This is a genomic window from Pseudomonas sp. CC120222-01a, assembly GCF_003097235.1.
In the GTDB taxonomy this organism is placed as follows: Bacteria; Pseudomonadota; Gammaproteobacteria; order Pseudomonadales; family Pseudomonadaceae; genus Aquipseudomonas.
Map to the genome: position 1 here is coordinate 1 of NZ_QEQQ01000020.1, position 57,671 is coordinate 57,671.

Here is a 57,671-nt window from a genome sequence, read left to right on the forward strand (position 1 = left end):
GGGTTTCCCAGCGGTAATGGCAGCCCAGGCCCAGGGCGTTGCTGTGGGTCACCATCAGGCCTTCGGCGTAGCTGAAGCTGCGCACGGTGTCGCCGTTGCGGTTGATGACCGTGGTCAGCTGGCCGAGTTCGTCGTAGCGGTACTGGGTCAGCGTTTCGACGGCCTAGTTGTCGAGGGTTTGCAAGAGGTTAGTGATCGCCTTCGGTGCAGACCTGTGGCAGTGCTACCAAAATGGTCGCGTCCTTCCTATGAAAGACGTAATTTCTGAATTGGAGATTTATAGAGAGTTCGGGGCTTTCGCCCCGAAATACTATCTTGAATATTATTAAAGAGCTAAGTACACCTGCAAAAATACCATGCAACCCAACTCAAACAGGCCAGCCGTAGTGACAGCTGGCACTACCCAAGCCCTGTCAATTTGATTATTTGGTCAGCATATTTTTTGCATGTGGAATTCTAGACAATTTAATATATTCCAGCAGGCGCTCACGGCCAGACATCGCCAATGCATACTCAATAAGATTGATCAGCAAAAAACCTTGTGAGTATTTTCCAGCCGCAAGAGTTTTACTTTTTTCGCCAGCAGAAGACTCTGCGCCGGCGGGATATTCTTCCTCATCCTCTTCATCGGAAAGCGATTTAAATTTAGAAAGAGAATACTGCCTTACAAGATCCACTTTGTTTGTCAAAATGAACATAATGTCTTGAATATCGATTTTTGCTTTTACAATCTTAGCCGAATCAAGCCGCGCGAACACTTCTGCATATTCCGAGTCAACCTCAATGCCTGCGGCGTCGACCAGCTCCGAAAGGAGCTTCTTATAAGCGGACGACCCAATTATATTTCCCGCCAATGAACCGCCATCGACTACCATACATCAACTTCTTTAATTACTCTGATCAAGTCAGACTCTACATGCCTAATAAGCTTGCTCAAAGCCTCGCGCCTCCCCCGTAAGTGATAATTTTGTCGAGAGGGACCATTTTTGCTCGAGGACTAAGTCTTCGCTGCGCGGTACAGATGGCTGATATCACAGCCGCCCAGCAACGTGAAATCCGTTGAATTTCTGAGGGCGGCGTACTCAATAGCCCAGTGCGCCGCTCTGGCTATAAGCAATTTTCATAGCAAGCAACTTATTGCCAGAAATATCTGTCAGACAAGCCCTTTAGCCTACACGAAGTGAATTTATAAAGCCATCAAAGCTCGAACAAACCTTCTCTAAACGCATTTCACCTTGAATCCACAAATACACCACCCCGTCATCTTCTTTTTTCAAAGAAAGCATAAAACTGTTTCCACCATCATCATATGCAAAAGGAACATAGCCTTCAAGATCGCTATCTTGATCTGTATATTCCTGCATTAATTTCTCTATCGGCAGCTTACCAAATTTTATGGGATTGAAACCATTTATACTAAACACATACTCATCACCTTCGACCTCGGTCGCCTCAGGGAAACCGCCATTATTCTTAAGATAAATTCTCTTAAATAGAGGCGGAAGCTTCCCTCCAGCCAGAAGCTCAATCTGGGAGAAATCCCCCATATCAATGCTCGATTCAGACTCTTCTAGATCTAACATGCAGTCCCTCCTATTTTTTTTGCTGCCGCCGGTTTCCTAGCAGGGAATGTATAAGCCTTCCCAGTTGCTGCCTTGTACTGGGCCACTCCTCCTTCAACGGTGCATAGCTACTCGGCTCATACAGGTACAAAATGCTCTGCCCAGGCGTCTCTTCCCGCAGCATCCTCAAGCCTTGCCAGAGGAAGCGCTTCTGTTCGACCTGGCCATATCGATCTCCGCCTGCTTGGCCACCCGCCGCCCTAGGCTGTCGTAGCGGTACTGCCCGGTGCTTTCCAACTTGCCATTGACCACTGTTTCAGCCCGGACTAACCGGTTCTCGCAGTCATAGGTAAAGCTCTGCAGCTTGCTGTGCCCCGAGCGCTTCTCGATCAGGTTGCCCCAAGGATCGTAGCGGTACTCTTGATCGCGCCACTGCTTGATCCGGTTGTCCTTGACCCTGGCAAACTGCCGGGCATTGAAGTCCAGGCGGTTGGCTGCCGCGTCGTAGCGGAATTCTTCGCTGTCTACCAGCGAGCCAGTATCACGGCTGCGCAACTGGCCATTGGCTTCATACTCGTACTTGATCTCGCCTCGTAGTTTGTCGAGCGTGCGCACCAGTTCACCCGCAGGGTCGTACTGATAGCGGCGGTGAATCGGGTTGTAGGCATGCTCCACAAGCAGCGAGGTATTGATGCCGGTGTTGTGCACCTGCGAGAGTTTGTCCGCGGGCAAGGTCGAGGCAAACTGCCAGGCCTTGCGCCCCATCGCATCGTAACCAAAGCAACTGGTGAGCTTGCCCTGGGTGCGGTAGACCTCGCGGTGCAGGTCATCGCGCTCCATGTCGCTGATCACCTGGCCGTCCAGGTTCAACTGGTGCAAATGGCCGCTGCCGTAGTACAGGTGGTTGAGCTTGCGACCATCCGGCAGGGTCAGTGTGGTCAGGTTGCTGAGGGCATCGTACTCATAGTCCAGTGCGCCGCTTGGGCTCAGTTCCTGTGTCAGTCGGCCTAAAAGGTCATAGCTGTATCCGAGCGCTTCGTCGGTGATGCCCAGCTGCTTGCCTGTGGGCGTCGGCTGGCGCTGAATGCTCAGCAAGCGGTCAGCATCGTCATAGGCGAAGGCTTGCCGCGCATCGCGGTTGGCCTTGGCCAGTAATCGGCCAATGGCGTCGCGTTCGAACAGCGTGCTGCGCTCGGGGCGCTCACCGCTTTCGCCGTATCCGATTTCGTCCAGGCGGACCAGATGCCCGCCAGTGTCGTAGCTGAAGCGTCGGGTCAGGTTGTCGACCCGCACTTCTTCGCTCAGCCGGTCCGATGCGTCGTAGGCGAAGCGGTACGCTGCGCTGTTCTCGTTGACCAGCGCGGTCAGACGCAGGGCCTTGTCGTACTCGTAGCGAATCCACTCGCCTTTGGCATCCTGCCGGCTGCTGGGCAGGCCGCGCGAGGTGCGCTGGAGATAGGTGGTCTGGCCTTTCCCGTCGGTGTGCGTCAGCACCTGGCCGAGGGTGTTGTAGGTAAAGGTTTCCGCCGTACCGTCCGGGTGGTTGATGCGCAGCACTTCACCGTCGGGCTTGCGCTCCAGCGTGGTGGTCTGGTTTAGCGCGTCGGTGACCGCGATCAGGTGCTGGCGGTCGTCATACCGGTAGTAAGTGCTCTTGCCCGAACAGTCCTCAAAGCGCTCGACCTGGGCATAGGCATTCCACCACAGGTACTTGGATTTGAAATTGGCATCGATGATCGTGTGCGGCAGTCCGTCATCGCTGTTGAGGTACTGGGTCTTGTGGCCCAGTGGGTCGATCTCGGTAACCAAATTGCCCTTGTCGTCGTAACGCGACTGCCACACGCTGCCGTCAGGAAAGCGGGTTTCGGTGACCAGGGGCGTGGCACGGTGGTGCTTGTAGCTGATCTTGCGGCCCAACGGGTCGGTTTCTTCGACCAGCCTGGAAAACTCGTCGTACTTGAGGGCCAGCTGATTGCCGTCGGGCAGCGTGATGCCGGTTAGGTTGCCGGAGGCGTCGAAGGCCATGGCATAGTGTTCGCCGCCAAAATCGCGGCTGGCGATGACGCGGTTGTCCTCGTTGTACTCGATCTGCAGTTCTCGGCCCAATACATCTGTCGCCCAGCTGGTGCGCTGAGCGAAGTCGTAACGGAAGTGACATTGCTCTCCGTCGGAGGTCCAATGTTCGACCACGCGTGGTTTGCCGGCCTGGGTTTCCCAGCGGTAATGGCAGCCCAGGCCCAGGGCGTAGCTGTGGGTGACCATCAGGCCTTCGGCGTAGATGAAGCTGCGCACAATGTCGCCGTTGCGGTTGATCACCGCACTCAGCTGGCCGTGGTCGTCGTAGCGGTACTGGGTCAGCGTTTCGACGACCTAGTTGTCGAATTACCGGCTAAAAGAGCAATCTCGCTTCATTGCTGCAGGACGTTCTATTCAGTGTGTTACTGGAATGACTGAGGCTAACACCTCAGTCCTCCAACGTTAAGTTATTAAAGATCTCAGCCATACTGAAACTACTTAGAAAGTATGACACCGGAGGAAAAAACGATTTTTTGCAGCTTTTTCAAAAATCAACGTCCGATTCATGCTTTAGGCCAGAGACAAAAGCATCAAATGTCTCAGCAAGCCAGCGATAAGCATTTAATTGATTTTCAGTAATAGTCAAATCTGAGTCAAAAGAATCGGTTGCATAAAAACAGACACCTCCATCGACCAAGTCAAGACAGAAAAAATTACCACCATCATCAATTGCAAACGGGAGCAAGGTTACCGGTATAACTTTTCGCCCTGTCATCGCCATATAGCACCCACCGAGATACTTTGTATCAGAGGCATCTTGAGCGCCAGACCGGGCGATGGCTTTAAACCTCTTTAATCGAATTGCTTCGTTTTCGTCATCACCATCCCACCAATCTCTATCAGGTATGCCGCCATTATGCGCCAAAAAGAACTGTTTTAATGAGTCAGGCAAATGAGTGGAAATCTGACTCTCAAGAAGCTCAACATCACTTACATCAATCGCCGACTCAGATCTTGACAGCTTTATTGACATGACAAACCTCTCAAATCAGCATGTACCGGTATTAGTTTTTGGAGCACGACCTTTAAGCCAACCTTTATCTTGAGCAATAGCAATCGACTCTGGCTTGCCATAACGACCCGAGCGCAAACCAAAATGCTTTTCATATTGAGACACAGAACCACCATGCGGGAAAGTCGCTTCATGCGCCGACGTTTTAACATGTTGCATAGTCGTCTTACCTGTCTTGGGATCGAAGTCATCCACATGGTGCCATGTATAATCATCGACGGCAGGATTAGAAGCCTTTATTCCAGCCTCTTTAAATGCTTGTGTAAAGTCCCGCGGCCTTGAACCCTGCATGGTTATCGTCACAATATTTTTCTGATTTCCGGTCACTGGGAACAGATCAGGGGAACCAGTAAAATCAACATCTTTATACGCCCACCCCCACGGATCGATCCATGTGCATGGATTTGGTGCATAACGATAGAGATTTGCGCCGCCCAACAACCCTACTGGATCCTGACTAATGATGACCGTGGTCAGCTGGCCGTATTCGTCGTAGCGGTACTGGGTCAGCGTTTCGACGGCCTGGTTGTCGACCACGCGCTTGATGTCGGTCAGGCGGCCCAGCGGATTGTCGTAGTGCAGGTGCACGCGGGTGCCGCCGGTGGCGCTGATGTCGGTCAGGGTGCCGTCGGGGGTACGGGTGAAGTGCAGGAAATGGCCGAGGGTATTTTCGATGCGTTGCAGCGGCACTTCGGTGTTACTGTCGGGCACTTCACCGAAATAGAAGAACAGGTTGTCGAGGGTTTGCAGGATTGTAGTGGCCACCCTCGGAGCACACCAGGTACACCTGTTCGTGCGGGCTCTAGATACGCCCCCGATTATGTGCTGGAGAAACTATTGGCTCCACTAGCATCTTTAGTAGAGCCAACTCAACAGTTAGTTTTTAAAGATCATATCCATCCAAGCCTCACAGGATAAGCCTTATCTCACAAAGCCCTACCCCAAAAAGCCCTCAAAGGAGTTCATCTCAGAGATCTCTAAGCCGTAAATTGAAGGCCACGAATTGAATTACTTTCGAAAATAGATTTCACGCGAGCAGTCACCACAATCGTAGCAGTTTCCTCCTCAGCCCTTACAACATCACTAGAGAGCTCAGCCTCGCCATCTAAAACGATCTTACTAAACCATCTTGGGCCATCTGGCATATAGCTAAGCAAAGGCTCGCTAATTGACTCCTTTAAATTAAAAGTAGGCGACTTACCTATTACGTTAAAAACCTTGTAGCCGGCATGAGAAACTCCACCCAGGACTAAATCGGCATCCACAAACTGAACGCCAGAAATGCCTTCCCGATTTATCAACTCATGAAGCCTTGGCGAAATCAAGTTAGGCCCATCGCTGAAGAAAAAATCATAGGTCAATAATTTTGAAGCACTAATCCTTTTCGCCCCTCGAAACAGACCTTTATATCCTCACTAACAATCACGCCCTCTTTGAAGATTCCAGAATCTTCACCTGACAACATCTTGATCTTAAGCCAGTAGCTTTCCGGATAATCTTCTGAAATAGCCAAAATGAAATTCTTAGCCACAAGCCACTCCTCGAGTAGAGTTATTATTGGGCGTCATTGATGCCTGGCGATCAAGCGACCAATGGTGTCTCGCTCGAACAGCGCAAGACGCTCCGGGCGTTCGACATTTTCGCCATAGCCAATTTCAGCCAGCCCGGTGAGGATTGCCACCTACGTTATAGTTGGAGCTCTTGGTCTGGGGTAATCCACCCCTACTTCTTCGTTCGGCCGACCCGAGGCGTCGTAGACACACCTATAGGTCGCGTAGTTCTCCTATACCAGTTCTGTCAGACGTATGGCCCGCTGCTCCCTCTGTCCCTTGACATTCCACGCGGCTACGCAGTCCTTGAGCGGTAAATTAAGGGCCAAAAAAACCATACTGAGTTGATCAATTTTTAAGCTTGGCGACGTGCATCATCGAGCAACTAATTCGAAATCGAAATCGCTTATAGAGGAACCACTCTTAACGTCCGGCAGGGCTTGAACGGAAGAAAACTCCAACCCATACCCGAACTCCGAACCGCCCCCCCGAAGATCTGAGTAGCCCTTAATAGACAAACTGTAAACCCCAGGCTCAACATCAATATAATCATTACTAGGGAGGCGCGAACCATATTCAGCTTTATAATTCAGGAAAAAGCTTTCATCCCAGTCAAATAAAGCATTGAGATCCGAAACAATCATGATGCCGGAGGCTATTTTCAAAGGTAGACCTGAATGCACGAACACCGGCTCTGGCAGAGAGCCCGGCAAGTCATCAGCACCTTCTGCAAACACTGCATACTCACTCTCAGAAATCTGATATATAGGGCAAACCACCCCCTGCTCAATCGCCTCGCGGCCCAGAGCTTCGTCTTCCAAAAAAGCATTGAATATATTGGTGTCAGTCATACCTCTTTTTTTTAAAAACCTCACAAGCTCTACCGGATCAAACAGTACAATCCCTGGGGAGTACAGTTCCACCAATGCTTTTTTCTTCATTAACCACATCCTCCTGCTGAGTTGCTACTACCACCTTTCCCAAGCGATTTGGTTAAGGCCTCCCCAATTGTCACATCTTTCGCAAGAACCTGGCCAGTACGTGGAATCTTCAGAGTGCCTTTCTGAGGGAATCCTTCGTATGCTTTATTCAGCTTTCTGACCAAATCGTCAGATGTTCCGTCAAACTTCTTGTTAAATGGCACGCCTTCTTTTTTTATCGCATCATGGAATTGTTGATGTAGCTTATCAGATCCATCAATATCATTTGGGAACCACGAAGGTGAATCGAGCTTGGTTCCTAGCTCTGGAAATCCATGTGTATTTGCATGAGCCCGAGGAAACGGATGATGCCCCATACCGTCAGGTTTCAACGGCTTCCAAAATGGCATCCAGCCCCAAGGATCAACCCACGACATGGGGTTGGGGACGTAATGATAAAGATTGAAGCCACCAGTTAAGCCGATAGGATCTTGAGTGCTAAATCGCCCTACTTCAGGATCATAATAACGGAAAGTATTGTAATGCAGCGCAGTTTCGTCATCGAAGTACTGACCTTGGAATCGCAGATTTTGCTCGACCTCATTTACAGGTAGCTGCTCTATCTCACCCCATGACCGATACGTCGCCTGCCAAACGATCCTGCCATTGCTATCCGTCAGCTCCAGCGGCGTACCAATCTGGTCAGTATGGAAGTAGTAGAGCTTCTGCTCTTCCCCTTCTAGCTGATCAACCCGCGCCAATGGCGCATAGCTCCCCGGCTCATACAGGTAAAGAATGCTCTGACCAGGCGTCTCTTCACGCAGCATCCTCAAGCCTTGCCAAAGGAAGCGCTTCTGTTCGACCTGGCCATCGATCTCCGCCTGCTTGGCCACTCGCCGGCCAAGGCTGTCGTACCGGTATTGCCCGGTACTCTCCAGCTTGCCATTGACCACTGTTTCAGCCCGAACCAACCGGTTTTCGCAGTCATAGGCAAAGGTCTGCAGCTTGCTGTGCCCCGAGCACTTCTCGATCAGGTTGCCCCAAGGGTCGTAACTATATTCCTGATCTCGCCATTGCTTGATCCGGTTGTCCCTGACCTTGTCAAACTGACGGGCATTGAAGTTCAGCCGGTTGGCCGCCGCGTCATAGCGGAACTCTTCGCTGCCCACCAGCGAGCCGGTATCACGGCTGCGCAACTGGCCATTGGCTTCGTACTCGTACTTGATCTCGCCGCGCAGCTTGTCGAGCGTGCGCACCAGTTCACCGGCCGGGTCGTACTGGTAGCGGCGGTGAATCGGGTTGTAGGCGTGCTCCACCAGCAGCGAGGTATTGATGCCGGTGTTGTGCACTTGCGAAAGCTTGTCCGCAGGCAAGGTCGAGGCAAACTGCCAGGCCTTGCGCCCCATCGCGTCGTAGCCAAAGCAACTGGTGAGCTTGCCCTGGGTGCGGTAGACCTCACGGTGCAGGTCGTCGCGCTCCATGTCGCTGATGACCTGGCCGTCAAGGTTCAGCTGATGGAGGTGGCCGCTGCCGTAATACAGGTGATTGACCTTACGCCCATCCGGTAGCGTCAACGTGGTCAGGTTGCTGAGTGGATCGTACTCGTAGCCCAGCGTCCCAGCGGGCGTGATTTCTTTTGTCAGCCGGCCCAGCAGGTCATAGGCGTACTCAAGCTTTTCTTCGGTTACGCCCAGCTGCTTGCCAATACCACTCGGGTGGCGCTCGATGCTGAGCAACCGGTCACCGTCGTCGTAGGTGAACTGCTGCTGCGCATCGCGATTGAGCTTGGCGATCAGGCGGCCGATGGTGTCGCGCTCGAACAGCGTATGCCGCTCCGGGCGCTCGGCATTGTCACCGTAGCCAATCTCGTCCAGTCGCGTAAGGTGACCACCGACGTTGTAGCTGAAACGCCGGGTCAGGTTGTCTACCCGTACCTCTTCGCTCAGCCGGTCCGAGGCGTCGTAGGCAAAGCTGTAGGTGGCGTTGTTCTCGTTGACCAGCGCGGTCAGGCGCACAGCCTTGTCGTACTCGTAACGCACCCGCTGGCCCTTGGCATCCTCGCGGCTACTCGGCAGGCCACGGGCGGTGCGCATCAGGCGGATGGTCTGGCCCTTGTCGTCGGTGTGGCTGAGCACCTGGCCGTAGACGTTGTAGGTGAAGGTTTCCTTGGTGCCGTCCGGGTGGGTGATACGCAGCACTTCCCCGTCCGGTTTTCGCTCCAGGCTGGTGGTCTGGTTCAGCGCATCGGTCACTGCCACCAGGTGCTGACGCTCGTCATAGCGGTAATAGGTGCTCTTGCCCGAGCAATCCTGATAACGCTGGACCTGGGCCAGGGTGTTCCACCACAGGTACTTGGACTTGTAGGTCGCATCGATGATGGTGTGCGGCAGGCCGTCATCGCTGTTGAGGTACTCGGTCATCTGGCCGAGGGCATCGAATTCGGCGAGCAGGTTGCCCTTGTCGTCGTAACGCGCTCGCCAGGTGCTGCCATCCGGGTAGCTGACCTGGGTCACAAGCGTCGTCAGGTGGTGATACTCGTAGGCGATCTTGCGGCCCAGCGGGTCGGTTTCTTCGAGCAGGCGGGCATATTCGTCGTACTTGAAGGTCAGGCGGTTACCGTCCGGCAGGTCGAGGCCGACCATGTTGCCGTTCTCGTCCAGCGCGATGGAGTAGCGCTCACCACCGTAGTCACGGCTGGCGACCACGCGATGGTCGGCGTTGTACTGCACTTCCAGTTCGCGGCCGAGCACGTCGGTGGCCCAGCTGGTGCGGGCATCGAGGTCGTAGCGGAAATGGTAGTGCTCGCCATCGCTGGTCCAGTGCTCGACCACCCGTGGTTTGCCGCCCAGGGTTTCCCAGCGGTAATGGCAGCCCAGGCCCAGGGCGTTGCTGTGGGTGACCATCAGGCCTTCGGCGTAGCTGAAGCTGCGCACGGTATCGCCGTTGCGGTTGATCACCGTGGTCAACTGGCCGTGTTCGTCGTAGCGGTACTGGGTCAGCGTTTCGAAGGCCTGGTTGTCGACCACGCGCTTAATGTCGGTCAGGCGGCCCAGTGGGTGGTCGTAGTGCAGGTGCACGCGGGTGCCACCAGTGGCGCTGATGTCGGTCAGTGTGCCGTCGGGGGTGCGGGTGAAGTGCAGGAAATGGCCGAGGGCATTTTCGATGCGTTGCAGCGGCACTTCAGTGTTGCTGTCGGGCACTTCACCGAAATAGAAGAACAGGTTGTCGAGGGTTTGCAGGATGTAGTGACCGCCCTCGGTGCACACCAAGTACACCTGCTCGTGCGGGTTGTAGATGCGCTCGCCCGGCTGCAGGATCACGAACGGGACTTCGCGGCCCTGATTGTCAGTCAGGTAGATGAACGAGCCCTGACGGCGCAGGCTCTGCTCCCAAGGCAGCACCCAGCCACGGCCGAGCACGCTGTCGACGGTGAGGTCGCTGGCGTAGAAGCGTGACCACTCGATCGGCATCAGGCCGGGCAGGCTGAAGTCGATTTCATCGGGGATCAGCTTGCGGCCAGTGGTGAGGTCAACCGGGTTGCCGACCAAGCCACCGATGGCTTTGCGTGCCACGGGCTCGATCACGTAGCGGCTGGCCACCTCGCCGGCGACGAAGCCTGCGGTGAACTTCAGGGCGCAGGGCATGATGGCTTTCATGCCGGCCTGGGTCCCGGCCTTGATCAACTGGGCGATACCGCCGGCGGCACCGGCGATGGCCATCAGCACATCCACGGTAGTGCGCAGCCACTTCGGCACCTCGTCGTCTACCGGCAGGTACTGGTAGGTACCCCCGCCGATGAATACGTCATCCGAGCCACCGGAAATGGTCGCGCCACAAGTCAGCTTGTCGCCCTTGCGTGCAGCGGCGACGCTGTTGATGAAGACGTTGGTCGAGCCTTCGGCGATCTGCACTGGCCCCGGGTGCTTGTCACAGGCGCCGATGCTTTTTTCGACGCGTGCGGCTTTGAGGCTGTTGATGAAGACATTGGGTGAAGCGGTGGCTATCGTCCCTGAGGGGGACGACCTACTTCGCCCCCACGCCTCCCCCGCAGCGGTGAGCAGGCTCCCACCGATGCCTGCTGCCATACCTGCCAGCAGGGCAACACCAAACCCGCAGGTGAATGTTGCAATGGCCACCGTGGCCACCAGCGCAATCCCCAGGGCTGCGCCAAGCAGGAAGCCTCCGAGTGCACTGGTGTGCGAAATTTCGTCGCCGAACCTGGCTGCTTCGAACATGAGGGTTTACTCCTGTTCGCCGGGCTCGTTAGTCGCTCCCCCGCTGGTGCGGGGCTGGAAGCTTGCCAGCAGGTTTTGCCAATCCTGATTCTGCTGTGGGCTGAAGTCTGCCTGTGCAGTGGTGGAGAAAATCAGTGCGCGCTCAGGCGTCAGCAGGAACGCTGCCTGGCGCTGGTAGAACGGGCGGCCCTCGTTCATGTAGTAAGCATCGATCTGCAGGCCCTCAATGGGCGCCGTGCTCGACAGGGTGACGGCTTTGGTCCCCATGAGCGAGTAGCTGCGCAGCTTCGACGAAAGCATTTTCACCTGGCGCTCGACGTAGGCTTTCAGCGCCTCCCCCGGCAGCAGATTGTCCCTGGATACGGTGATGCTCAGGGGCGCAGGAATGCTGGCACCTAATACGAACATGTTGACCGTGCGGTCCTGGAAACCTTCAGGCAACACGATGCCGCCTTCCTGCAGTTGATAGTCCATGTAATGAAAATTCCTGATAACAAAAAGGTTGAGCCTCAGCGGCCGATGAGGCCTGCCAGCATGTTGTCAAACTCGATCAACCATAGGCTGAGCGCTGGCCTGGAGGGGTCGACCACGCACGAGATATCCAGCCATTGGACTGTGTCCTGGCCTTCGACGGGCACCAGTGCACCTACCAACCGGCCGTGCCGTTGCTCACGGCCCTCGGCAAAATGGAAATCCAGCACCTTGGCGGCATTTCCGGCAAGGCTGCAATCACGTTGCCGAATGACGCGCAGTGTCGTGATCGACTCACGCAGTGCCTGAATGGAGGCGGCGAATAATTGCTCCAGTGATTGCTGTGAAGGCGCTTCGCGTCGACGAATCTTCAACGAAACAGGCTCGCCTTCGTGTTCGAGGGTGGTCTGAATGTCGCGAAAACGAAAACCGCCCGGGAACTGCAAGTTGAAACCGCCGAAGGTGAAACTGCTGGCCACCTCTTGCAGCGCCACGGGGACCGGTTCCGGCTCTGGTTCCGGCTCGGCCGCCTTGGCTGCTTCCGCTAGCTTGGCCAGGCGTGCCTCCTCCTCCAGCGCTTCGCGCCGGGCGGAAATCCGGTCATAGATCGAAGGTTTGTACATGAGCCTGGCCTCAGTCGTTGATCCGCACCGGGGCGCCCGTGATCTTGGTGATGTCGGTACTGGTGGTGGTGATGACCTTGCCCTTGATCTCGATGCCTTCCGGGGTCAGCGTGATGCTGCTGTCGCCGACCTGCAGGATGATGTGCTGCTTGGCCGCCACCTGAATGAACTGGTTGTCCACCTGGAGGGTGTAGGAGCCATCGGTCACTTGTACCACGGTGTCTTTCTTCACCGTCTCGGTGTGGGTGCCACCCACCGTGATCGAACGGTTGTTGCCCACATCATGGGTCTCATCCAGCTCGATCTCGGTATCCATGTTGCGCTCGGCATGCATGATGATCTGCTCGGCGCCGGCCTTGTCCTCGAAACGGAAGAAGTTGGCAGTACCGCCGTCGCCCTTCATCGACCGGGTCAGGAAGCCGCTCTGGGTCTTGTTCGCCGGCAGCGCCCACGGCGGCGTATTGCTGCTGTTGTAGAGGCTGCCAATGATCAGCGGCCGGTCCGGATTGCCATCGAGAAACACCACCACCACCTCATCCTCCACCCGCGGGATCTGGATGCTGCCGAAGCCGCCGCTGGCACCGGACTGGGCCACGCGTACCCAGCACGAACTGTGGTCGTTGTGCTGGCCCTTGCGGTCCCAGTGGAACTGGATCTTCACCCGGCCCAGTTCGTCGGTGAAGATTTCCTCACCCGGCGGACCGACCACGATGGCGGTCTGCGGGCCGGCGATGGTCGGCTTTGGCGTGCTCAGCTGCGGGCGGAACGGGATTTTTTTGCGCACGCAGGTGAAGGTGTTGTAGTAGCTGGCCTGCTGGCCGCTGAGGTAGTTGTTGTGGCCTTCGCTTTCCACGCTCATCAGCAGGAACTGGCGGTCTTCGACGGCGCCCTGGTCGTGGGTGTAGTGCTGCAGCAGCTCGAAGGTATAGCCGGGCTTCATGGCGCGGCAGTTACTGGCGCCTTCGAACTTCTTGCCACGCAGCTCCAGCGCCTCGATACGCAGGCGCAGCAGGGTTTCGCCTTCGTCGTAGGTGCCGTGGGTGTACTGGCCGGGGAAGTCGTAGATTTCGAAATTTTCCACGTCGCCTTGCTTGTTCACGCTGTTCATCGCCACCGGCAAGCGGTTGTTGGGCTGGCGGTAGTCGAAGGTCTGCGTGGCCATCTTGCCGGACTGCAGCTGGCGGTTGCCGCTCCACTGGGTGATGGAGTCGGCGGTCTCGGTGACCGATGCGCTGTGGAAGCGGATCTGCGGTTGCTCGGGGATGTCCACCAGCGTGCTGGAGTCATCGCAGATGATCATGGTGTGGCCTTCGGCAGTGTGCTCGAAGTAGTAGAACATCCCCTCTTCCTCCAGCAGGCGCTGGACGAAGTTGAAGTCGGTTTCGCGGTACTGGGTGATGTAGGTGTAGCGCTTTTGTGGCCGGGTCAAGCGGAACTCGTGGCGGGAGAACGCCGGGCACAGGGCGAACACTTCGGTGACCACTTCCTCGACCGTGTTGCCCTGGAAGATCCGCGTGTCGAAGCGGTTCTTGAGCATCGAGAACCATGGGTTGAGGGTGGCGGTGTAACGCGCCATGCCACCGTCGCTGCCGATGCTGGCAAAGCGCGTGAGGTAACCGGTGATGTAGCGCGGGCCGCCTTCGGCCAGTTCGATCTCGATGCTGACGTGCTGGCCCATCATCGACTTGAGCGGCACGCCAGAGTCTTCGCAGACCAGCAGCAGTTCGTAGTTGAACGCCCGCGACAGGCCCTCGACGCCCTTGAAGGTTTCCAGCAGCAGTTCCTGCTCGGGGTTGGCCAGGTTGTGGAACTTGAACAGGCGGCGGTTCTGCGGCGACAGCAGCGCGGAGGCCAGGTCCATGATCATGCGAAATCTCCTTGAAAACACGGCCAGCACGCTAATGCGATGCTCAGCTACAACTCTGTTCTTGCAGGCGTATTCGGCATGCGCGCATCACGCGCGTGCCCTGCGGAATCATGCGACTGCCGGCATGATGGAAAGTGCCATCATGCGTTGCATTTAATGCGACCTGGTTCACATTACCGAATGCCAGGCAGGCAGAAGCGCCCAAAAGGAGACACCGGCAAATGATGCCCTGTCAACACATCGGAAGCCTTGGAATGCTGAGCTTAGAGCCGCGCAAAGCGATATCACATCGCCACTTTTCGCAACCGTCACTGCTGCACCAAAGCGCTACAGGCCATCGCCGAATGGCCCGTAGCAGAAGGTTTTTCAGATGGTGACCAGAGCCCGTACCTGACCACGCCATTTCGAGCTACCCGCTACCTTTTGCGTCCACGGCGATCGCGGAGAAAAATGTTTCATAACGTGGATTGGTTCAAATTTTTCGCTATTCATCCATTCTGGCAAATGGCTAGCGTGGGCACTGGCGGTACTGGCACTTGCGGTAAGCGAACAGCCATGATTCGGGCGACGATACTCAATTGCCATCATTGCCGCACGCCCCTCTCATGAGAACAATGAACGCTCCGTCGGATCTTCACGCCAATCTCGAGGTCTGACGCGACATGCTGCGCTCGCCGCCGAAGCGCCGCCTACCTCCATGGACAGTGAAGCGAAAATGGATCTTTTGACGAACATTCCCAGCTGGGGCGACATCGAGCGTAATCTCGAGCAAAAATTCAGCGAGCTGAACCAAAGCGTCGACAGTGGACTGAACAGCGCCCACGAAGCTTGGGACGGTTTCAGCCGCCGAGTGAGCAATGGTGCCAATCAAGCCTATGGCTACCTCGGTGGCCAGCGCATCGACAACGTACGCCAGGCCATGGCCCTGTCCTACCCGATCATTCAGGACAACCTCAAGCGCAAGTGGTCTTCCATCGGCATCGAGCAGATCCTGCCGGTACTCCTGCAACTGGTCAAAGAAGTGTCGATGATACTCGGTGGCAGCGTGGCGGTTGGCTCGCTCGCCGGTGGCGTGGCCGGGGCCTTTGCTTTTGGCGTCGGCGCCGCGCCGGGCGCGGTGGCCGGCGCCGGCATCGGCCTGCAGGTCGGCAACCTGATTCTCATGGGCCTGGGGCTGTCCGCCATCGCCGAATATTTTTACCAGGGCCTGCCGGCCTGCCTTTCGACCCTTCAGCAAGGCATGGCCACGGCATGGTTTGCCGAGGATGGCCTCAAGCCCGCTGGCCTGGACCCAACCGGCGGCTCGTCGGCGCAAGCCCAGGAGCGCGTCGAGCGCGCCGCGCGCCAACTGGCCCGCGGTCAGGAGCAACTGGTGTTGCTGCTGCTGACGGCCATTGTCACCTACCTTACCCGGGGGCAGCTGAAAGCAGGCATAGTCAGCAGTGCGGAAAGTATTGCCGCACGTAGCGCCCGATTGCAGGCCGACATCTCCAACAAGCAGCTGGCAGCGTGGCTGGCGAAAAACGAGCAGAAGCTGCTGGCGAACCCGGAGCTGCAGATCAAGGAGGCGACCCCGCTCAAGCCGGCGGAGCCAGAAACCCTGCGGGAGTTCTACAGCAAGCAGGACCCGAATTTCGCCTCGATGGAAGACCAGATCAAGAAGGTCAGCACCTTCAAGACAAAGGGCCTGTCGAACGCCCAGATCGAAGACTTCCTCAACACCGCAGACGGCGAGAAGCTGCTGAGCAAGCTGCAGGCCGCAGCCCCAGATGCCGATGCCACTACCATCTACTCGCGGGCGTTCGACCAGGTGGCGTCCGGGTCGACCATCCCCGAGGTGAGGATGATCGACTCCGCACTGGTCAAGATCGTGCCCGAAGGGCAAGGTGTGTCGCCCTACTCGCCCTTCTTCACCACCCACGAGGAGCTTCAGGCGGCGGCCAGATCTGGCAAGACACTGGCTGACAGCTTTGGCTTGCCACTGGGCAGTGAATCGACACGTTATTCGATCTTTGAAATGTCACCGTTGCAGCCAACCGAGGTATTTGTGAGTAAAGTCGCTCCTACTACCGAGCTGGGTGGCGCCATCTCACGCAGCGGCGAAGCGATGCAGTACCTCACGCCCAATCGTGGCGAATGGGGCACTCCGAAACTGATGGGCACCATCTCCAACTAGGGCTGACCATGAACACCGAAACACTCAAACAGAAGTCACTCAAGCTTCGCTTGATCATCGACAGCCTGAAGGCGCAAGACCCTGCCGCAATGAAGCTCAGCGTCGAACTGGAGCCTCTGCTGAAAGCCGCAGACCAGGAACGCATCCGCACCCCGATGGAGTGGCGCGACATCCCCGGACGCTACCTGTTCACCGAAGAAGGGCTGCAGCAGTATGCCGACCTCGAGCACGCCTTCGCCGAGTTCCGCATCGAGCTGACGGGGGGCGAATCCCCTACCCTGCGCAAGCTCAAGGCGCGCATGGGGGAGAAGCCTTCGCAGGGATGATGGACGGGCAACCTTGCCCTCCCTTTCAAGGCGGACCCAATGACCTTGGCTAGCAGCAAAACTGGATCAATAGCATTCAGGCTTCGAGCTGTTCTGACCTTACTCATCTGCGCAAGCGTGGGTCTGTTCGCCGTCTATTGGCTAATCACACACGTGCTTCCCATTTACGGCCAGATGTGGGGTCTCGCCTCTGTTATTGACGTCCCGTAAATGACGTTTGGCTTGCTGATGACATGACTGGTCCGTGAAAGCCCAGCCTTTCCAGACCCTGGGCGGGGCAAGGCAGATAACCTCCACCGAGAAATCACTTTTCAAGCTGGTAAGCCCAGGTGATTAACATGAAACCGACTACACCACTCGAGTATGTCGACAAAGCGCTCACACTCGCCATTGACCGCCATAATCGCATCCCTGGCTTTCATGTCTACGCCACCGTCATCGATCAGTTAAAGTACATCAGGGCCGTATTCGACGGCACAGAGAAAGATAAATCGAAGCTGCACAGACTGACGATTGGTGCTATCGCGGCTAAGGAATTTGAACCCACGGACGAAGCCCTCGCCGAGGCATTGCTTCATGTTTATTACATTGCAGAGCAATCAGCCAATGGCCTGAAGATTCGCCTGCCTGCAGAAAAATAGTTACCGAGCGAAAGCCTGCCGCGAGGCCAGGCGCCCTCCCCAATGGACGGGTAACCTTGCTTTACACCTGAGTGTAAGTGAGTTCATCCAACTCATCCCCCGGCGGAGCAAGTTCGAATATTCGACTGGCCAAATCACGAATGCGTTGCGACCAGGCCACCCTGGCCACCCACTCCGGTGGCATGCCGGATACCCCATACAGGGCCCCCGCAATCTGCCCCGCCGTCGCTGCCACGCTGTCGGCATCATCGGCAAGGTTGGCCGCCAAGAGAATCGCATCCCGGAAATTGTCCGTATTCCAAACAGCCCAAAGCGCTGCTTCCAAGGTATCGACCACATACCCGGACGAGCGAATCTGCTCACGGGATTTGTGCTTGTACTCGCCGGCATTGATGATCAAAGCCCGGGGCTTCAGGGGGCGCACCTTCGGCGACAGCGCCTCTTCCTTGTCCGCGCCATTGAGCGCCAAATGCAACTGCGCACCGAACAACTTGCAGCACTCAGCGACTTCGATCGCGCCATGGGTCACGCTGCTCTGCGTCACGCTCTCGCTCCAGGTTGCCGACAGCGAGTGCCGCCGGAAAATGGCCGTAGGTGCGAGCCGTATCAACGAACCATTGCCTGCTGTCGAGGCCTCGAGATTGCCCATCCATGCAAGCCCTTGGGCCTCCCACCCTTCCAGGGCTCGGCGGGTGACATTGCCGATGTCGAAGCAGCGGCCATTGACGCTGTTTTCGCCCTGCCGGTACCAGCGCACCATGGCGCCGGCAAAGGTCGCGAAATCGAACTTGCCTTGGCTTGCGTAGGTGTCCGCCAGGCACAGCGCCATGCTGGTATCGTCGGTCCACTCACCCGGCGCAAGGCGGAAAGGACCACCGCCGACCATATCGCTGACATGCCCCTGATCGCGCGGCTGAAACTCCAGGGTCGTGCCTACCGCATCACCAATCGCCAGTCCCAGCAGTGCGCCCTGCGCACGGTCCAGCGCCTGCTCCGGTGACAACGTGCACGGCCTGTCACCCAACCAGGCAGGCTTGATACGCGGCAGCCTGGGGGCATCGGGCTTCAACGTGTAGTCCATGCGCTGCTGCAACTGCGCAGACCACTCGGGCAGCAGGTTGACGTAGCGCTGGGCGTACTCGCTCAGGGTTGCATCCGGGCTTCTCAGGTCGATCATGCTGATTCCTTGCTGTGGGTAGCGCTCATCCATGCGAACATTCTGCGGAACCTGCTGCTCACTGGCAACGACTCGTACCGGCGCAAAGCCGAGGCCATCCGGATGGCCGCTAGAGTCCACCTCCAAGGCGCTTCCCAGCATGAAATTCAATGATACCTACACCAGCCGCGAGCACCGTTTTTCGCTAGGGATAGAACTGACCTCACAGCAGTGCTACCTGTCGATCCCGGTCAGCAACGCACTGGCCGATTACGAAGAGTATTACCGCATCGACAAGGCCCGATACACGGCTTGGCTACAAGATCCATCAGCAGCACTGCCCATGGTCGTCCGATGCCGCCGCCGCGAACTGGACCCTGCCCTGATGATGCAACCTGGCGCCCAGCGCGGCACGGCTGACCCCGGTACCTGGGAGCTTTCGGAAGTCGCGGCGGTACTGGCGCGCGCAGCAAACTTGCTGCTGCGCAATGGCGGCTACTCAAACTGGGCCAACACGCTCCTGGGCTACCACTCACGGCTGCACAGCGCCCCCGAACAGGTTCGCTTGAGCGTGTTCGCAATGCCCTGTGGCATGGGCACGCTTAGCGATGCCGTGCTGTACGAAAACGGCACGCTGTCGGTCGAGGCCACCGATGAATTACACGCCTTGCTCGGGTGGCTGCGGGAGTGGGCAATCGAGGGTCGCATGGTGGGCGCAAAGCCGCTCTGACAACCCTCACGAAACCGCTTCGGCACGCCATATTCCGTCGCATTGCCATCATTGAAACGCGCCGCGATGGAAGTCGAATGCCAACGGGATGACGCAAAAAAATGAGACCCGCTTCACTTTTTGAAAAAAACTTTTTACACCAATTTTTACCGTTCTCTTAGCACTTCAGCCCCCTGACTTTAGGGGCCAAACCCCCATTTCCTGCACTCGAAACCCACCGCCAATGGCATGGCGCCATCATTGCGTCGCATCACAAAACAGGGAAAAAATCGCGCCCCTCGCCGGAACTTCTTCCTCAGCGGGGTGCCCTACTCGGCATTGCTGGCAACACGATATTCATGTGCCAGCACTCAAATTGCCGCAGCCGAGAGGCGCGATTTTCAGGTCCACGCCATTGGCGTTTCAGGACGATCAAGCAGGCTCATGGACGATGTACCGATGACACAGACTTTTGATGTCGAAGCACTGATCAAGCTGCGTAGCCAGACGCGGGCGATCTCCGATGCGCTGAAGGCGCAGGCGGCGGATTACCTTGCCACCGTGGCACCGCTGATCCGTCCGCAAAACCTGTTTGGCGAATACCTGCAAGGCGCCCAGCGCAGCAGCGGGCGCGAAACCCAGGGCCATTTCCAGTCGTTGATCGAACTCTACGAGCGCATCGGCTCGGCCACGCCGTTCCAGCTGGTCAGCGAGCTGGAAGTGCCGCTGAACCTGATCAGCACCACCCCCGAACTGTTCCCGCTGGAATACGACAAGGTCCTCGAACAGAGCGGCCAGGTCATCCGCATCACCAGCCCGACGCGCTGGGTGGTGGGCTTCCACGCCTTCGACCTGGCGCAGTTTCGCAACGTCATCAAAGACCCCAACCGCAGCAGCGCCGAGCTGTACCGCTTCGTGGTGCACTACCTGGTGCTGTTCTACTGCCTGAGCAAGTCGCCGGGCCTGGGCCGGCTGTTCGAAGGCCTGCGCTACGGGCTCAGCTTCGAGCGCCTCAAGGGCTTTGGCGACCTGCCGTTCTGCGTGATCAGCTCGCCGGTGCGCTCGGAACTTCCCGACGATTCGGTTATCCGTAGCAGCACGCAAATTGCCGGCAACACCAGTTTCGAAGAGCTGGTGGGGCGCGACAACATCCTGGAAATGAACGACGACATCCGTCAGCGCCTGCTGCTGACGATCGAAGGACTGTAACGCGCAGGGCCCGCTGGCGGGCCGCGCAATGATTCGCAGCGAATTGCTCGCACTGGAGAACACGATGGCGAAGAAGGAAAGCACCCAGCACAAACTCGACCGCGTTCGCGCGCCTCGGGTCCATATCACCTACGACGTGGACATCGGTGATGCCATCGAGAAAAAGGAGCTGCCCTTTGTCGTTGGCGTGCTGGGCGATTTCTCCGGCAATCCGCTGGAGCCGCTGCCCAAGCTCAAGGACCGCAAGTTCGTGTTCATCGACCGCGACAACTTCAACGGCGTGCTCAAGGGCATCAAGCCGCGCCTGACCTACCGCGTCGACAACACCCTGGCCAAGAACGGCACCCAGCTGGGCGTCGAGCTGAACTTCAACAGCCTCGAAGACTTCGAGCCACAGAACGTGGTCAAGCAGGTCGAGCCGCTGCGCAAGCTGCTGGAAGTGCGCAACAAGCTGGCCGACCTGCGCAACAAGATGGGCGGCAACGACAAGCTCGAAGAGCTGCTGATGGACGTGCTGCAGAACACCGAAAAGCTCAAGACATTGGGCCAGGAATTCGGCCGTGAAGCCGAAGTGAAAGACCCGTCCAGCGACGATCGCGCCTGAGCAGGAGCCCGAACATGACCGACAAGCAAACCGCACCGCAACAGGCCGGCGACCTGGTCGAAGTGGAAAACTTCGCCCCGCAGCCATCGCTGCTCGACAGCATCATTTCGCAAAGCCGCGTGGCCCGCTCCGACACCGAGCGCAACCGCACCCGCGACCTGATCGGCGAACTGGTGAACCAGGTGCTCGAGGGCGAGATGACCCCGAGCAAGGACCTGATTGCCGTGCTCGACGCACGCATCGCCGAAATCGATTCGATGCTCTCCGAGCAGATGAACGAGATCATGCACGCCCGTGAGTTCCAGCAGCTGGAAGCCTCTTGGCGAGGCCTGAAGTATCAGGTCGACCAGACCGAGACCAGCACCACGCTGAAGATCCACCTGCTCAACGCCTCGAAGAAAGACCTGGTGCGCGACCTCAAGGCCGCCAGCGAATTCGACCAGAGCGCGCTGTTCAAGAAGGTCTACGAAGAAGAGTACGGCACCTTCGGTGGCGCCCCGTTCGGCATGCTGATCGGCGACTACGAGTTCAAGCGCAGCCCCGAAGACATGTACCTGCTCGAAGAGATCTCGCACGTCGCCGCCGCGGCCCACGCGCCGTTCATTTCGGCGGCGTCGCCCGAGCTGTTTGGCTGGGACTCGTTCACCGAGATGTCCGGCCCGCGTGACCTGGCGAAGATCTTCGACACCGTCGAATACGCCAAGTGGAAGTCGTTCCGCGCCTCGGAAGATTCGCGCTACGTCGGCCTCACCCTGCCCCACGTGCTCGGTCGCCTGCCGTATGGCCCGGATACCACGCCGGTGGAAGAATTCAACTTCGTCGAAAGCGTCGACGGCCGCGACCACAACAAGTACCTGTGGATGAACGCCGCCTACGCCCTTGGCACCCGCGTCACCGATGCCTTCTCTCGCTACGGCTGGTGCGTGGCGATTCGCGGCGTGGAAGGCGGCGGCCTGGTCGAAGGCCTGCCGACCCACACCTTCAAGACCGATGACGGCGAAATCGCCCTCAAGTGCCCGACCGAAATCGCCATCACCGACCGCCGCGAAAAAGAGCTGTCGGACCTCGGCTTCATCCCCCTGGTGCACTGCAAGGGCACCGACTACGCCGCCTTCTTCGGCACCCAGTCGGCGCAGAAGCAGAAGCAGTACAACACCGACATCGCCAACGCCAACGCACGCCTGTCGGCACAGCTGCAGTACATCTTCGCCACCTCGCGTATCGCCCACTACATGAAGGCGATCATGCGCGACAAGATCGGCAGCTTCGCTTCGCGCATGGATGTGGAGCGCTTCCTCAACCAGTGGCTGGCCAGCTACGTGCTGCTCGACGACACCGCCAGCCAGGAGGCCAAGGCCAAGTTCCCGCTGCGCGAAGCCCGCGCCGAGGTGTTCGAAGTGCCCGGCAAGCCAGGCGTGTACAAGGCCGTGACCTACCTGCGCCCGCACTACCAGCTCGACGAACTGACCGCCTCGCTGCGCCTGGTCGCCGAACTGCCGCAAGGCGCCCGCGGCTGACCGGCCGCTGTGTACAGGGATGACACATGAGTAACCAGGCCCGCCTGCTGCCCTCGCTGCTCGACCGACTGCTGGACGACCGTCCCTACCAGTCGGCCGAAGCGGCCGCGCAGCGCACCTGTTCGCTGGCCGAGTACAAGGCGAGCATCGTCCGCGACCTCGAGGTGCTGGTGAATACCCGCCAGTCCCTGGTCGCCGAGGAGCTCGACGGTTTCAGCCAGCTCGGTGGTTCCATCCTTGAATACGGCATGCCCGATTTCATCAGCCGCAGCGTGCTCGACCCCCATGATCGCCGGCTCATCCAGCAACAGCTGGAGCGGGCGATCAGCACCGGCGACCGGCGTTTTCGCCGGGTGCGGGTGCAACTGCTGGCCCAGGAAAACGGCCACCGCATGTTGACCTTCCGCGTGGACGCTGTGCTGCGTCTGCAGGACATCAGCCGCCAGGTGTCGTTCGACGCCGTGCTGCAGGTCAACACCCAGGAATACAAAGTGCAGAACCTCAACTGATGCTCGACGAACTGCTGCCCTACTACGAAAAGGAACTGTCGCACCTGCGCTTCCTCGGCCAGGAGTTTGCCGCGCAGTACCCGAAGATTGCTTCGCGGCTGCTGATCGAGGGCGACAACTGCGAAGACCCGCATACCGAGCGCCTGATCGAGGCGTTCTCGTTTCTGTCTGCGCGGGTGCACAAGAAGCTCGATGACGAGTTTCCGGAAATCGTCGAATCCTTCCTTGAGGTGCTGTACCCGCACTACCTGCGCCCTACCCCGTCGATGTCGATCGCCGAGCTGAGCCTGGGCAAGCACGAGAAGGTCACCGAAGCCTACCGCGTGGCGCGCCACACCGAAATGCATGCCAATGCCGTCGAAGGTGTGGTGTGCAAGTTCCGCACCTGCTACCCAGTGGAGCTATGGCCGATCAGCGTGCAACAGGCGTCGTTCGCGGAAATGGAACGTTCGGCCTTCAACGGCCACAGCGCCGACCTGGTCGCACGCCTGCGCATCCGCCTGCAAGCCACCGGCGATGTGCTGTTCGGCCAGATGGAAATCGATAGCCTGCGGTTCTTCCTCGACGGTGAAGCGACGCTGATGCTGCAGCTGTACGAGCTGCTGTTCAACAACCTGGCCAAAGCCACCTTGAGCTTCCAGGAAGAAGGCCGCAATCGCGAAGTCGCCTTGCCGGCCGATGCCCTGAAGGCGGTCGGTTATGCCCGCGACGAAGGCCTGGTGGACTACTCCGAGCGCTCGTTCCTGGGCTACCGCCTGCTGCACGAGTACTTCACCTTCCCCGACAAATTCATGTTCTTCGACCTCAGTGGCTTTGCCCGCATCCTGCAAGGCAAGGCGATCGAGCAAGTCGAGGTCAACTTCTACTTCTCCGACTACGACCTCAGCGAGCGCCTGGCGCGGCTGACCCAGAACATCGGGCGCAACAACTTCAAACTCAACTGCACGCCGATCATCAACCTGTTCCGCCAGCAGGCCGAGCCGATCAAGCTGACCCACACCCAGCACGAATACCCGGTCACCCCCGACACCCGGCTGCACAATGCCGCCGAAGTGGTGTCGATCGACCGCGTGCGCCGGGTGCGCAAGCTCGGTGGCATCGACCAGGTTGCCACCTGCCAGCCGTTCTTCGAGCCGCGTGGCGAACAAGACCCGCGCACCAGCTTCTGGATCGCCCGCCGGCGCAACCAGGGCGACGCCACGGCCATGAGCATCCGCGTGGTCGACCGCGACCTGGAACTGATCGACGGCAGCAGCGACACCCTCAGCATCGGCCTGACCTGCAGCAACCGCGACGTACCGCTGATGCTGCCGTTCGGTGGCGACCGCGGCGAGTTCAACATCCCGGCCAACTCGGTGATCAAGGACATCCGCTGCCTGCGCAAGCCCACCGCCACCGTGCGCGTGCCACTGGGCAAGGGCCTGATCTGGCGGCTGATCGCGCACCTGTCGCTGAACCACCTGTCACTGGTCAGCCAGGGCCGCGAAGTGCTGCTCGAACTGCTGTCGCTGTACAACTACCGCAACGTCTCGGCCATTCGCAAACAGATCAACGGCATCAAGGCGATCAGCAGCGAGCCGGTGGTGGCTCGCATCGGCCACCCGCGGCCGAATTTCGTCCGTGGCGTGGGCATCACCCTGACCCTCGACGAAAGCCAGTTCACCGGCAGCGGCGTGTTCCTGTTCGGCATGGTGCTGGACCACTTCTTCGGCCAGTACTGCTCGATGAACAGCTTCACCCGACTGAGCCTGCGCTCCCAACAACGAGAAAAGAGAATCGTCCAATGGCCAGCACGCACTGGCGATCAGCCCCTGGTCTGATCGATCAGGCCCGAGCCGAGCCGCACCGATTCGAATTCTTTCAATTGGTGCGCCTGCTCCGCCTGCACTACAGCCGTACCGGGCGCATGGACCTGGCGACCCGGCCGCACGAAGACCCGCTGCGTTTTCGCACCCAGCTGTCGCTGGCGTTCCCGGCCAGCGAGGTCAGCGACCTGCACTTCGAGCGCGAAGGCAAGGTGTCCACGGCCGGCCTGCCGCTGTCGGAGGTGCAGGTCACCTTCATGGGCCTGGTCGGGCCGTCGGGGGTGCTGCCGCGCCCGTACACCGAGCTGCTGCTCGAACGCCACGTGCAGTACCGCGACGATGCCGCCCATGCGTTTCTCGACATCTTCTCGCACCGCATGACCACGCTGTTCTACGAGGCCTGGCAAAAGTACAAATTCCATATCGAGCACGAGCGCAATGGCACCTCGGGCTTCGATGGCTACCTGCTCAACCTGGTGGGCCTGGGCCAGCGTGCGCAAAAGCTCAAGTTCGAGGAGCATCCGTCGGCGCTGCGCCGCGAGCTGTTCAGCTACTTTGCCGGGCTGCTCAGCCAGAAGCCGCGCAACGCGCTCAACCTTGAAGTGATGCTCGGCTTCTATTTCTCGCTGCCGATCAAGGTCAAGCAATTCGCCGGGCGCTGGCTGAACCTGGAGCCCGGGCAATGCACCCAGCTCGGGCGCAAGAACGCGCAACTGGGCCACAGCGCCGTCGCCGGCAACCGGGTGTGGGACTACCAGTCGTGCATCCGCATCGAACTGGGCCCGCTGAGCCTGGCCGATTACCAGCGCTTCCAGCCGGGCACCACGTGCTACCGCAAGCTGGTCGAGCTGGTGCGCTTCTATATAGGTGCCGAGCTGGACTTCGAAATCGCCCCGCGCCTCAAGCGCGAGGCGGTACCACGCGCCCAGCTGGGCCGCAGCGGCAATGTCGCGCTGGGCTGGCTGGGCTGGCTGAAACGCCCTGGCCGTGACGCGGAGCCTTCGCGTTGCGCCGTTTTCCACATTCCTTACGATGGGGTCGCCTTGTGAACCTGAAGTCTCTGTTCGCCAAGCTCAACGAAACCAGCCGCACGGCCACTGAAAGCGCGGCGGCCCTGTGCCTGTCGGAGCACCACTACGATGTCGAGGTGGAGCACCTGCTGTTGCAGCTGCTCGACAACGGCGACAGCGACCTGGCGCCGATCCTGCGCCACTACGATGTGGTCGCCGAGCGCCTGCAGGCGCAGCTGGTCACCGCCCTGGGTACCTTCAAGAAAGGCAACACCCGCACCCCGGCGTTGTCGCCGCACATCACCCGCATGATCGAGCAGGCCTGGCTGCTGGCCTCGATCGAGTACGGCGTCGGCCAGGTGCGCAGCGGCCACCTGCTGCAAGCCCTGCTCGACGACGCCGAACTGCGCCGCGTGGTGGTCGCGTCGGCAGCGGAGCTGGAGAAGATCAACGCCGACGACCTGCGCCTGAACCTCGCCGCGCTGGTCGAAGGCAGCGCCGAATCGAAGCAGGCCAGCGCCCTGGCCAGCCCGGCAGCACCGGTCGCTGGCAACGCCAAGGCCGGCGGCAAGACCCCAGCGCTGGACCAGTACACCGTCAACCTCACCCAGAGTGCCCGCGAAGGCCGCATCGACCCGGTGCTGGGCCGCGAGTTCGAGGTGCGGCAGATGGTCGACATCCTCACCCGCCGCCGCCAGAACAACCCGATCCTCACCGGCGAAGCCGGCGTCGGCAAGACCGCCGTGGTAGAAGGCCTGGCCCTGCGCATCGCCTACGGCGATGTGCCGGCAGTGCTCAAGGACGTCGCCCTGCACACCCTCGACCTGGGTCTGCTGCAGGCCGGTGCCGGGGTAAAAGGCGAATTCGAGAACCGCCTCAAGGCCGTGATCGAAGAGGTCAAGCGCAGCCTGCACCCGATCATCCTGTTCATCGACGAAGCCCACACCCTGATCGGCTCCGGCGGCCAGGCCGGGCAGAACGACGCCGCCAACCTGCTCAAGCCGGCCCTGGCCCGTGGCGAGCTGCGCACCATCGCCGCCACCACCTGGGCCGAGTACAAGAAGTACTTCGAGAAAGACGCCGCCCTCGCCCGCCGCTTCCAGGTGGTCAAGGTCGAAGAGCCTGACGAAGACAAGGCCATCCACATGCTCCGTGGCCTGCTCGGCAAGATGCGCGAGCACCACAAAGTGGCGGTGATGGACGAAGCGCTGGTGCAGGCGGTGCGCCTGTCGAACCGCTACATCACTGGCCGCCAGCTGCCTGACAAGGCCGTCAGCGTGCTCGACACCGCCTGCGCGCGCATCGCCCTGGCGCAATCGTCGCAGCCCGGTGCCCTGGAAGACTGCCGCCGGCAGATCGACAACCTGCAGGCCGAAATCGCCGTGCTTGGCCACGAAGCCGGCAAGGGCCACGACCACGCCCGCCGCCTCGGCGAGCTGCAGGCTGCGCTGCAGGCCGAGCAACAACAGGAACAGCAACTGAACGAGCAGTGGCAGCAGGAGCTGGCGCTGGTCGAACAGCTCAAGGCGCTGGACGCCGCCAACGACGCCGATGCCACGCAGCTCAACGCCCTGCGCGCCGAACTGGCCCGCGTGCAAGGCGACCAGCCACTGGTCCATGCGCTGGTCGACAGCGGTGCCATCGCCCAGGTCATCAGCGGCTGGACCGGCATCCCGCTGGGCAAGATGCTACGTGACGAGATCGACACCGTGCAGCGCTTGCCGTCCCTGCTCGGCGAGCGCGTGCTGGGCCAGGACCACGCCCTGCACGAGATTGGCAAGCGCATCAAGATTTCCCGTGCGCGCATGGAAGACCCGAACAAGCCGATCGGCGTGTTCCTGCTGCTCGGCCCCAGCGGCGTCGGCAAGACCGAAACCGCACTGGCCCTGGCCGACACCCTGTACGGCGGCGAGCGCAACCTGATCACCATCAACATGTCCGAGTACCAGGAGGCGCACACCGTGTCGAGCCTCAAGGGCTCGCCACCCGGCTATGTCGGCTATGGCGAAGGCGGCGTGCTGACCGAAGCCGTGCGCCGTAAACCGTACAGCGTGGTGTTGCTCGACGAGGTGGAAAAGGCCCACCCCGACGTGCTCGAACTGTTCTTCCAGGTGTTCGACAAGGGCGTGCTGGACGACGGCGAAGGCCGCGAGATCAACTTCCGCAACACGGTGATCATCCTCACCTCCAACACCGGCACCGAACGCATCATGCAGACCTGCCTGAACGCCGCCGAACTGCCGACGCCGGACGCCATCGTCGACGGCCTGCGCGACGAGCTCAACCAGGTGTTCAAGCCGGCCTTCCTGGGCCGCCTGAGCATCGTGCCGTTCTACCCGGTGCAGGACCAGATCCTCGAGCGCATCGTCGCCCTCAAGCTGGAACGCATCGCCAAGCGCTTCGCCCGCAACCACCAGGCTGAGCTGAGCTATGACGAAGCACTGGTCAAGGCCATCGCCGCGCGCTGCACCGAAGTCGACAGCGGTGCGCGCAACATCGACAACATCCTGTCCCAGACCTTGATGCCCGAACTCGCCCAGCGCGTGCTCGAGCGCATGGCCCAGGACGCGCCGATTGAGCGTCTGACGATCGAGCTGGGCAGCGATGGCGATTTCGCCTATCGCCTGGCCTGAGCCGTACAAGGAGGTTTAGCCGTCATGCAACACAAGCACACCGCCCTCAAGCGCCTGACCACCGCCGCCCTGCTGCTGGCGCTGGCCGGCTGCGGGGTCACCGACCGCATCGGCAAGCGCATGGACGACAGCTGGGCAGCCGACATGCTGGCCGACAGCGAGAAGGTCATCCTGACCTCCGATGGCGGCAACCAGCTCAACCCCGATGCAGAAGGCAAACCGCTGTCGGTGGTGATGCGCGTGTACCAGCTGACCGACCTCGAACGCTTCGCCGCGACCGATGCCGAGACCCTCTGGGATACCCCGGAAAAGGCCCTCGGCAACACCCTGGTGGAAGCCCGCGAGATCACCCTGCTGCCGGGCATTGGCCAGATCGACCAATGGCCTCTGGCCAAGAGCGCACGCTACGTGGGTGTGGCGGCGTTCTTCCGTGACGAACAGGACGCGCGCTGGAAAGTCGCCTTCGACGCCGACTCGCTGCGCAAGGACGCTATCTGGTTCTCTTCCGACGGCCTGCGGGTGCTGGTGGACAAGACCGAAATCAGTGCCATGCGTGGGGTCGACGTGCTGAACAAGCCGCCGACCGCCGACCAGTTGGCGGCCGCAGAGAAGGCCAGGCAAGCCGAACCGACCCTCACCGACAAGGTGCAGGACGCCGTGCTCGACAAAGCCACCGATGTGGCCGGCCAGTCGGCCCAGAACGCCGCAGATAAAACCCTCAACTCTTTAGTGGATAGCGTCAAATGAGCAAGCAGAGCCGGGTGATGTGGTCGGAAGGCATGTTCCTGCTGCCCCAGCACTTCCAGTACCAGGATGAGTTCCACCAGCACCAGCTGGCCGAAGCGACCCTGCGCGGCACCCCGTTCCATTGGGGTGTGCAGGCGCTGCAGGTGGACGAGGATGCCTTGGCCAACGGTTCGCTGCAGCTCAAGCGCCTGAAGCTGGTGTTCCCCGACGGCAGCCTGTATGACGCACCGCAGCACGACCCGCTGCCGGCCGCACGCGACCTCAAGGACCTGCTCAAGGCCAACGAGCTGAAGGTCTATGCCGCGCTCAAGCTGCCCGAGCCATTCGGCCTCAACTACGTCGAGGACGGCCACGAGCACAAGGCCGCCCGGCGCTTCCGCAAACAATTCGACACCCTGCCCGACCTCAACGAAGGCGACCTGGAAAACGAAATCACCAGCCTGCGCCTGAACGTGGTGCTGCTGGTCGACGGTGACAGCCTCGATGGCTACAGCCACTGCCCGCTGGCCAAGCTGACGCGCAACAGCATGGGCGGCTTCAACCTCGACCCGCATTTTGTCCACCCGACCCTGCACCTGGGCAACCACGAGACCTTGGCCGGCATCGGCAAGCGCTTGCTCGGCGCCCTGCAGGCCAAGAGCAAGGCGCTGTCCGGCCGGCGCCGCGAGCGTGCCGACCAGATCGCCGAGTTCGGCTCCAGCGACGTCACCCTGTTCTGGCTGCTGAACACGGTCAACCGCGCTCACCCGCAGCTGGCCCACCTGCTGGCCCACCCGCGCCTGCACCCGGAGCGGCTGTACCTGTTCCTCGCCGACCTGGCCGGCGGCCTGCTGACCTTCACCCTCGACAGCCAGCTCAGCGACGTCCCGGAGTACGACCACCGCGACCCGGCGGCATCGCTGGTCAAGCTCGACGAAATGATCCGGGTGATGCTCGACAACGTGGTGCCCAACCAGTGCATCGTCATCAACCTCACCCAGACCAAGCCGTCGTACTGGCAGGGCCAGCTGCGCGACCCGCGCCTGGTCGAGGCCGACTTCTACGTCTCGGTGCAGGCCGACATGCCCGGCGCCAGCCTGCTGGAACTGGTGCCGCGAGCATTCAAGGTCGGCTCGCCGGAAGACATCGAAGTGGTGGTCAACAGCGCCATGCCCGGCGTCACCCTCAACCACGCCGCGCGGCTGCCCAACGCGATCCCGGTGCGCCTGGACAACCAGTACTTCGCCATCGAGCCGCACGGCCCTGTGTATGAGCGAATGATGAACGCCCAGACCGTGTGCTTCTACGCGCCCAGCGCCTTTACCAACCTCAAGCTTGAACTGATGGCGGTGCTCAAATGACCGAAGCCGTATTGCAACAGGGCGCCGTCGCGGCCGCCAGCGACAAACCGACGCTCAAGGACCTGGTCCAGGACTTCATCAGCATGGCGCTGATCGTGCGCCGTGGCCGCCAGGTCACCTCGGTGCAGGCCTTCGAAGGCAGCGTCGAGCGCTTCTTCGCCAACCTCGAACGCGATGCCCGCGCCGCCAACTACAGCGTCGAGCAGGTCAAGGACACCCAGTACGCGCTGTGCGCGTTCCTCGACGAAAGCGTGCTGCGCTCCGGTGACAACGCGCTGCGCCGGCACTTCGAGCTGCAGCCGTTGCAGTTCCGCTATTTTGGCGTGCACTTGGCCGGTGAAGGGTTCTTCGAGAAAGTCGATGCGCTGCGTGCCGACGTCAAGCAGAACATCGACGTGCTCGAGGTCTACCACCTGTGCCTGGCCCTGGGCTTCGAAGGCAAGTTCAGCATCGGTCCGAAAGACCAGCTGCGTTACCTGGCCAACACCCTCGGCCAGGACATCGCCCGCTACCGCAAGGCACCAAAGGCCCTGTCGCCGGACTGGGCGCTGCCCGACCAGGTGTCGCAGATGCTGCGCCACGAGGTGCCGTTGTGGGTGTACCTGGCGCTGATCGCGCTGGTCTGCGTCGCCGTGTACCTGACGCTCGACTGGTTGCTGGACAAGGACGTCCTCGCCCTTTCCGAACAAATCCGCCAGCTGTTCAGTGCCTGAGCACACCTCAGGTAGCCGAGTCAGGAAGACATGAAAACATTACTGCGTCTGTTGAAAAGTTTCTGGATTCTCCTGCCACTGCTGTGGCTGGCGAGCCTGTTGATCTGCTGGCTGGCCGCACCGTTGCTGCCGTGGCTGCGTCATCACCTGCCCGAAGCGCTGGCGATCATCAGCGCCTGCTTCCTGCTGGTGATCGTGCTGCGCCAGTACCAGCGCATCCGCGCCGAACACAACCTCGAGAACATGCTGCAGATCGAGGTCGACCGCTCGTGGAATGCCACCGGCGAATTCCGTGACCAGCAAGTACTGCGCGAGCGCCTCAAGCACGCCATCGCCATGCTGCGCACCGACCGCTCGGCCGGCGGTGGCGGCAAGGCGGCGCTGTCCGATCTGCCGTGGTACCTGGTGCTGGGCATGTCGGCTGCCGGCAAGACCTCGCTGCTGACCCATTCGGGCCTTTCGGCCAGCATCGCCACGGCCAACGACAGCGAAAGCGGCACTCAGCACTGCGACTGGTACTTCAGCCCTGAAGCGGTGATGATCGACACCGCCGGCCGTTACCTGCGCGACGACCAGTCGGCCAGCGAGTTTTCGGCCTTTCTGCGCATGCTGCGCAAGCAGCGCGGCAAGGCGGCGATCAACGGCCTGGTGCTGGTGGTCAGCCTGCCGGAGTTGCTGGCCGCCAACAGTGACGATCGCAATGCCCTGGCCGCCCAGTTGGTGGCGCGGGTGGAAGAGTACGCGGATTGCCTGGACGCCAACCCGCCGATCTACCTGATGCTGAGCAAGACCGACCAGCTGCCGGGCTTCAACCAGGCCTTCGACGGCCTTGACCTGCACGAGCGCCAGCAGCCACTGGGCATGACCTTCGGCCTTTCGGAAATCCGCAGCAATGGCCTGCATGCCGTGCTGCAAACGCGCCTCAAGAACCTCCAGGGCCATGTGCGCCAGCACGTCGATGCACAGATGATCGCCCTCGGCTCGGAGGCCGACAGCACCCTGGTGAACTTCCCGCAGTACTTCGCCGCCCTCAGCGGTGTGCTCGAGCAGTTCCTCGAACACTTCACCCGTGGCCACCGCGGCGGCGCCCCGCTGCTGCTGCGCGGCCTGTACTTCACCAGCGCGCTGCAGACCGACCAGCAGCTCGGGCAGGTCTATGAAGACGCCATCGCCGACGAGTTCGCCCTGAAGGCAGCAGACGATGACGGCGCTGCAAACGCCGGCAAGGCCGCGGGCAACCGCAGCTACTTCATCACCGACACCTTCCGCCGGGTGATCTTCCCTGACCGTGACCTGACCCTGTTCCAGTCGCGCATGGGCCGCCAGGCCGGCTTCAGCCCGCTGCTGCTGGGCCTGGCAGCTGCCACCGGCGTGCTGTTCATCGGCTGGCAAGCGCTGTCGTTCGCCAACAACCGCCAGTGGCTGGAAAGCCTGCGCGGGCAACTGGCGCAGATCGAGCAGGCAGAAGACCGCGAGCAGCTGCTGGCCGCGGGCAAGGGCCTGGAAGTGCTGCGCGAACAGATGGCTGCCGTCGAGGCCCATCGCCTGCAGGGCGTCCCCCTGCAACTGAGTGCCGGCCTGTACCACGGCGAGGCAATCCACCAGGTGACCCGCACCGCCTACCTGGCGCAACTGCGTAGCCAGGCGCTGGAGCCGATCGCCCGCAGCCTGCAAGTGCAGATGCGCGCGTTCAACGCCTTCGCCAGCGGTATCAATCAGGAGCTGGAATTTACCCCGGCGCCGCAGAAGAAGCGCAATGGCAAGCCATTGGCACCGGCTGTTGCCGCCAAGGCCCAGGCTGCGTTGAGCAATACCCGCCTGGGTGGCTATGCCGCCAAAGTCAACCTGGCCACCGCCAGCGATGCCGCCGACCTTTCGGCCACCACCGGCGGCCTGTCGTTGTCCGAGGAAATGCTCGGGCGCCTCGACGAGCAACAGGTGGCGTCGATCATCGATGCCTACAACACCCTCAAGCTCTACCTGCTGCTGACCGAACCCCAGGCCCATCCGGACGCTGCCTTCGTCGCCGCCAGCCTGCCCCAGGCGTGGGCCAGCGCCGCAGGTGAAGGTACCTTGGCCGATGCCGGCGTGATCGACGAGAACGCCCCGCTCTACGTGCAGCTGCTGGAACAGGGCCAGGCACCGTCATTGCCACGCAACGAGCAACTGATCAACGAAACCCGGGAAAACCTCAAGTCGTTCATGATCTCCAGCTCCCTGGTCGATCGCGAATACCTGCGCCTGCAGCTCGAATCGAGCCGCCAGTTCCCGGCGTTGAGCCTCAACGACCTGGTGCCGCAACCGGGCCGCGCCTTGCTGTACGGCTCCGCTGGCGTTCCGGCGATCTACACCCGCCAGGGCTGGGACACCTTCGTCAAGCCCGAGCTGATCAAGCTGGTGTCCGGCAACCTGCGCAACGAGTCGGACTGGGTACTGGACGGCGAAGGCGGCGATGCCATCGTGCAGAAGGCCAACTTCGTCCGCGAGTTCATGACCCGCTACAAACGCGACTACACCCAGGCCTGGTACAAGATGGTCAGCAGCGTCGGCGTGCGCCACTTCGCCGACCTGGCCTCGGCCACCGAGCAACTGGGCCTGCTCAGCGACGTGCAGAACTCGCCAGTGAAAAACCTGCTGGCGGCGGTCAACGACAACACCCAGTGGGACCTGCCGCTCAAGCACACCATCCCGACCCCGGGCGCCGCCCGCGAGGACGGCTTCTGGAGCAAGGTCAGCGGCCTGCTCGACAACAAAGACGACCTGCCCGCGAGCGTTGCCCCGGCCCTGCCGGCGGTCGACGATGGCAGCCTGGCCAAGCGCTTCGAACCGGTGGCGCGGGTGTTCGCCGAGAACAACGCCGAAGGTGCCGACAGCACCATCATGGACCGCTACCTGGCCGCGCTGCGCAAGCTCAAGGTGCGTATGAACAACATCCAGCGCTCGCAAGATGTGGGCAAGAGCAGCAAGCAGCTGATCAGCGAAACCCTGGAAGGCCAGCCGAGCGAAGTCACCACCGTGCGCAACTACGTGGAAAGCAGCGTCGACACCAGCCAGGACGCCCTGTCGCGCTCGCTGCAGGGGCTGTTCAGCCTGCCGATCCAGTACGCCTGGGCGACCCTGCGCGACCCGGCCGGCCAGCAGATCGCCAAAGCCTGGGCACAGCAGATCGCCAAGCCGTGGGAACAGGTCATGGCGCACCGCTACCCGATTGCTGGCGGCAGCCGCAACGAAGCTTCGGTAAAAGACCTGCAGCGCTTCGTCGACCCCGACAGCGGCCTGCTGCCGGCCTTCAAGCGCAACGAAATCGGCAACCTGGCCGGCGGAGAAGGCCTGGGTGCTGGCGACGGTAAAGGGCCGGCGCTGGTCAACCCGGGCATGCTCAACAGCATCGACAAGGCCAGCTCCGTAGGCCAGGTGATCGCCAGCCTGTCGGACCGCGACAACGGCTTCGAGATCATGCTGGAGCCTTCGGCCAACTTCACCGACATCGTGTTCACCCTCGATGGCCAGGAGCAGCACTACCGCAACGGCCGCAGCAGCTGGAACCGCTTTGCCTGGCCAGGCACCAGCAACGCCCCGGGCGCTCGCCTGGACGTGGTCACCCTGAGCGGCGCACGGGTCACCGTGTTCGACTTCCCGGGGCGCTGGGGCCTGCTGCGCATGAACGAAAGCGCCCGGGTCGAAGACCTCGACGGTATCCAGCAGCGCTTCAGCTGGAACACCGCCAACGGCCGCGTGAGCCTGGTGGTGCGCAACTTCGGTGGGGTCAAGCTGACCGACCTGGGCGACGTCAAGGCGCTCAGTGCCCTCAACGGCAGGGGCGCGCAATGATCGGTTGCTTCGGCAAGCTGCCGTCGAGCGCGGACTTCGTCAGCCTGCATGGCGCGGCGGAAGAAGTCTGCGAATTCGACGCCTGGCTGCAGTCCTCGCTGGCGGCCATGCGCCACCGCGACGACTGGCAGGCGTTGTTCGACGCATTGCCGATGTGCTTCTTCAACTACCGGGCGCGCAATGGCAACTGGCTGCTCGGTGGCCTGCTCAGCTCGCGTGACGCCAGCCAGCGGCGCTACCCTTTCTTCATCTTCCAGCTGCTCAAGGGCGAGGAAGGCCAAGCGCTGGTCAACCCGTTCACCCTGGGTGAGCTGTTCAGCGCGCAGATCAAGCCGTTGCTGCACCAGGCGGTGCAAGGTGCCGAGCGTGCCAGCCTGTTCGAGCAGATCAAGGCACTGCGCCCGCTGCAGGGCCAGGACCTCGACCTGTTCCGCCGGGTGCACGCCAAGTTCCTCCACGACTTCAGCTTTGCCGATGTCGCCCGCGCCCTGCATGGTTCATGGCCAAGCTTCGACAGCACTACCGCGCTGGCGCAGCTACAGGCCTGCCGGCCGGTGCTGCACGGCGACTTCGAAGGCGGTATCGAACTGCCGCTGCCGGCCGAGCGTGGCCTGAAAAACCCCACGGCCGACCTTTGGCTGACCTGGCTGACACGCATGAGCAGGCAGCCGAGCGTGCCGGCGGTGAGCCTGCTGGCCGACGACTTCATGCACCCGCGGCTGTACTGCTTCCCGTCGCGCCACGCCAGCAGCGCCTATCGCCTGCTCAGTGGCTGCGCCGACACGCATCAGCACCTGGCGCTGCTCGGCCAGGTGGCAGCGGCGCCGCGCAAACACGACTACGACCGACCTCTTGAACACGTCATCGACCAGTTCGTCGATGCGCTGGATGCGACGCCTGTATGAACAAGATCAAGTACTACTGTCTGCGTTACCAACCCTACCTGCTGGGGGTCGCGTTCTTCCTGGCGATCTTCCTGGTCTGGGCCATCGGCCGCGCCCTGGGCTTCGCTTCGCTGCACAGCCTGCTGGCAGGTATCGGCGTGTTTCTGCTGCTGTCGGCAGGCTATGTACTGCTGCTGTACCGGGGTGCCGGCCAGCACCACAACCTCGAAGGCCTGCTGCGTGACGACGCCGACCAGGCCGTACTCAACGCCACCCCGGCCGACCGTGAGGAAATCAGCCTGCTGCGCGAGCGCCTGCTGCAGAGCATCGAACGCCTGCACAGCAACAAGCCGCGTGGCAGCACCGCCAAGGATGCGCTGTACGCCCTGCCCTGGTACCTGGTGATCGGCCAGCCGGCCGCAGGCAAGAGCACCATGATCCTCCAGTCGGGCCTGAACTTCCCCTACGCCGAACGCGAGGGCGCGCGGGTGTCGGGCCTGGGCGGCACGCGTAACTGCGACTGGTTCTTCAGCTCCGAGGCGGTACTGCTGGACACTGCCGGGCGCTACATGAACAGCCCCGAAGAAGCCGGCAAGTGGCGCGGCTTCCTGCAGCTGCTGCGTCAACATCGCCAACGCCGCCCGCTCAATGGCCTGATCGTCAGCGTCAGCATCGCCGACATCCTGCACGGTTCGGCCGAAGACCAGGAGCGCGTGGCCAAGCGCCTGCGTGAACGCATCCAGGAAAGCTGCGCGCTGCTGGAAGTGCGCCTGCCGATCTACCTGGTGTTCACCAAGTGCGACCTGATCCCCGGCTTCACCCCGTTCTACCGCCAGCTGGACGATGCCGCACGCGGCGAGGTGATGGGCAAGACCTTCTCGCACAAGGGCTACGAGCAGGCCGACTGGGGCCAGCGCTTCGGCAAGGCGATGGACGAGCTGACCGGTTACTGGCAGCACGTGGCGAGCCAGCAGCTGGTGCAACAGGATATCCAGGTGACCCGGCAGAACGACGCCGCCTACCGCTTCCCGCTGGAGCTGGCGGCGCTCAAGCCGCGCCTGCAGCAGTTTGTCGACAGCCTGCTGCGTGCCAACCCTTACCAGAATGCGGAAATGCTCCGTGGTTTCTACTTCACCGCCGCGCTGGAGGCTGACGAGGCCCAATGGGGCAGCCACGGCCAGCATGTGGCCGAGCGCTTCGCCCTGGAACAGGACGCAGACGCCGCTGGTGCTGGCAGCCACCCGGCGCCACTGTTCATCAACAGCCTGTTCCGCAAGGTGATCATCCCCGACCAGCACTTGGTGGCGCTGTACACCAGCAACCATCGCGAGCGCCGGCGCAAGGGCGCCTGGGTAGCCGCTGCCGGCCTGGCTGGCCTGGTGCTGTGCAGCCTGTGGGGCTGGTCGTACCTGAACAACCGCGCCACCCTGGCCAGCATTGCCGACGAGCTGGCCCAGGCCAAGGCCGAAGACAAGGCCGCCAGCGGCCAGTACACCGCCTGGCGCAGCCTCGATCGCCTGCGCTTCTGGACTGCGCACTACTATCAGCAGCACCACGAACAGGGCGTGCCGCTGGGCATGCGCCTGGGCCTGTACCAGGGCCATGAGGTGGAGCCGATCGTGCGCAATCGCTACTTCGCCACCCTGCAGAACGTGATGCTCAAGCCCACGGCTGACAACCTGACCCGCACCCTGTACCTGCTGACCACGCTCAAGGTCTACCAGCGCAACGCCCGTGAGCTGCAGCCAGTCAGTGGCGTCGACAGCGTGCAGGCCGAAGCCTTGCCCCATGACAACCGCGCCCAGTCGATCGCCGACTTCGGCAAGGCGACCCTGGACACCTACGTGATGCTTTCGCCGGCCCAGCGCGAAAAGGCCGACCCGGCCTTCCTCAAGGCGCGCCTACCGGACTACTGGTACCCGGCCATCGCCCGCCAGACCGGCAAGAGCATGGCGGCGGCCGGTAGCGAAGGCGGCAACCAGGACTACCTGTACGCCAGCCGCCAGATCACCTTCTACAGCGACCAGATCCGTGAACCGGACGTGCCACGCATCCTCGACAACGCCTTCCTGATGTCCAGCTCGCGCAACTACATCGACAGCCTGCGGGCCCAGTCGCTGCGCTCGATCGAGACCATCACGCTGGAATCCGACACGCTGTTCGCCTTCGGCCGCGCCGACTTCCAGAGCCTGAAGAACGAAGGCCAGAACCAGCTGAGCGCAATCGCCAGCAAACTGCTGAACACGCCGAACATCGGCAAGATCGTCATCTCTGGCCACGCCGACCAGCTTGGCGACAGCCAGGGCAACCTGCAGGTGTCGAAACAACGGGCGCAGACCATTCGTACCTACCTGGTCGGCAAGGGTGTGCCCGCCGAACTGGTGGTCGCCCAGGGCGAAGGCAGCCGCAAGCCGTTGGTCAACTGCGACATGCAGCAACCGCGGGCGCAGCTGATCAAGTGCCTGGAGCCCAACCGACGGGTGGAAATCGAAGTGCGCGGGCTCAACTGAGGCCGCGCCGCAAGAACCGGCCACCCGGGCCTCACAGGAGGAGGCCCGGAGGGCGGCAAGCTACCTCTGCCGACGTGTTCGGCGAGGTCAAAACCAAGGGGTGCATGAGCAACCCTTCAAATGATGTTAATGGAGAGTTTCACAATGGCTTTTGACGCGTATATCCAAATCGACGGCATCCCAGGCGAAGTACTGGACGACAAGCACAAGGACTGGATCGAAGTGCTGGGCTACGAGTACGGCGCCACCCAGGCCACCTCGGCTACCGCCAGCTCCTCGGGCGGTGCGTCCTCCGAGCGTGTTGCCCTGAGCGACTTCAAGATCCGCAAGGCAGTCGACAAGGCTTCGGCCAAGCTGTTCGAACACTGCTGCACCGGCAAGCACATCTCCAAGCTGAAACTGAACGTCAACCGTGCCGGTGGTGACAAGGTCACCTACCTGACCATCGACATGGAAGAAGTCGTGGTGTCGTCGGTCAAGTTCGTCGCCGGTGGCAACCAGGGCGGTGAAGACAAGGCCGTGAGCGACCTGCCGATCGAAGAGATCAGCTTCAACTTCGCTCGCATCAAGACTACCTACACCCAGCAGAACCGTACCGACGGCCAGGCTGGCGGCAACATCGTCGGTGGCTGGGACCGCACCGCGAACAAAGTGTTCGCCTAAGCACTGGCTTGCCCATGGGCCGCGCAGGCGGCCCATGTTCCGCAGCGTGCCGGCTGGCCCGGCACGCCGCTTCCCTCCCCTGATCAGAGTGTTATATGCCTGAAATCCTCAACGACCTTTCGCTGGCCGAGCTGGCCGCACCGATCGACGGTGGCAGTGGCGAAGACTTGAGCTTCTCTGCCTTGTTCGACCAGATCAAGGAGGCGCGCCGGGCAGACCCTGACTACCTGACCCAGGGCGACTGGCAGACCGACCTGAAAACCGCCGACTGGGAACAGGTCATCGACCTATCGGCCCAGGGGCTGGCACAACAGAGCAAGGACCTGATGCTGGTCGCCTGGCTCAGCGAAGGCCTGGCACAGCGCGAGCATTTCGAAGGCATCAGTTTCGGCCTGCAGCTGACCGAACGCATCCTCGACCAGTTCTGGGACAGCGCCTACCCCTCGCTTGAAGACGGCCTGGACGAGCGCGCCGCGCGCCTTTCCTGGCTCAAGACCACACTCACCGACATTGCCGGTGGCTTGCCCATCACCCAAGGGCAGAATTTCGGCGTGCAGCGCTATGACGAATCACGCCATGTAGAAAACCTCGCCTTGCAGAACCCCAAGGCGATGCAGACCGCGCTCAACGAAGGCAAGATCAACGCCGAGATCTTCCAGCGTTCGGTGGCCCTCAGTGACACCGAGCACCTGCGCACCAAGGCCATGCAGATTGCCGCCAGCCTACAGGCCTGCAACCGCCTGCAAGCCAGTGCCGACCGTTTGTTCGGCCACGAAGCCCCAAGCTTCGCCAGCCTCGCCGACATGCTGTCGCGGGCCAGCCAGCTGGCCGAAAAACTGCTCAAGGACCGCGGCGTCGAACTGCACCCGGTCGTCGTGCCAGTGGCAGAACCTGTCGCCACCGTTGCCCCCTCCAGCGAAGCAGGTGAACCGATGAATACGCCCGTCCAGGCCACCGCGCCTGCGCCCATGCGCACCACGCCACTGACCCGCGACGAGGCCTTCACCATGCTCGCCGGCATCGCCCAGTTCTTCAAGCAGAGCGAGCCGCAAAGCCCGGTGCCCTACCTGATCGAACGCGCCATCAAGTGGGGCAACATGCCGCTGGAAGGCTGGCTGAGCGACGTGATCAAGGACAGCAATGTGGTGGACAACATCCGCGACGTGCTGGGCACCCGCGAACCCAGGTCCTGATCCTGTGCAAGGCTTACGGGCCTATTCGCGGGCGCGCCCGCTCCCACAGGTACCGCACAATGCTCAGGCTTTAGGTGATCCTGTGGGAGCGGGCGAGCCCGCGAATAGGCCGGCACAGCCAGCAAAAATACTGCTACCTTGAGCGCTCTTCACTGCCAAGGACCGCCCCATGCCGCACACTCCCACCGGCTTCATCCGCGTCCGTGGCGCCCGCGAGCACAACCTCAAGAACATCGACGTCGATATCCCCCGCGACGCGCTGGTGGTGTTCACCGGGGTGTCCGGCTCGGGCAAGTCTTCGCTGGCCTTCTCCACCCTCTACGCCGAAGCCCAGCGCCGCTACTTCGAATCGGTCGCGCCCTATGCCCGGCGCCTGATCGACCAGGTCGGCGTGCCGGACGTCGACGCCATCGAAGGCCTGCCCCCGGCCGTGGCCTTGCAACAGCAACGCGGCACGCCCAGCGCACGCTCGTCGGTAGGCAGCGTCACCACGCTGTCCAGTTCGATCCGCATGCTCTACTCCCGCGCCGGCAGCTACCCGGCCGGGCAACCGATGCTGTACGCCGAGGACTTCTCGCCCAACACCCCGCAAGGCGCCTGCCCGGAGTGCCATGGGCTGGGGCGGGTCTATGAAGTGAGCGAGGCGACCATGGTCCCCGACCCGTCGCTGACCATCCGCGAACGTGCCGTGGCGGCCTGGCCCATGGCCTGGCAGGGGCAGAACCTGCGCGACATCCTGGTGACCCTGGGCTATGACGTCGACATCCCCTGGCGCGACCTGCCGCAGGAGCAGCGCGACTGGATTCTCTACACCGAAGAAACGCCCACAGTGCCGGTGTACGCCGGCCTGACACCGTCTCAGACCCGCGCCGCGCTCAAGCGCAAGCTCGAACCGAGCTACCAGGGCACTTTCAGCGGCGCCCGGCGCTATGTGCTGCATACCTTCATGCACTCGCAGAGCGCGCAGATGCGCAAGCGCGTGTCGCAGTACATGCGCCCAAGCCCGTGCCCGCTGTGCCAGGGCAAACGGCTCAAGCGTGCGGCGCTGGACGTGACCTTCGCCGGCCGCGACATCGGCGAGCTGTCGCGGCTGCCGTTGCAGGCCCTGGCTGAGGTATTCCGCCAGGTCGCAGCGCCGGGCTACCTGGAGCAGCACGACGACAGCCTGACCCTGGAAAAACGCCTGGCCGCACAACGCATCGCCAATGAACTGCTGGAGCGCATCGACACCCTGATCGACCTGGGCCTGGGCTACCTGGCGCTAGAGCGCAGCACGCCGACGCTGTCGTTCGGCGAACTGCAACGCCTGCGCCTGGCCACCCAGCTCAATTCACAGCTGTTCGGTGTGATCTACGTGCTCGACGAACCCTCCGCCGGCCTGCATCCGGCCGACAGCGAAGCGCTGTTCGATGCCTTGCAGCGGCTCAAGCAGGCGGGCAACTCGGTGTATGTGGTGGAGCACGACCTGGACACCATGCGCCGCGCCGACTGGCTGGTGGATGTCGGCCCTGCGGCTGGCGAGCATGGCGGGCAAGTGCTCTACAGCGGCCCGCCAACCGGCCTGGCACAGGTCGAGGCCTCGCGCACTGCCGCCTACCTGTTCGCCGAACAGCAGCGCACCTCACGTGCGCCACGCCAGCCGCACGACTGGCTGGCACTGGAAGGCATCACCCGCAACAATCTCGACAACCTCAACGCCCGCTTCCCGCTGGGTTGCTTCACCTCGGTCACAGGCATTTCCGGCTCGGGCAAGTCGAGCCTGGTCAGCCAGGCCTTGCTGGAACTGGTCGGTGCCCATCTCGGTCAGGCCGGACAGAAGGCCGAACCTGACGAGCAAAGCCTTGAAGATGAGCCCGAGCAATTCAGCGCTGGGCGTGTCACTGCCGGGCTCGATAGCATCAAGCGGCTGGTGCAAGTGGACCAGAAGCCGATCGGCCGCACGCCGCGCTCGAACCTCGCCACCTACACCGGGTTGTTCGACCATGTGCGCAAGCTGTTCGCCGGCACCGAGCAGGCCAAGGCCTGCGGTTTCGATGCGGGGCGTTTCTCGTTCAACGTCGCCAAGGGCCGTTGCGACAACTGTGAAGGCGAAGGCTTCGTCAGCGTCGAACTGCTGTTCATGCCCAGCGTCTATGCGCCCTGCCCGACCTGCCACGGTGCACGCTACAACCCCGAGACCCTGGCAGTGAGCTGGCAGGGCATGAACATCGCCCAGGTGCTGCAGCTGACGGTCGAGCAGGCACTGCAGGTGTTCGCCGAGCAGCCCGCGGCGCGGCGTTGCCTGCAGGTGCTGCAGGACATCGGCCTGGGCTACCTGCGTCTGGGGCAGCCGGCAACCGAGCTGTCCGGTGGCGAGGCGCAACGGATCAAGCTGGCCACCGAGCTGCAGCGCGTGGCCCGCGGGGCGACCTTGTATGTGCTGGATGAACCTACCAACGGGCTGCACCCGCAGGATATCGACCGCTTGCTGCTGCAGCTCAATCGCTTGGTCGAGGCCGGGCACAGTGTGGTGGTGGTCGAGCATGACATGCGTGTGGTGGCGCAAAGTGACTGGGTGATCGATATCGGGCCTGGGGCCGGGGATGCGGGCGGTCAGGTGGTGGTCAGTGGTACGCCACAGGTGGTGGCCGGGTGTGCTGATAGCCGTACTGCCGAGTTTCTGGCCCGGGCCTTGTAGCGCCTGATCTGGCCTCTTCGCGGCTAAAGCCGCTCCCACAGGGGAAGTGATACAGTCAACGCCATGGACAAATACACCCCGCGCCAGTGGCTCCCCCACGAGAAGCCCAGCCTCCCCGGCTCCCCTTCCACGCCCCTGCACACGCCGGCCAAGCGCCTGGCGTACGGGGTGGTCGGCCTGCTGGTGGCCATTACTGGCGGCCTGGGTAACGCACTGGTCACCGCCAACCTGGTATTTCTGCAAGGCGCGCTGGGCGCGACCAGCGCCGAGATGGCCTGGCTGCCGGCGGCCTATGTGATGACCAACGTGTCGATCAACCTGCTGCTGGTCAAGTTTCGCCAGCAGTTCGGCTTGCGCGCGTTCACCGAGGTGTTCCTGGTGCTGTATGCCCTGGTCACCTTCGCCCATCTGCTGGTCAACGACCTCAACTCGGCCATCGCCGTGCGCGCCGCCCACGGCATGGTCGGCGCGGCGCTCAGTTCGCTGGGCCTGTACTACATGATCCAGGCGTTCCCCGAGCGCTGGCGGTTGAAGGCAATGGTGCTGGGGCTTGGCGCCTCGCAACTGGCCCTGCCGCTGGCGCGGATCTTCTCTGAAGACCTGCTGCAGATCGCCGAATGGCGCGGCCTGTACCTGTTCGAACTGGGCCTGGCACTGGCCGCACTGGGCTGCGTGCTGCTGCTCAAGCTGCCCCCCGGTGACCGCTTCAAGACCTTCGAGCCGCTGGACTTCCTCACCTTCACCTTGATGGCCAGCGGCGTCGCCCTGCTTTGCGCCGCGCTGTCGCTGGGGCGCATCGACTGGTGGCTGGAGGCGCCGTGGATCGGCATTGCCCTGGCCTCGTCGATTGCCTTGATCTTCACGGGCCTGGCCATCGAGCATAACCGTCAGAACCCGCTGCTGATGACCCGCTGGCTGGGCAGTGGCGCGATCATCCGCCTGGGCCTGTGCGTCATCCTCATTCGCATGGTCACTTCGGAGCAGTCCACCGGTGCTGTGGGCTTTCTGCAGGTGCTGAACATGGGCAGCGAACAGATGCGCTCGCTGTACTGGATCATGCTGCTCGGCGCCGTGGCGGGCCTGGCCAGCAGTGCGCTGACCATCGACCCCAAACACTTGGTGATTCCGCTGTTCGTCTCGCTGCTGGCGATGGCTACCGGGGCATTCATGGACAGCAGCTCGAGCAACCTCACGCGCCCGGCACAGATGTACTTCAGCCAGTTCCTGCTGGCCTTCGGCAGCACCTTCTTCCTTGGCCCGTCGATGGCCCTGGGCATCAGCCATGTTCGCGCCAACCCACGCAACCTGGTGAGCTTCTCGGTGCTGTTCGGCATCTGCAACAACCTCGGCGGCCTGATCGGCGCGGCGCTGCTGGGCACCTTCCAGACCTGGCGCGAGAAGTTCCATTCCAGCCACCTGATGGACCGCCTCAGCTACCTCGAACCGCTGGTCAATGCCCGCGTGCAGAGCGGCGGCGGCGGTTATGCCGGGATCCTCGCCGACCCGGCACTGCGCAGCGAGGCCGGCATGCGCGTGCTGGCCAGCGCCGCCACCCGCGAGGCCAACATAATGGCCTACAACGACGTGTTCGTGCTGATCGGCAGCATCGCCGTGCTGACCATGATCTGGATTACCATTCGCGGCTCCTGGCTGTGGTATGTCGCCCGCCAGGCCGCTTCATCCGACTCCACCAGCGGTACTGCCAGCCGATGACCGAAGAAACCCGCACCACCACCACCACCGCCATCGCCGAAACCCCAGAAGGCCGCACGCCGCCCAGCGAACCGACCAGCCCGGTGCGCACGCGGCGGGTGCGCATCCTGTCTACGATCAGCTTCGCCTGCGTGGCCCTGGTCGGCATTCTGGTAGTGCTTTATGCCTGGAACCTGCCGCCGTTCAGCAGCACCATCGAAAGCACCGAAAACGCCCTGGTGCGCGGCCAGGTGACGATCATCGGCCCACAGCTGAGCGGCTATATCGTCGACGTGCCGGTGCACGACTTCCAGTTCGTCAAGGCCGGCGACCTGCTGGTGCAACTGGACGACCGCATCTACAAGCAGCGCCTGGCCCAGGCCATCGCCCAACTGCAACAGCAACAAGCGGCGCTGGCCAACAACCTGCAGCAGCGCAACAGCGCCGAAGCCACCATCGCCCAGCGCCAGGCGGCAATCGGCGATGCCTCGGCCCAGGCGACCAAGGCCAAGGCCGACCTCAGCCGCAACCAGGCGCTGGTCAGCGATGGTTCGGTGTCGCGCAGCTCGCTGGATCTGGCCCGCGCCAGCGAGGCCGCCGCCGTCGCCACCCTGGCCCAGGCCAAGGCCGCGCTGGAAATCGCCCGCCAGGACCGCGAGACGGTGATCGTCAACCGCGCCTCGCTGGAGGCTTCGGTGGAAAACGCCAAGGCCGCCGTCGAGCTGGCCCGCATCGACCTCGACAACACCCGCGTCACTGCCCCGCGCGACGGCCAGCTGGGGCAGATCGGCACGCGCCTGGGTGCCTACGTCAACTCGGGTGCGCAACTGATGGCGCTGGTGCCCGACACCCTGTGGGTGATCGCCAACATGAAAGAAACCCAGATGGCCGACGTGCGCATCGGCCAGCCGGTGACCTTCACCGTGGACGCCCTGAACCACCTCAAGCTGTACGGCCATGTGCAGCAGATTTCGCCGGCCACCGGCTCCGAGTTCGCCTTGCTGCAGGCCGACAACGCCACCGGCAACTTCGTGAAGATTGCCCAGCGCATCCCGGTGCGCATCACCGTCGACCCCGACCAGCCAGACGCCGCACGCCTGCGCCCGGGCATGTCGGTGGTGGTGGGCATCGATACCCGGGAGCCGCAAGGGCACCATTGACTTGCGCTTTGTGAACCCTGTCGAGATGCCGTCCTGCCACGATTGCGCCGCTCTAGGCCGTGGGTTCTAATGCCCGCCCACCGGTTTATCTTCGCAATCCAAGGACGCTTGATCATGTACAGGAAGCTCGTACCGCTGGCGCTGTTGGCCACCCTGGCCGGCTGCTCGGACACCCAGGACGCCAGCGAGGCCAATTTCCACAAGGCGGCCCAGGCCTACCTCGACACGCAGTATCCGCATTGTTTCGTGGTCACCGACTTCCCCACCAAAACCCAGGACTTCGACGTCACCGGCACCAACAAGGCGCTGCATGCGCTGGCCAGGGTCGGCATCGTCAGTGAGAAGGAAATCTCTCGCGTCGAAGTGCCGGAGCGCCTCTGGCAACCGGCCCGCACCGACATCTACTACGCCTACGACCTCACCGACGAAGGGCGCAAGTACTACAAGGCCGATGTCCAGAAGATGCTCAACGGCCAGACCCGCGGCGGGCTGTGCTTCGGCAAGGCCGAGGTGACGGCGATCGAGCAGTTCAGCGAGCCGGGGCAGATGATGGGGCACACCGTTTCCGACGTGACCTATGCCTACAAGATCACCGGGTTGCCGGACTGGGCGGCCAATGATGAGGTCCGGACCAATATCCGTGATCTGGGCAATGCGGTGGCGACCAATCAAACACCGGCCCGGGAAAAGCGCGTGATGGTACTGACCAACAATGGCTGGGTGCACGAGCGACTGTTCGACAAATAAGGCGTTGCTGCACCCTGGGGCTGCTGCGCAGCCCTTTCGCGACACAAGGCCGCTCCTACAGGGATCGCACCGTCCTGTAGGAGCGGCCTTGTGTCGCGAAAGGGTTGCGCAGCGACCCCAGGGATGTCGGATTGGGGCACAAAGCTGTCGCATCCCGCCCTGCGTCGTCGCGTCGCAGGCCTTAGCCTCTTGGGCAAATCGGTCACAACCCTTAGAATCGCGCTTCCTTTTCGCCCGTCGCCTTGAACGGTGGCAACCGGCAGCAACGACAGAGTCCAGGCCTGAACACATGACGCCCATGTGAAATAGGCTCAACCCACCCCGCCCGGCCCGGCTATTCCAGGGTCCAGCGGTTGAGTCTTGCCCAGGTCGCATCCAGCCCAGGCACATCCGTGCACTTCTTTCGGCCCTCGATGGGTCCGTTTGGCGTGCGCGTTCGAAGAGGCGTTCCTAAATCGCCACTCCAACTTGAGGTATGTATGTCTCCGCGTTTGCTGGCCATGGCGCTGGCGCCCCTGCTTGGGCTGTTCATCATTGCCCTGGGCAACGGCTTCATGTCTTCCCTTACCACCCTGCGCCTGGACGCTGCCGGCGAATCGGCAACGACCATCGGTATCGTTTCGTCGACCTACTTCATCGGCCTGACCCTCGGCGCCATCTTCAACGACCGGCTGATCCTGCGCATCGGCCATATCCGCGCCTACACCAGCTTCGCCTCGCTGATCGCCGCGACCATCCTGCTGCAGGGGCTGTTCTACGACGCCACCTGGTGGTCGGTGCTGCGCCTGATCAACGGCTGGGCGGCGGTCGGCGTATTCCTGGTGATCGAAAGCTGGCTGTTGCTGGCCGGTGACGCGAAGATCCGCGGGCGCCTGCTGGCGCTGTACATGATCGCCTTCTATGGCGCGGGTGTGATCGCCCAGGCCGGACTCGGCGTGATCACCCACCTGGGCGACAGCGCACCGTTCATGCTGGCCGGCATGCTGGCTGCGCTGTCGGTACTGCCGATCGTGATCCTGCCGCGGGTGTCGCCGCTGCTGGACCAGGTCGAGCCACTCAAGCCACGGCAACTGCTGGGCGTGGCGCCGTCGGGGCTGGTCGGCTGCTTCGGCTCCGGTGTAGTCATCGCCGGTATCTACGCCCTGCTGCCGCTGTACCTGCAGCGCATCGGCCTGGATGTCGGCGAAGTCGGCAACATGATGGCCTGGGTGATCCTCGGCGCCATGCTGCTGCAATACCCGGTGGGCCGCTGGTCCGACCGCAAGGATCGCCAGGATGTGCTGATCGCCCTGGCAGCGCTGTGCATGGTGCTGTCGCTGATCACGGTGTTCCTGCCGTCGGATTCGGCCCTGCTGCCGGCCATGCTGTTCCTGCTCGGCGGCGGCGTGTTCGCGCTGTACCCGGTGGCGGTCAGCCATGCTGCCGACCGTGCGCCGTCCGACGCCCTGGTACCGATGATCCAGGGCCTGCTGCTGATCAACTCGCTGGGCTCGGCCATGGCGCCGCTGGCAATTTCGCCGGCCATGACCGAATTCGGCGAGGTGGGGCTGTTCTGGGCTTTTGCCGTGGTCAACCTGGGGATGGTGTGCTTCTTCCTCTGGCGTCGCGGCAAACGCCCGGCGGCAGAGCACCCGGCACCGTTCACGGCATCGACCACCTTCTCGCCGACCGGCGCCGAGCTGCGGGTGACCGAGGACCTGATGCATGCGGCGCAGGAGCATCCGCCGCTGGAACCCGCTGCGCCAACAGCGCAGCCAGAAGCCAAGTGAATGAAGGGGCCGCCATCGCGGCCCTTTTTTTCGACCGCCCGTCGCCCATGGGGCACCCCGCTAGCCTGTCCCAGCCAAACGAATGACAGATCATCCTTCCAGGAGACTTGCCATGATCCGCATTCACCCGCTCTTGCTTGCCCTTGCCTTGGGTATTGCGTCCACCACCAGCTACGCCGCGACGGACACGACCAATACCGACAGCCATCCGAAAACCGACGAGCGCGGCGGCAAGACCGCCGGGGAAGGCAGCAGCGTCAACAGCCCGGGCAGCGGCCAGGACAATGACAGCAGCGACACCGGCAGCAACTCGGACGCGGCCGATGGCGCGGCCGGTGGCTCCAACAGCACCGGTGAAGCAACCGGCTCCGGCGCAGGGCACACCGGCGGCACCGCCGAAGACCAGGACAGCCGCTGACCGGCCGCTGGTCTACACTGCGGCGCATAGCCCTGCACAGAGATTGCCATGAACCTCAAACCCTGGCTGCTCGCCGCCTTGCTGCCCTGCACTGCCCTGGCTGCTGGTGGCGACTCTGCCGCGCTGTCGATCAGCTCGTCGTCGTTTACCGATGGCGGTGTCATCGGCCTGCAGCAGGTCGGGCCGGACCCGGCCTGTGGTGCGGGTGAGGGGCGCACGCCGCAGTTGAGCTGGAAGAACCTGCCCGACGGCACGCAGTCGCTGGCCCTGGTGATGTTCGACCCGGACGGCGGCAAGGGCCTGGGCGTGGTGCACTGGCTCGCCTACGACATCGACCCGGCGCTCGACGGGCTGGAAGCAGGCGCTGGCTGGCAGACCAGCCAGGCGCTGATCGTCGGGCGCAATTCCCACGGGACCATGACTTATCGCGGGCCTTGCCCGCCCGCCGGGGACAAGCCGCACCACTATGCACTGACCCTGATTGCCACCGACCTGCCGCTGGGCACCTTGCCGGAGGAGCTGGATCGCAACGGTTTGATGGAGTTGCTCAAAGACCATGCGCTGGGCGCGCAAAGCCTGGTCGGGCGTTACGGACACTGACGACCGGGCTCGCGATATTTGTGGGAGCGGCCTTGCGTCGCGAAAGGGTCGCAAAGCGACCCCAGCAACCTTTGCATCGGTGCTGAAATCCTGGGGCTGCTCCGCAGCCCTTTCGCGACACAAGGCCGCACCCACAAAGGTCGCGACTTTAACGCCAGTATCGTGCGTCGTCGACGATTTTGGCATGCCCCTCGAACAGTGCCGGCAACTGCTCCTTGAGGTAATCGATCCAGGTCCGCACCTTGGCATCCAGGTAGTGCCGCGACGGGTAGATCGCATACAACGCATTTTCCCGTAGCCGATAAGGTGCCAACAGCCGCCGCAGGCGCCCCTGCTCGATGGCCTGGCTGGCGGTGTAGAACGGCAGCAGGCCAATCCCCATGCCCAGCTCGCTGGCCACCAGCATGGCGTCGGCGACATTGGTCATGAAGCTGTCCCGCGGGGCGATCACGCAGTGATCGAGGCCCTGGGGGAACACCCAGTCACCTTCGTACATCGGGTAGGCCATGCGCAGGCAGCGGTGCTCGTGGAGGTCTTCCGGCCGCTCGGGGATGCCGTTCAGCTCCAGGTAGCTGGGCGCGGCACAGGGGATGCTGAAGATATTGCCCAGCGGCACGGCGATCAGCTGCGAATCGGGCAATGCCTCATCCACGGTGATCACCACGTCGTGCCCCTCGGCCAGCGGATCGGGGTTGCGCTGGGACAGGATCAGCTCGATCACCACTTCCGGGCAGATCGCGTTGTAGCCGGCCACCAGCGGCATCAGCAGCATGCCCAGGCCATGCGGGCAATGCAGGCGCAGGCGACCACGCGGGGTGAGGTGCGCGCCGCGGGCTTCGTCCATGGCCTCGTCGGTCAGCGCCATGATCTGCCGCGCCCGCTCCAGAAAACGCTCGCCCGCCTCGCTCATGCGCAAACGCCGGGTGGTGCGGTGCAGCAGGCGGGTCTGCAGCTGGTTCTCCAGCTCGGCGACGATCCGCGACACCTGCGCCGCAGAAATGTCGAGGGCATTGGCGGCGGCGGCGAAACTGCCGCACTCCACCACCCGGGCAAAGGTACGCATGGCGTGCAGCATGTCCATGGGGGTTGGGCTCCTTGATGAGTCTTATTCGTACGTTCCAGGCAGGAATCTATCACGACTTAGCCCATTTATTGAGGATCACCAATGAATACATCATTGGTAAACATTGAAAAAGGAGCCTGCCATGAAACGTTCGATCGCTGTTGTCGCCCTGTCTGCCGCCCTTGCCTCGTTCGGCGCCTTCGCCGATACCCCCGCCAGCCAACCGGCCGCCAGCAACTATGAATACGGCATGCCGCTGGATGTGGCCAAGGTCATCTCGATCACCCCGGCCAGCAACGCCGCCGACTGCCAGGTCGGTACCGCGCACATGGTGTATGTCGACCACCAGGGCCAGAAACGCGAAGTCGACTACCGCGAAATGGGTAACTGCTCGCAGCAGTGAATCAGGCCAGTACCGCGTTGATCCAGCCAATCTGCCGGGCGAAGTCACGCAGCTTTTCTTGCGGGATGGCATCGCGGGCACGCTCGAAGTTGGCCAGGCTCTGCTGCTTCTGGCGCAGCATGCGCTGCCACTTGGTCACGAATGCCGGGCTTTTCTCGCGCATCAGCACAGGGCCGAAATACAGCTCTTCGGCACTGTAGGCCACCACCTCGCAAGGTTCGGCGACGATGATCTCGTAGTCGAAACGGTTTTCCCGCAGCAATTCTTCGCTGACGATCCGGTAGCCGTTGTCCATCAGCCAGCCGCGCAATTCGCGCTCATCGCCATTGGGCTGCAGGATCAGGCGCTCGCTGCCGTTCAGGCGCGCCTTGCCACGCTCGAGAATCTCGCACATGGTCTTGCCACCCATGCCGCACAGGCTGATGGCGGTGATGCGGTCGTCGGCCTCGATGGCCTCCAGGCCATCGGCCAGGCGTACGATGACGGTTTCCGTCAAGCCGTTGCGGCGCACGTTGCGCTGGGCCGAGGCATAGGGTGTCTGCGCCACCTCACCGGCCACCCCGGCTTCGATCACACCGCGCAGGGCCAGTGCCACCGGCAGGTAGCCGTGGTCCGAGCCGATATCGGCCAGGCGTGCGCCCTGCGGCACATGCGCCGCCACACGCTCCAGGCGCATCGATAATGTCTGTTCGTTCAACTTCAGCACCTTGCTCAACAATCGGCGGCGATTCTGACCGCCGAGGCGCAGCATTTCAATGCATAAGCGCCCATCGGCTCGACCCTTGCGACAGGCTCGCGTAGGCTTGCCGCTTTCCTTCCGTTGCAAGGCGAATACCCATGGCAGATCTTATCTACACACCGGATTCCGACGCTGAGTCCATTTCCTCCGACGTCGCTGAGTACAACGGTATCCTGGTGACCACGCAGATCCCGGCCGATCTCGATGCCGACATCACCCAGCAGAGCGAGAGCACCCTGCAGGCCCTGAAGGACGCGCTGGAAAAGGCCGGCAGCGGCATGGATCGGGTCATGCACCTGACCATCTACCTGACCGACATGGCCGACCGTGCTGCCTTCAACGAGGTCTACCAGCGCTTCTTCAGCAAGCCGTGGCCGGTGCGTGCCGCCGTTGGCGTGGCTGCACTTGCCTACCCGGAAATGCGCGTCGAAGTGACCGCCATGGCCGCCAAACGCTGATTACCGTTTTACCGGCTCCGCCTGCGGGCGGCGCCTTCTTTTCGAAAGCAGGACGCTGCATGCAATTCCCCCCGTTTCGCCGCAAGGCCCTGATCGCCTTGCTTCCCGGTCTGTGCCCATTGGCCCAGGCCGAACCCGCCACCACCTTCAATCTGCTGGAACCGGTGGTGGTCACCGGCACCTACGCCCCCAACCCGAGCTTCGACCTGCCCTACTCCATCGACACCGTCGACCGCCAGCAGATCGCCGATGGCCAGTTGGGCGTCAACCTGTCGGAGGCGCTCAACCGCGTACCGGGCCTGGTGGTGCAGAATCGCCAGAACTACGCCCAGGACTTGCAGATTTCCTCGCGTGGCTATGGCGCCCGCTCGGCCTTCGGCATCCGTGGCATCAAGCTGCTCAGCGACGGCATCCCGGCCAGTACCCCCGATGGCCAGGGCCAGGCCGCGTCGTTGAACCTGGACGTGGCGGACCGCATCGAAGTACTGCGCGGCCCGGCCTCCGCCCTTTACGGCAGCAACGCCGGTGGTGTGATCCAGATGTTCTCCCGTGATGGTTCGGGGCCGCCCAAGGTCGGCGCCGAAACCACCTTCGGCAGCGATGGCTTCAACAAGAACCACGTCTACAGCGAAGGCGGCAGCGAGCAGGCCGGCTTTCTGGTCGATGCCTCGCGCATGGACACCGACGGCTACCGCGACCACAGCGCCGCCCGCCGCGACCAGACTTTCGCCAAGGTGCACGTCAAGCCGGACGAAGACAGCCGCCTGGCGCTGATCTTCAGCACCCTGGAGCAGAACGGCACCGAAGACCCGCTGGGCCAGACCTGGGACGCCTACAAGCACGACCCACGTTCGGTGGCGGCGCGCGCCGAGGAGTACGACACACGCAAGAGCATCCACCACCAGCAGGTGGGCATGAACTACGAACGTTACTTCGGCGAGGCGACCCTGCAGTTCAACCTGTATGCGGGCAAGCGCAGCGTCATCCAGTACCTGTCGATCCCCAAGGGCACCCCGGCGAACAACCGCGGTGGCGGCGTGGTCGACTTCGACCGCGAATTCCATGGCGGCACCCTGCGCTGGATCCAGCCGGTCAGCGCCGCCCCCGGCAACCTGACCCTGACCTTCGGTGCCGACTATGACCGCAGCCGCGACGACCGGCGCGGCTACCAGAACTTCAGCGGCAACACCCTGGGCGTGAAAGGCGACCTGCGCCGGGATGAAAAGGACACCGCCACCAGCCTCGACCCCTATGTGCAGGCCCACTGGGAACTGGACCGCTGGACCGTGGATGCCGGCCTGCGCCACAGCAGCATGGAAATGGAGGTGGACGACCACTTCCTGGCCAACGGCGATGCCAGTGGGTCGAAGAAGTACCAGCGTACGACCCCGACCCTGTCGGTGATGTACGCCTTCACCCCCGACCTGCATGGCTACATCAGCGCCGGCCAGGGCTTCGAAACCCCGACCCAGGCCGAGATGGCCTATGCGCCCGGTGCCCTGGAAGGCTTCAACTTCAATCTGGAACCGGCCACCAGCACCCAGTACGAACTGGGCCTGAAGATGCGCCCGGATGAGCGCACGCGGATCAATGCCGCGATCTTCGAGATCCGCACCAAGGACGAGATCGTAGTCGCGGCCTCGACCGATGGCCGCACCAGCTACCGCAACGCCGGCAAGACCCTGCGCCGCGGCTTCGAGCTGAGCGTGCAGCGTGAACTGAGCCCGCAGTGGCAGGCCAACCTGGCCTACACCCTGCTCGACGCCACCTATGACGAGGCCTTCACCCAGGGCACCACGACCATCGACAAGGGCAACCAGCTGCCCGGCGTGCCGCGCAGCAGCTTGTTCGGCGAGCTGGTGTGGAAGCCGCGGGATGGCATCAGCATGGGGCTCGAAGGGCAGTACCGGAGCAAGGTGTACGTCGAGGACACCAATGACCAGCATGCGGCGCCGGGTTATGCGGTGTTCAACTGGCGTACGCAGTTCCAGCAGCAGGTCGGGCCGTGGACCTTCCACCAGCTGGTGCGCCTGGACAACTTGCTGGACCGGCAGTACGTGGGCTCGGTGATTGTCGGCGATGGCAATGGCCGGTATTACGAGGCGGCGCCGGGCAGGTCCTGGTATGCCGGGGCCGGGCTGGAATACCAGTTCTGAGCCTTTGGGGCTGCTTTGCAGCCCTTCGCGGCGGTTCGGCGGCCCGACTTGCCCGCTCCCACAGGTACTGCACAGGTTCAGGGCCTGTGGAAATCCTGTGGGAGCGGGTTTACCCGCGAAAGGGCCGGGCCGCACACCTCTCGGCACTCAAAGATGCCACCCGCCCCATTCCCCGCTACAATGCCGCCCTAACCGTGACAGCCCGAACCTATAACGACATGTCCCTTCCTAAGAATCACCTGGAACTGCTCAGCCCTGCCCGTGACGTGGCCATCGCCCGCGAGGCGATCCTGCACGGCGCTGATGCCATCTACATCGGCGGCCCGAGCTTCGGCGCGCGCCACAACGCCTGCAACGAAGTCAGCGATATCGCCGAACTCGTCGAGTTCGCCCGTCGCTACCATGCACGCGTGTTCACCACCATCAACACCATCCTCCACGACAACGAGCTGGAACCGGCACGCAAGCTGATCCACCAGCTCTACGACGCCGGCGTCGACGCGCTGATCGTGCAGGACCTGGGGGTGATGGAGCTGGATATCCCGCCGATCGAGCTGCATGCCAGTACCCAGACCGACATCCGTACCCTGGAGCGGGCCAAGTTCCTCGACCAGGCCGGGTTCTCCCAGCTCGTGCTGGCCCGCGAGCTGAACCTGCAGCAGATCCGCGCCATCGCCAGCGAAACCGACGCGGCCATCGAGTTCTTCATCCACGGTGCGCTGTGCGTGGCCTTCTCCGGCCAGTGCAACATCTCCCACGCCCAGACCGGGCGCAGCGCCAACCGCGGTGACTGCTCCCAGGCCTGCCGCCTGCCGTACACCCTGAAGGACGACCAGGGCCGCGTAGTGGCGTTCGAGAAGCACCTGCTGTCGATGAAGGACAACAACCAGACCGCCAACCTGGCCGACCTGGTCGATGCCGGCGTGCGCTCGTTCAAGATCGAGGGCCGCTACAAGGACATGGGCTATGTGAAGAACATCACCGCCCACTACCGCAAGGAACTCGACGCCATCCTCGAAGGCCGCCCGGAACTGGCCCGCGCCTCCAGCGGCCGTACCGAGCACTTCTTCCTGCCCGACCCGGACAAGACCTTCCACCGCGGCAGCACTGACTACTTCGTCACCGACCGCAAGGTCGACATCGGCGCCTTCGACTCGCCGACCTTCACTGGCCTGGCCGTGGGTGTAGTGGAAAAGGTCGGCAAGCGCGATATGCAGGTGGTCACCGAGGTGCCGCTGACCAACGGCGACGGCCTCAACGTGCTGGTCAAGCGTGAGGTGGTGGGCTTCCGCGCCAACATCGCCGAGCCGCGTGGCGAGTTCGAGGAAGACGGCCAGAAGCGCTACCGCTACCGCGTCGAGCCCAACGAGATGCCAGAAGGCCTGCACAAGCTGCGGCCGAACCACCCGCTGTCGCGCAACCTCGACCACAACTGGCAGCAAGCTCTGCTGCGCACCTCGTCGGAGCGTCGCGTGGGCGTCGAGTGGCATGCGGTGCTGCGCGAGCAGCGCCTGATGCTGACCCTCAGCAGCGAGGAAGGCGTCAGCGTGCAGGTGGCCCTGGACGGCCCATTCGGCGCTGCCAACAAGCCACAGCAGGCCCTGGACCAGCTGCACGACCTGCTCGGCCAGCTGGGTACCACGATGTACCACGCCAACCGCATCGAGCTGGATGCGCCGCAGGCGTTCTTCATCCCCAACTCGCAGCTCAAGGCCCTGCGCCGTGAAGCCATCGAGGCGCTGACCGAAGCCCGCGTCAAGGCCCACCCGCGCGGTTCGCGCAAGGCCGAGACCACACCGCCACCGGTGTACCCGGAGTCGCACCTGTCGTTCCTGGCCAACGTCTACAACCAGAAGGCCCGCGACTTCTACCACCGCCATGGCGTGCAACTGATCGACGCAGCGTACGAAGCCCATGAGGAACACGGCGAAGTGCCGGTGATGATCACCAAGCACTGCCTGCGCTTCTCGTTCAACCTGTGCCCCAAGCAGGCCAAGGGCGTGACTGGCGTGCGTACCAAGGTGGCACCGATGCAGCTGATCCAGGGCGATGAAGTGCTGACCCTGAAGTTCGACTGCAAGCCGTGCGAGATGCATGTGATCGGCAAGATGAAGAACCACATCATCGACCTGCCGACCCCGGGTAGCGCGGTGGCTCAGGTGGTGGGGCATATCAGCCCGGAAGATCTGCTCAAGACCATTCCACGCGGGATGCATTGATGGCTGGGGGCTGCGATGCAGCCCCGCTTTTGATACTTACAGAATGCCCAACCCGCGTGCGGTACGGTCCACCGCAATCCGGGTTTTCTCCACCAGCTCATCCAGCTCGCTGTGGTTGGCCACCAAGGCCGGCGCCATGATCATCCGCCCCAGGGTCGAACGAATGATCACCCCTTCCTCGAAGCCATAAGTACGGCACTGCCAGGCCAGGTCATTCTCATTGGCATAGCGCTTGCGGCTGCCCTTGTCCTCGGCGAACTGCAGCGCTGCCACCAGGCCGGCGCCTTGCACTTGGCCAATCAGCGGGTGGTTGGCAAACACTTCGCGCAGGATGCGCTGCAGGTACGGCCCGGTGTCTTCCTTGACCTGGCGCACGATGCCTTCATCGCGCAGCGCCTTGAGGTTGGCAATGGCCACCGCCGCCGCCACCGGGTGCCCGGAATAGGTCAGGCCGTGGGCAAACACCCCGCCCCGCTCAACCAGCGCCTCGGCAATGCGCTTGCTCAGTACCAGGCCGCCCATCGGCACGTAGCCCGAGGTCAGGCCCTTGGCGATCGACAGCGTGTCCGGCTCGAAGCCGAAGTATTCGTGGGCGAACCACTCGCCGGTGCGGCCAAAGCCACCGATCACTTCATCAGCACACAGCAAGACATCGTACTGGCGGCAGATGCGCTGGATTTCCGGCCAGTAGCTTTCCGGCGGGAAGATCATGCCGCCCGCGCCCTGGAACGGCTCGGCGATGAAGCCAGCGACGTTCTCGGCACCCAGCTCGAGGATCTTCTCTTCCAGCTGCAGGGCACAGCGGCGACCGAACTCGGCCGGGGTCAGGTCACCACCGGCGGCGTACCAGTACGGCTCGTCGATGTGCGCGACATCCGGGATCATCCCACCCATTTCGTGCATGAACTTCATGCCGCCCAGCGCGGTGGCTGCCAGGGTCGAGCCGTGGTAACCGTTCCAGCGGCCGATCATGATCTTCTTGCTCGGCTGGCCGACCACCTGCCAGTAACGGCGCACGGTGCGGATCAGCACCTCGTTGGCCTCGGAGCCGGAGTTGGTGTAGATGGCGTGGCTGTAG

At 62.2% G+C, this 57,671-nt stretch carries 46 protein-coding genes and 3 pseudogenes (1 of these 49 running past the window's edge); 31 read left to right on the forward strand and 18 right to left on the reverse strand.

From position 1 onward, the window contains the following. The 14 genes and pseudogenes from N430_RS30065 to tssI form a co-directional block, all read right to left on the reverse strand. Nucleotides 1-163, reverse strand: a pseudogene (locus N430_RS30065) (hypothetical protein); the annotation flags it as partial. Nucleotides 164-422: 259 nt separating this feature from the next. Next, the gene (locus N430_RS22055) at nt 423-875 is read right to left on the reverse strand and encodes a hypothetical protein (protein ID WP_110638552.1); all 453 of its coding nucleotides are present in this window, start codon (nt 873-875) and stop codon (nt 423-425) included. Nucleotides 876-1,166: 291 nt separating this feature from the next. Then, a complete protein-coding gene (locus tag N430_RS22060) occupies nt 1,167-1,583 on the reverse strand; it encodes an SMI1/KNR4 family protein (protein ID WP_110638553.1) in 417 nt (138 codons plus the stop codon). 94 nt (nt 1,584-1,677) lie between these two features. Then, nucleotides 1,678-3,929: pseudogene (locus N430_RS22065) on the reverse strand (type IV secretion protein Rhs); the annotation flags it as partial. A 193-nt stretch (nt 3,930-4,122) separates the two neighbouring features. Continuing rightward, the gene (locus N430_RS22070; RefSeq protein ID WP_110638554.1) at nt 4,123-4,611 is read right to left on the reverse strand and encodes an SMI1/KNR4 family protein; all 489 of its coding nucleotides are present in this window, start codon (nt 4,609-4,611) and stop codon (nt 4,123-4,125) included. Nucleotides 4,612-4,626: 15 nt separating this feature from the next. After that, on the reverse strand, nt 4,627-5,127 hold the full coding sequence (locus N430_RS29775; protein ID WP_256592174.1) for an HNH endonuclease: 501 nt from the start codon (nt 5,125-5,127) through the stop codon (nt 4,627-4,629). Then, a pseudogene (locus N430_RS29780) lies at nt 5,113-5,452 on the reverse strand (hypothetical protein); the annotation flags it as partial. The gene N430_RS29775 and the pseudogene N430_RS29780, both read right to left, overlap by 15 nt. A 175-nt stretch (nt 5,453-5,627) precedes the next feature. Then, nucleotides 5,628-6,011, reverse strand: coding sequence for a hypothetical protein (locus N430_RS22080; protein ID WP_256592172.1), 384 nt, complete (start codon nt 6,009-6,011; stop codon nt 5,628-5,630). Continuing rightward, nucleotides 6,008-6,181: a hypothetical protein gene (locus N430_RS29785; protein WP_256592173.1), complete on the reverse strand. Its 174-nt coding sequence runs from the start codon at nt 6,179-6,181 to the stop codon at nt 6,008-6,010. Before N430_RS29785 ends, N430_RS22080 begins: the two co-directional genes overlap by 4 nt. Before the next feature lie 393 nt (nt 6,182-6,574). Next, entirely contained in the window at nt 6,575-7,141 is a 567-nt protein-coding gene (locus N430_RS22085) for a hypothetical protein (RefSeq protein ID WP_110638555.1), read from the reverse strand. Next, on the reverse strand, nt 7,141-11,355 hold the full coding sequence (locus N430_RS22090) for an RHS repeat-associated core domain-containing protein (RefSeq protein ID WP_116583657.1): 4,215 nt from the start codon (nt 11,353-11,355) through the stop codon (nt 7,141-7,143). Before N430_RS22090 ends, N430_RS22085 begins: the two co-directional genes overlap by 1 nt. A gap of 6 nt (nt 11,356-11,361) precedes the next feature. Then, the gene (locus tag N430_RS22095) at nt 11,362-11,829 is read right to left on the reverse strand and encodes a DcrB-related protein (RefSeq protein WP_110638557.1); all 468 of its coding nucleotides are present in this window, start codon (nt 11,827-11,829) and stop codon (nt 11,362-11,364) included. A gap of 35 nt (nt 11,830-11,864) precedes the next feature. Further along, a complete protein-coding gene (locus tag N430_RS22100; RefSeq protein WP_110638558.1) occupies nt 11,865-12,449 on the reverse strand; it encodes a hypothetical protein in 585 nt (194 codons plus the stop codon). Nucleotides 12,450-12,459: 10 nt separating this feature from the next. Next, a complete protein-coding gene (gene tssI, locus N430_RS22105) occupies nt 12,460-14,316 on the reverse strand; it encodes a type VI secretion system tip protein TssI/VgrG (RefSeq protein ID WP_110638559.1) in 1,857 nt (618 codons plus the stop codon). Between the two features lie 715 nt (nt 14,317-15,031). Between tssI and N430_RS22110 the strand changes: the two genes are divergently transcribed. The 4 genes from N430_RS22110 to N430_RS22125 all read left to right on the forward strand — a co-directional run bounded on the left by N430_RS22110 (nt 15,032) and on the right by N430_RS22125 (nt 17,459). Beyond that, a complete protein-coding gene (locus tag N430_RS22110) occupies nt 15,032-16,492 on the forward strand; it encodes a DUF6861 domain-containing protein (RefSeq protein WP_110638560.1) in 1,461 nt (486 codons plus the stop codon). An 8-nt stretch (nt 16,493-16,500) separates the two neighbouring features. Further along, on the forward strand, nt 16,501-16,818 hold the full coding sequence (locus N430_RS22115; protein WP_110638561.1) for a hypothetical protein: 318 nt from the start codon (nt 16,501-16,503) through the stop codon (nt 16,816-16,818). A 244-nt stretch (nt 16,819-17,062) separates the two neighbouring features. Then, a complete protein-coding gene (locus N430_RS30070) occupies nt 17,063-17,155 on the forward strand; it encodes a hypothetical protein (RefSeq protein WP_110638562.1) in 93 nt (30 codons plus the stop codon). A gap of 1 nt (nt 17,156) precedes the next feature. Beyond that, nucleotides 17,157-17,459 (forward strand): immunity protein Tsi6 family protein, encoded by a 303-nt coding sequence (locus tag N430_RS22125; protein WP_110638563.1) that lies wholly within the window; start codon nt 17,157-17,159, stop codon nt 17,457-17,459. 61 nt (nt 17,460-17,520) lie between these two features. Here the strand turns inward: N430_RS22125 and tri1 are convergent, their stop codons facing one another. After that, on the reverse strand, nt 17,521-18,636 hold the full coding sequence (gene tri1, locus N430_RS22130) for an ADP-ribosylarginine hydrolase Tri1 (protein ID WP_110638637.1): 1,116 nt from the start codon (nt 18,634-18,636) through the stop codon (nt 17,521-17,523). A gap of 139 nt (nt 18,637-18,775) precedes the next feature. On the opposite strand from tri1, the gene N430_RS22135 reads away from it, so the two are divergent. The 23 genes from N430_RS22135 (at nt 18,776) to N430_RS22245 (ending at nt 49,555) form a co-directional block, all read left to right on the forward strand. After that, nucleotides 18,776-19,345 carry a hypothetical protein gene (locus tag N430_RS22135; protein WP_110638564.1) on the forward strand — a complete coding sequence of 190 codons (570 nt, stop codon included), beginning with the start codon at nt 18,776-18,778 and terminating at the stop codon, nt 19,343-19,345. 438 nt (nt 19,346-19,783) lie between these two features. Next, nucleotides 19,784-20,533 (forward strand): hypothetical protein, encoded by a 750-nt coding sequence (locus N430_RS22140; RefSeq protein ID WP_110638638.1) that lies wholly within the window; start codon nt 19,784-19,786, stop codon nt 20,531-20,533. 64 nt (nt 20,534-20,597) lie between these two features. Further along, a complete protein-coding gene (gene tssB, locus N430_RS22145; protein WP_060511758.1) occupies nt 20,598-21,137 on the forward strand; it encodes a type VI secretion system contractile sheath small subunit in 540 nt (179 codons plus the stop codon). A 14-nt stretch (nt 21,138-21,151) separates the two neighbouring features. Then, complete coding sequence (gene tssC / locus N430_RS22150; RefSeq protein ID WP_060511716.1) at nt 21,152-22,654, forward strand: type VI secretion system contractile sheath large subunit; 1,503 nt, start codon at nt 21,152-21,154, stop codon at nt 22,652-22,654. 26 nt (nt 22,655-22,680) lie between these two features. Further along, nucleotides 22,681-23,163, forward strand: coding sequence for a type VI secretion system baseplate subunit TssE (gene tssE, locus N430_RS22155; RefSeq protein WP_110638565.1), 483 nt, complete (start codon nt 22,681-22,683; stop codon nt 23,161-23,163). Continuing rightward, on the forward strand, nt 23,163-24,983 hold the full coding sequence (gene tssF / locus N430_RS22160; RefSeq protein WP_110638566.1) for a type VI secretion system baseplate subunit TssF: 1,821 nt from the start codon (nt 23,163-23,165) through the stop codon (nt 24,981-24,983). The genes tssE and tssF overlap by 1 nt, the downstream gene beginning before the upstream one ends. Continuing rightward, on the forward strand, nt 24,947-26,017 hold the full coding sequence (gene tssG / locus N430_RS22165) for a type VI secretion system baseplate subunit TssG (RefSeq protein WP_110638567.1): 1,071 nt from the start codon (nt 24,947-24,949) through the stop codon (nt 26,015-26,017). The genes tssF and tssG overlap by 37 nt, the downstream gene beginning before the upstream one ends. Further along, nucleotides 26,014-28,611 carry a type VI secretion system ATPase TssH gene (gene tssH, locus N430_RS22170; RefSeq protein ID WP_110638568.1) on the forward strand — a complete coding sequence of 866 codons (2,598 nt, stop codon included), beginning with the start codon at nt 26,014-26,016 and terminating at the stop codon, nt 28,609-28,611. Before tssG ends, tssH begins: the two co-directional genes overlap by 4 nt. 24 nt (nt 28,612-28,635) lie before the next feature. Beyond that, nucleotides 28,636-29,358 carry a type VI secretion system lipoprotein TssJ gene (tssJ, locus tag N430_RS22175; RefSeq protein WP_110638569.1) on the forward strand — a complete coding sequence of 241 codons (723 nt, stop codon included), beginning with the start codon at nt 28,636-28,638 and terminating at the stop codon, nt 29,356-29,358. Then, nucleotides 29,355-30,698 carry a type VI secretion system baseplate subunit TssK gene (gene tssK / locus N430_RS22180; RefSeq protein ID WP_110638570.1) on the forward strand — a complete coding sequence of 448 codons (1,344 nt, stop codon included), beginning with the start codon at nt 29,355-29,357 and terminating at the stop codon, nt 30,696-30,698. The genes tssJ and tssK overlap by 4 nt, the downstream gene beginning before the upstream one ends. Continuing rightward, complete coding sequence (icmH, locus tag N430_RS22185; protein ID WP_110638571.1) at nt 30,695-31,411, forward strand: type IVB secretion system protein IcmH/DotU; 717 nt, start codon at nt 30,695-30,697, stop codon at nt 31,409-31,411. The genes tssK and icmH overlap by 4 nt, the downstream gene beginning before the upstream one ends. A 30-nt stretch (nt 31,412-31,441) precedes the next feature. Then, nucleotides 31,442-35,242: a type VI secretion protein IcmF/TssM N-terminal domain-containing protein gene (locus N430_RS22190; RefSeq protein WP_110638572.1), complete on the forward strand. Its 3,801-nt coding sequence runs from the start codon at nt 31,442-31,444 to the stop codon at nt 35,240-35,242. Next, entirely contained in the window at nt 35,239-36,147 is a 909-nt protein-coding gene (gene tagF / locus N430_RS22195) for a type VI secretion system-associated protein TagF (protein ID WP_110638573.1), read from the forward strand. Before N430_RS22190 ends, tagF begins: the two co-directional genes overlap by 4 nt. After that, nucleotides 36,144-38,636 carry a type VI secretion system membrane subunit TssM gene (gene tssM, locus N430_RS22200; RefSeq protein WP_110638574.1) on the forward strand — a complete coding sequence of 831 codons (2,493 nt, stop codon included), beginning with the start codon at nt 36,144-36,146 and terminating at the stop codon, nt 38,634-38,636. Before tagF ends, tssM begins: the two co-directional genes overlap by 4 nt. 144 nt (nt 38,637-38,780) lie before the next feature. Then, on the forward strand, nt 38,781-39,299 hold the full coding sequence (locus tag N430_RS22205; RefSeq protein WP_110638575.1) for a type VI secretion system tube protein Hcp: 519 nt from the start codon (nt 38,781-38,783) through the stop codon (nt 39,297-39,299). A gap of 95 nt (nt 39,300-39,394) precedes the next feature. Continuing rightward, complete coding sequence (tssA, locus tag N430_RS22210) at nt 39,395-40,492, forward strand: type VI secretion system protein TssA (RefSeq protein ID WP_110638576.1); 1,098 nt, start codon at nt 39,395-39,397, stop codon at nt 40,490-40,492. A gap of 169 nt (nt 40,493-40,661) precedes the next feature. Then, nucleotides 40,662-43,169, forward strand: coding sequence for an excinuclease ABC subunit UvrA (gene uvrA / locus N430_RS22215; protein WP_110638577.1), 2,508 nt, complete (start codon nt 40,662-40,664; stop codon nt 43,167-43,169). Between the two features lie 63 nt (nt 43,170-43,232). Beyond that, the gene (locus N430_RS22220) at nt 43,233-44,882 is read left to right on the forward strand and encodes an MFS transporter (protein ID WP_110638578.1); all 1,650 of its coding nucleotides are present in this window, start codon (nt 43,233-43,235) and stop codon (nt 44,880-44,882) included. Next, nucleotides 44,879-46,021, forward strand: a complete 1,143-nt coding sequence (locus N430_RS22225; RefSeq protein WP_110638579.1) for an HlyD family secretion protein — start codon at nt 44,879-44,881, stop codon at nt 46,019-46,021. The genes N430_RS22220 and N430_RS22225 overlap by 4 nt, the downstream gene beginning before the upstream one ends. A 114-nt stretch (nt 46,022-46,135) precedes the next feature. After that, nucleotides 46,136-46,768, forward strand: coding sequence for a hypothetical protein (locus tag N430_RS22230; RefSeq protein WP_110638580.1), 633 nt, complete (start codon nt 46,136-46,138; stop codon nt 46,766-46,768). A 479-nt stretch (nt 46,769-47,247) separates the two neighbouring features. Beyond that, nucleotides 47,248-48,537 carry an MFS transporter gene (locus tag N430_RS22235; RefSeq protein ID WP_110638581.1) on the forward strand — a complete coding sequence of 430 codons (1,290 nt, stop codon included), beginning with the start codon at nt 47,248-47,250 and terminating at the stop codon, nt 48,535-48,537. 112 nt (nt 48,538-48,649) lie between these two features. After that, complete coding sequence (locus N430_RS22240; protein ID WP_110638582.1) at nt 48,650-48,955, forward strand: hypothetical protein; 306 nt, start codon at nt 48,650-48,652, stop codon at nt 48,953-48,955. Nucleotides 48,956-49,003: 48 nt separating this feature from the next. Beyond that, nucleotides 49,004-49,555, forward strand: a complete 552-nt coding sequence (locus N430_RS22245) for a YbhB/YbcL family Raf kinase inhibitor-like protein (protein WP_110638583.1) — start codon at nt 49,004-49,006, stop codon at nt 49,553-49,555. 148 nt (nt 49,556-49,703) lie between these two features. On the opposite strand, the gene N430_RS22250 is transcribed toward N430_RS22245, so the two are convergent. After that, nucleotides 49,704-50,636, reverse strand: coding sequence for a LysR family transcriptional regulator (locus N430_RS22250; protein ID WP_110638584.1), 933 nt, complete (start codon nt 50,634-50,636; stop codon nt 49,704-49,706). A gap of 124 nt (nt 50,637-50,760) precedes the next feature. Here N430_RS22250 and N430_RS22255 point away from each other — a divergent pair, with 124 nt between their 5' ends. Continuing rightward, nucleotides 50,761-51,021, forward strand: coding sequence for a DUF2790 domain-containing protein (locus tag N430_RS22255; RefSeq protein ID WP_110638585.1), 261 nt, complete (start codon nt 50,761-50,763; stop codon nt 51,019-51,021). A 1-nt stretch (nt 51,022) separates the two neighbouring features. On the opposite strand, the gene N430_RS22260 is transcribed toward N430_RS22255, so the two are convergent. Next, on the reverse strand, nt 51,023-51,718 hold the full coding sequence (locus N430_RS22260) for a tRNA (adenine(22)-N(1))-methyltransferase TrmK (protein ID WP_110638639.1): 696 nt from the start codon (nt 51,716-51,718) through the stop codon (nt 51,023-51,025). A 134-nt stretch (nt 51,719-51,852) separates the two neighbouring features. Here N430_RS22260 and N430_RS22265 point away from each other — a divergent pair, with 134 nt between their 5' ends. From N430_RS22265 to N430_RS22275, 3 genes are all read left to right on the forward strand, one after another. Then, entirely contained in the window at nt 51,853-52,218 is a 366-nt protein-coding gene (locus N430_RS22265) for a RidA family protein (protein ID WP_110638586.1), read from the forward strand. Nucleotides 52,219-52,277: 59 nt separating this feature from the next. Further along, nucleotides 52,278-54,374: a TonB-dependent receptor gene (locus tag N430_RS22270; protein ID WP_110638587.1), complete on the forward strand. Its 2,097-nt coding sequence runs from the start codon at nt 52,278-52,280 to the stop codon at nt 54,372-54,374. Nucleotides 54,375-54,592: 218 nt separating this feature from the next. Beyond that, the gene (locus N430_RS22275) at nt 54,593-56,593 is read left to right on the forward strand and encodes a U32 family peptidase (RefSeq protein ID WP_110638588.1); all 2,001 of its coding nucleotides are present in this window, start codon (nt 54,593-54,595) and stop codon (nt 56,591-56,593) included. 36 nt (nt 56,594-56,629) lie between these two features. Here N430_RS22275 and N430_RS22280 read toward each other — a convergent pair whose 3' ends face one another. Continuing rightward, nucleotides 56,630-57,671 carry the 3' portion of an aspartate aminotransferase family protein gene (locus N430_RS22280; RefSeq protein ID WP_110638589.1) on the reverse strand. The gene runs 353 nt beyond the window's last position, so only the last 1,042 of its 1,395 coding nucleotides appear in the window; its start codon lies off the right edge, out of view; its stop codon occupies nt 56,630-56,632.

Bases quoted from the DNA above. Each gene is read 5' to 3' on its own strand.
- N430_RS22275 (WP_110638588.1), top strand. From the start codon at position 54,593: ATGTCCCTTCCTAAGAATCACCTGGAACTGCTCAGCCCTGCCCGTGAC.
- tssF (WP_110638566.1), top strand. From the start codon at position 23,163: ATGCTCGACGAACTGCTGCCCTACTACGAAAAGGAACTGTCGCACCTG.
- N430_RS22140 (WP_110638638.1), top strand. From the start codon at position 19,784: ATGACACAGACTTTTGATGTCGAAGCACTGATCAAGCTGCGTAGCCAG.
- tssB (WP_060511758.1), top strand. From the start codon at position 20,598: ATGGCGAAGAAGGAAAGCACCCAGCACAAACTCGACCGCGTTCGCGCG.
- N430_RS22270 (WP_110638587.1), top strand. From the start codon at position 52,278: ATGCAATTCCCCCCGTTTCGCCGCAAGGCCCTGATCGCCTTGCTTCCC.
- N430_RS22190 (WP_110638572.1), top strand. From the start codon at position 31,442: ATGAAAACATTACTGCGTCTGTTGAAAAGTTTCTGGATTCTCCTGCCA.
- N430_RS22225 (WP_110638579.1), top strand. From the start codon at position 44,879: ATGACCGAAGAAACCCGCACCACCACCACCACCGCCATCGCCGAAACC.
- N430_RS22060 (WP_110638553.1), bottom strand. From the start codon at position 1,583: ATGTTAGATCTAGAAGAGTCTGAATCGAGCATTGATATGGGGGATTTC.
- tssE (WP_110638565.1), top strand. From the start codon at position 22,681: ATGAGTAACCAGGCCCGCCTGCTGCCCTCGCTGCTCGACCGACTGCTG.
- N430_RS22135 (WP_110638564.1), top strand. From the start codon at position 18,776: ATGAAATTCAATGATACCTACACCAGCCGCGAGCACCGTTTTTCGCTA.
- N430_RS22125 (WP_110638563.1), top strand. From the start codon at position 17,157: ATGAAACCGACTACACCACTCGAGTATGTCGACAAAGCGCTCACACTC.
- tssM (WP_110638574.1), top strand. From the start codon at position 36,144: ATGAACAAGATCAAGTACTACTGTCTGCGTTACCAACCCTACCTGCTG.
- tagF (WP_110638573.1), top strand. From the start codon at position 35,239: ATGATCGGTTGCTTCGGCAAGCTGCCGTCGAGCGCGGACTTCGTCAGC.
- N430_RS22070 (WP_110638554.1), bottom strand. From the start codon at position 4,611: ATGTCAATAAAGCTGTCAAGATCTGAGTCGGCGATTGATGTAAGTGAT.
- tssC (WP_060511716.1), top strand. From the start codon at position 21,152: ATGACCGACAAGCAAACCGCACCGCAACAGGCCGGCGACCTGGTCGAA.
- N430_RS22230 (WP_110638580.1), top strand. From the start codon at position 46,136: ATGTACAGGAAGCTCGTACCGCTGGCGCTGTTGGCCACCCTGGCCGGC.
- tri1 (WP_110638637.1), bottom strand. From the start codon at position 18,636: ATGATCGACCTGAGAAGCCCGGATGCAACCCTGAGCGAGTACGCCCAG.
- tssJ (WP_110638569.1), top strand. From the start codon at position 28,636: ATGCAACACAAGCACACCGCCCTCAAGCGCCTGACCACCGCCGCCCTG.
- N430_RS22115 (WP_110638561.1), top strand. From the start codon at position 16,501: ATGAACACCGAAACACTCAAACAGAAGTCACTCAAGCTTCGCTTGATC.
- N430_RS22110 (WP_110638560.1), top strand. From the start codon at position 15,032: ATGGATCTTTTGACGAACATTCCCAGCTGGGGCGACATCGAGCGTAAT.
- tssI (WP_110638559.1), bottom strand. From the start codon at position 14,316: ATGATCATGGACCTGGCCTCCGCGCTGCTGTCGCCGCAGAACCGCCGC.
- N430_RS22250 (WP_110638584.1), bottom strand. From the start codon at position 50,636: ATGGACATGCTGCACGCCATGCGTACCTTTGCCCGGGTGGTGGAGTGC.
- icmH (WP_110638571.1), top strand. From the start codon at position 30,695: ATGACCGAAGCCGTATTGCAACAGGGCGCCGTCGCGGCCGCCAGCGAC.
- tssG (WP_110638567.1), top strand. From the start codon at position 24,947: ATGGCCAGCACGCACTGGCGATCAGCCCCTGGTCTGATCGATCAGGCC.
- tssK (WP_110638570.1), top strand. From the start codon at position 29,355: ATGAGCAAGCAGAGCCGGGTGATGTGGTCGGAAGGCATGTTCCTGCTG.
- N430_RS22100 (WP_110638558.1), bottom strand. From the start codon at position 12,449: ATGTACAAACCTTCGATCTATGACCGGATTTCCGCCCGGCGCGAAGCG.
- tssA (WP_110638576.1), top strand. From the start codon at position 39,395: ATGCCTGAAATCCTCAACGACCTTTCGCTGGCCGAGCTGGCCGCACCG.
- N430_RS22095 (WP_110638557.1), bottom strand. From the start codon at position 11,829: ATGGACTATCAACTGCAGGAAGGCGGCATCGTGTTGCCTGAAGGTTTC.
- N430_RS22090 (WP_116583657.1), bottom strand. From the start codon at position 11,355: ATGTTCGAAGCAGCCAGGTTCGGCGACGAAATTTCGCACACCAGTGCA.
- N430_RS22205 (WP_110638575.1), top strand. From the start codon at position 38,781: ATGGCTTTTGACGCGTATATCCAAATCGACGGCATCCCAGGCGAAGTA.
- uvrA (WP_110638577.1), top strand. From the start codon at position 40,662: ATGCCGCACACTCCCACCGGCTTCATCCGCGTCCGTGGCGCCCGCGAG.
- N430_RS22240 (WP_110638582.1), top strand. From the start codon at position 48,650: ATGATCCGCATTCACCCGCTCTTGCTTGCCCTTGCCTTGGGTATTGCG.
- N430_RS22255 (WP_110638585.1), top strand. From the start codon at position 50,761: ATGAAACGTTCGATCGCTGTTGTCGCCCTGTCTGCCGCCCTTGCCTCG.
- N430_RS22055 (WP_110638552.1), bottom strand. From the start codon at position 875: ATGGTAGTCGATGGCGGTTCATTGGCGGGAAATATAATTGGGTCGTCC.
- N430_RS22235 (WP_110638581.1), top strand. From the start codon at position 47,248: ATGTCTCCGCGTTTGCTGGCCATGGCGCTGGCGCCCCTGCTTGGGCTG.
- N430_RS22220 (WP_110638578.1), top strand. From the start codon at position 43,233: ATGGACAAATACACCCCGCGCCAGTGGCTCCCCCACGAGAAGCCCAGC.
- N430_RS22245 (WP_110638583.1), top strand. From the start codon at position 49,004: ATGAACCTCAAACCCTGGCTGCTCGCCGCCTTGCTGCCCTGCACTGCC.
- N430_RS22085 (WP_110638555.1), bottom strand. From the start codon at position 7,141: ATGAAGAAAAAAGCATTGGTGGAACTGTACTCCCCAGGGATTGTACTG.